The organism is Enteractinococcus coprophilus (assembly GCF_006716305.1).
In the GTDB taxonomy this organism is placed as follows: domain Bacteria; phylum Actinomycetota; class Actinomycetes; order Actinomycetales; family Micrococcaceae; genus Yaniella; species Yaniella coprophila.
Genome location: NZ_VFOU01000005.1, coordinates 1 through 53,792 on the forward strand (window position 1 = coordinate 1; position 53,792 = coordinate 53,792).

The window sequence follows — 53,792 nt, forward strand, 5'->3', positions numbered from 1 at the left end:
TGATCCGTCGGCAGCACCCGACTTTGATTTCTACGTTCTGACCGGTTCGATTGTGTACAACGCTGGCATCGACGCCTCGACCGCACTGGAAACCGAAGATATCCTGGACCACCTGGTTTTGAAAGCCGTGGTAAAAGAAGAAAATCAGGACACCGAATGGGCACAGGCCGTCGTCGACGCCTATCACTCAGACGAATTCAAAACCTACCTCGATGAAAACAACGATGGTCTCTGGTGGATTCCTGAAGAACTTCAGTAAGCCCAACTGATACCAACTCCTGTCTAACGGCGGGTGACCAGCACACAGTGCAGGGTCACCCGCCGTTTGACCAATTGCGACCCCAAAGCACTTCTCAAAGATCCGATCAGTAACCTCGTGTGACGTAGCTCAATGAAAAACGTGCTGAGAATGTGATGGTCTTGCGCCCGGTGTAAGCCTGCTCATGAAGGTGAGATAACCCCACTGTGCTCCCGAAGCAGCGGTGAAGTTGGTTGTCCCCATGCGCCGATCATTTCTACAGCCAGAATGATCACTACTTTTTCAACCGACAAAAGCGAAATGTTCCAAGAACTCTAGAATCCGGTCGTGTGCGCTTCTAATGTTGGGTGTGCCAGAAACACTTCTGGCGTATTCAACCTCTTGATGAAGAATGGGATCGGCACGATGGCAGATCTGCTACCGGAACACCCGGATTTCCTCTGGCGCAATCCACGTCTGAAATCTTCGTATGACGTCGTGATCGTTGGTGCCGGCGGGCACGGACTGGCAACCGCCTACTACCTGGCCAAAGAGCACGGCATCACCAACGTCGCAGTGATCGACAAGGGCTGGCTGGGTGGCGGCAACATGGCCCGCAACACCACCATCATTCGCTCCAACTACATGCTGGATAAATCCACCCGCTTCTTTGATCGCTCCCTACAGATGTGGGAAGGCCTGGATGAAGAGCTCGAGTACGACTTTTTGTTCTCCCAGCGCGGTCTGATCACCCTGGCCCACACCGACGCCGAAGTCCGCGAATCGATTCGCCGGGTGGAATCGAACGTGCTCAATGGAGCAGACGCCGAGTGGCTGACCCCGCAAGAAGTCAAAGAGCTACTACCGATCGTCAATATTTCCGATGCCATCCGCCACCCGGTGATGGGTGCGACCTATCAGGCGCGTGCTGCGATCGCCAAGCACGATCACGTCGCTTGGGCTTATGCCCGCAAAGCTTCTGCGATGGGCGTCGATATTATCCAGAACACCGAGGTCACTGGATTTCTCAAAGACGGCGACAAAGTCATCGGCGTAGAAACCACCCGCGGCAATATCGCCACCGAAAAGGTCGGCATCGCCGTCGCCGGGCACTCATCTTTGCTGGCCGAAAAGGCCGGCTTCCAGGTTCCGATTCAGTCCCGAACCCTGCAAGCTCTGGTCTCGGAATTATTTGAACCGGTGCACCCGATGATTCTGACCTCGCACCACATTCACGTCTATGTGTCCCAAGCACACAAGGGCGAACTGGTCATGGGTGCCAACACCGACCCCTACACTGCCTATGGTGCACGCGGTGGCTTCCACACGATTGAACGCCAGCTGGCCGCAGCAGTCGAACTGGTCCCAATTTTTGCCCGGGCGCATCTGATTCGCGTCTGGGGCGGCGTCGTCGATATTTCCCCGGATTCGACCCCGATCATCGGCAAGACGCCGGTCGAGGGTATCTACATCAACTGCGGTTGGGGATCCGGCGGTTTCAAGGGCACCCCGATTGGTGGCTACACGCTGGCGCACACGATTGCCCATGACGAACCGCACGAATATAACAAACACTTTGGTCTTGACCGTTACTACACCGGACACCTGGTCGATGAACACTCGGCTTCCGGTGTACTGCACTAGGAACTCACCACGATGATGCTGATTGATTGCCCGCATTGCGGGTTACGAGATGAAACAGAATTCGAATACGGGTCGCAGGCACACGTGCCGTATCCACAAGATCCACAGGCGCTGACCAATGATGAATGGGCGCAATGGCTGTACTTCCGCGACAACCCGATGGGTTTACGCGCCGAGCGCTGGGTGCATTTGACCGGGTGTCGTAAATGGTTCAACGCGGTGCGCGACACCGTGTCATATGAATTCAAGGCCACCTACCCAGTGGGTACCCCGCGCCCAAATATTCCACCCCACCATGGAGGCATCCGATGACCCCGATTGCAGTAACCACCGGCACCTCGTTCCGGGTGCCAGCAGCGATTGCCCCCGGAGCGGCCATCAACCGCGATGAGACCGTAGAAGTCACGATCGACGGGCACACCATGACCGCCTACCGTGGGGACACCGTAACCTCAGCTTTACTGGCGAATGGCCACCGCAGGGTAGGAGACTCAATTTATCTGGGCCGACCCCGGGGTGTGCTGGCTTGTGGCGTGGAAGAGCCGAACTCGCTGCTGACCGTGACCCGGGCCAAGGCCGAGACGATTTCCGAAACCATGCTGATTGGCCCGACCGTTGAGGTCACGAACAACATGGTCGCCGAGCACGTTCAAGGCATCGGCAAGCTCGCTGAGACCGCCGACCCGGAATACTACGATTACACCTACGAACACCCAGATGTGCTCGTGGTCGGGGCCGGTCCCGCCGGGTTAGCCGCAGCATTGCAGGCCTCCAGGGCCGGAGCGCGCGTGGTGATTTTGGATGAGCGGGCGACCTTTGGTGGCAACCTCGTCGGCACCCCGGATGCTGTGATTGACGGCAAGCCCGTTGAGACCTGGATCGCTGAAACCGTGGCCGAACTGCAGGCGAATGATGACGTGACGCTGCTGAACCGCACCACGGTGTTTGGGGGTTACGAAAACAATTACTTCATGGCCACCCAGCGTCGCACCGACCATCTCGACGATCAGGTACCGTTCGGCGTCTCACGTGAGCGCACTCTGCACCTCCGGGCCAAACAAGTCGTGTTGGCCACCGGCTCGCACGAACGCCCGATCGTGTTCAAAAACAACGATCGTCCCGGCATCATGCTCGCCTCGGGCATCGCCGGGTACTTGAACCGCTACGGTGTGCTGGCCGGCAGTAGCATTGCCCTGTTGACGACTAACGATTCGGTCTACCTGCTGGCTCAGCAGTTGGCAGAGCTGGGGCACCTGGTCGCCGTCATCGACGTGCGCGCTGACCTATCGGAGGCCGCGCTGCAGGCCGTGGCCGCTGGCATTGACGTTATCGCTGGATCGGTGGTCTGCGATACTACCGCCAGCGATCAGGGAGCACTGGCCGGGATCACCGTGGCCGAATACCTGGCCGACGGCGAACTGGGCGCGACCCGACACTTCGAAGTCGACACGCTAGGGGTTTCGGGTGGCTGGTCACCGGTGATCCATCTGCACTCACAACGCCAAGGCAAGGTCGTCTGGGATCACGAGGTCCAGGGTTTTGTGATCGGCCAACCACGCGCCGACTTCCACTACGCCGGATCGGTGACCGGGTCCTTGTCGCTGGGCGAAGCACTGGCCAACGGAGCCAACGCTGGGGCAGCCGCAGCCGATGCAACCGGACACTTCTCATTCGCTACAGAACCTGTGGCCGCTGCCGGCCACCGCGGCCCCGTTGCAGCGCTGCGCATGGTGCCATCACCAGACGGCGAAGACCAAGACGCATACGCGAACCACTTCGTGGATCTACACCGCGACCAGACGGTTCAAGACGTGCTGCGTGCCACCGGTGCCGGGATGTCGTCGGTTGAACACATCAAGCGCTACACCTCGATCTCCACGGGCAATGACCAAGGCAAAACCGGTGCTGTCAACGCCATTGGGGTGATGTCTGAGATCCTGGATGGTCACACGATGGACGACATCGGGACCACGACCTTCCGTGCCCCGTATTCACCGATCTCCTATGTGGGCCTGGCCGGTCGTCAGCGCGGCGAACTGTTTGACGCGCTGCGCAAGACCGCCATGGACCGGGCTCATGAAGCACTCGACGCCGTCTTTGAGATGGCAGGGGAGTGGCGTCGCGCCAGCTACTACCCGCGTGCAGGCGAAACCAAAGCCCAAGCGATTCGTCGCGAAACCATCGCGGCCCGTAACGGTGTGGGTATGATCGACTCCTCAACCCTGGGCAAGATTGAAGTTCGTGGCAAAGACTCCGCGGAATTCCTCAACCGGATCTATACCAACGGTTTTCTAAAGCTCAAAGTTGGCCGCGGCCGCTACGGGGTTATGACCGGCGTCGATGGCAAAGTCTTTGACGACGGTGTCACCCTGCGCCTGGCCGAAGACCGCTTCTTCATGCACACCACCTCCGGTGGGGCCCAGCGCGTGTTGAACTGGTTGGAAAACTGGCATCAAACCGAGTGGTCGCACCTGGATGCGACCTTCACGTCGGTCTCGGAACAGTTCGCCACGGTTGCGGTGTCTGGGCCAAAGGCCCGTCGAGTGGTCGAGCAACTGGCCTCCGACGTCGATTTCGCGCCAGAGGCCTTCGAATTCATGGAGTTCCGCGAAACCACGTTAGATAACGGCATCCCTGCCCGCATTTCGCGGATCTCGTTTACCGGGGAGCTGTCCTATGAAATCGCCGTGCCCACCCAATACGGGCGGGCACTGTGGGATGCGGTGGCCCAAGCCGGTGCTGCCTACGACATCACCCCCTACGGGCTGGAGGCCCAGCGCATCCTGCGTGCTGAAAAGGGCTTTGTGATCGTGGGTCAAGATACCGACGGCACCAACTCACCCCAGGACGTCGGCATGGACTGGGTCGTGTCCAAGATCAAGCAAGACTTTTTGGGCAAGCGCTCGTATCAGCTAGATGACTTCCTGCGCGACGACCGGGAAGAGCTCGTTGCGATTATGGCCACCGACAAGAACTCCATGGTGCGCGACGGTGCTGCATTAGTCTCCGCTGAAGATCTCGATGCCCCGCGCCCGGTCTCAACCTCAGGACACGTCACCGGCTATTACGACTCCGCAGCGTTAGACCGCACCTTTGGCCTGGCCTTAGTTCGTGGCGGTTCCAAGCGCATCGGCGAAAAACTCTATGCACCCGCCTACGATCCACCGGTGGAATTTGAAATCACGCCGCTCATCTCATTTGACCCGGAAGGAACCCGTCGCGATGGCGAACGTTAAACCAGATCCCCGCGCGTTGCGCGAATCGCCCCTGCAACACTTGGCCACCGAACTGGAAGCCGCCGAAGCGACCGGGCCACACAATGTGTCCATCCGAGAAGTACCATTTGCGACCATGATCGGCATACGGGCGACGCCCGGTAGTCCCGCTCACGACGCTATTGCAACGGTGCTACCGCACGGGCTGCCCGCTGCCGTGGGGGAGGTTGCAGGCCAACCTGATGCGCTTGGCGTCCTGTGGATTTCGCCGGATGAATTCCTCGCCGTCTCGGTGAACGAACGCCCAGAACTGGTGGCCACGCTCGAGGACGCTTTAGGTCAGGAACGCGGCCACGTCGTTGATTTATCGTCGAACCGTACGATTATCGAACTGTCCGGTCCCGCCGCTCGCCACGTGCTGCGTAAGACGACTCCAACGGATATCCATCCAACGGTGTTTACCGTCAACCGAGCGATCACTACGACCTTGGCCCGCACGCCCGTGTTGTTGTGGCGCACAGAAGATACCACCTGGCGCATCATGCCGCGCGCATCCTTTGCCGAACACATCGCATTCAACCTGATGGACGCGATGCATGAGTTCAACCACGCATTGGTCAGCTGACCTCTGGTCCCTCGACAAGATGCTCGCCCGAAGTCCGCTTCAGGCGGGCATCAGCGTATGTGGATAGTCCATCGGTTTACCGGATCATCTGGAGTACACTGCAGCGATATGGAACGTATCAATGATCAGCTAGTCTCCTGGGCCTCGATTCTTGAAGAAGAAACGCGACAACAAGCGATTACATCTGCCGAGCTCGACTTTATCTATCCGCATATCGCTCTGATGCCTGATGCCCACCTGGGCTACGGTGCGACTGTGGGATCGGTGATTCCTACCTTGGGCGCGGTCATGCCCGCAGCGGTCGGGGTGGACATCGGTTGTGGCATGATCGCGGTCCAAACCCAATTCACGTTCAACGATCTGCCCAAGGACCTCAAGACCCTGCGTGAACAGATCGAACGAGCTATCCCGGTCTCAGCGGGGCAGTACAACCGAAAGATCCTGCCGACTGCCAAGCCACGCATCGACGAACTGGAAACCATGGCCTTGGAGATCGACTTTGATCCCGATGCCTTCGATAAAAACTGGCGGGTCCAGCTGGGTACCCTGGGTGGCGGTAACCACTTCATCGAAGTTTGCCTGGATGACCACGACAACGTCTGGACGTTCCTGCATTCAGGTTCACGTGGTATCGGTAATAAGATCGCAACCCACCACATCGCAATCGCCAAGCGTCTACGTCGTGCAGCCGGTGACACCATGCCCCACGAGGACCTGGCCTGGTTTGAGGAAGGCACCCCAGAATTCGATCAGTACGTCGATCATCTGCACTGGGCGCAACACTTCGCGCTACTGAACCGTGAAGAAATGATGGACCGGGTCAACGAACAGCTCGGCCGCTGGGCAGGGGAGTCGGTGCGGGATATTCAACGGATCAACTCGCACCACAACTTCACCGAGAAAGAAGAACATTTCGGTAAAGAAGTCTGGGTAACTCGTAAGGGTGCGATCCGCGCTCGCAAGGGAGACTTGGCATCGATCCCAGGTTCCATGGGTGCAGCGTCCTACATCGTCGAAGGCAAAGGCAACCCTGATGCGCTGGACTCTGCCCCGCACGGAGCCGGGCGCCAATACTCGCGTCGCGCGGCCCGACGTGCCTTCACGCAAGACGACCTGCGCAAAGCAATGGTGGGGATCGAATACCGTGATACGCATAAATTTATTGATGAAATTCCACAGGCCTATAAGCCGATCGACCGGGTCATGGCGGACTCCACTGAACTGGTGGCAATTCGCCATACGCTGCGCCAAATCGTAAACGTCAAGGGCGACTAGTCCGCATCAGGGATAATAGGGTTTATGTCTTGGATGGATGATAACCCCTTTACCACCGGTTCCCGCACCTATCAGCGGGTGTTGATCACCGGGATGGTCATTCTCGGCGTAGGCTTTCTCTTCGCCATTGTCGGTGGTCTAACATCCACCAGGACCCTGTCACTTATGGCCGTATGGATCATGGGCGCAGGGCTCGTGACCCACGTCATTGCCCAAATGATTCGGTACGCCGGACGCCGCCGAGAGCTGCGTGAAAACCTCGAAGCGGACCGCAAACGTCGCCAACAGCGTGGAAAGGACTAAACATGACTGTTGATATCACCGGCCGAGAATACCCCACGGTTGGCCCGTACCATGTTGGAAGCGAAGAGATTCGTCGCTTCGCAACCGCCGTGAAAAACACTCACCCCTTCCACCACGATGCGCAAGCAGCTCGCGCTGCCGGTCACAAAGACCTGATCGCCCCACCGACATTTCTAGTTTCGATTGCTCAGCGTGCCGAAGCTCGGATGGTCAATGATCCAGAAGCAAAGGTGGACTTCTCGCGCGTCGTCCATGCTGACCAGCGCTTTAGTCATCACCGCAGCGTGGTCGCCGGCGATGAACTCTACGCGACCGCAACCGTCGTATCCGTCAAAGAGCTGGCCGGTAATCGACTAATCACCACCCAGGTCGAGATCACCGCTGCTGAACGGGCGCCGGTTTCGACCATCACCTCGACGTTACTGATTCGCGGATAAGGACCTTCATGATTGCCATCGAAAATCTCACCAAAGGCGAAGTCGTCGCCACCCGCACCATCAACATCAACCGCGCAGACCTCATCCGTTATGCCGGGGCCTCAGGGGATTTCAACCCGATTCACTGGTCAGAAGCCACCGCTCAAGCTGCCGAATTGCCCGGCGTCATCGCCCACGGCATGTTATCTATGGGGCTGGCCGTTGACTTAGTCACCGAGTGGACCAACGATCCAGCCACCATCATTGATTACCAGACACGGTTTTCAGCGATGGTCCCGGTCGAAGAAACCACTCACACTGCTAACCCGGCACGGCCGTTTGACAACCCCAACCCCGGGGCCCAGCTTGATGTCGTAGCAAAAGTCGGTGCGATCAACGAAGAAACCAGGGTCGTTCGCGTGGATCTCACCGTTACGAACCCTCACGATGACAATGCCCGTGTCCTGACCCGCGCACAAGCCCAAGTGCAGCTCTAACCGTATGACGCAAAACTTACTCGCGAACCACACCACCGCCCGCGTCGGAGGCCCAGCGACCACGTGGATCACGGTCACCACCGAAGACCAACTCACCCGCGCCGTCGCCGACACCGATGCAGCCGGTGTACCGCTGTTGGTGGTGGCCGGTGGCTCCAACCTGTTAGTTGCTGATGAGGGCTTTCCTGGCACCGTGGTACAGATCTCAACCGAAGGTGTCGAGATCATCGAGTCCACTGACCATAATGTCCATATTCGTGTGGCAGCCGGACATCAATGGGACGACGTCGTCGCCTGGTCCGTGACCCAAGGGCTCACCGGCATCGAAGCACTCTCCGGGATCCCTGGCTCCACAGGAGCAACCCCGGTACAAAACGTCGGTGCCTACGGTGCGGACATTTCCCAAACCTTGCACAGCATTCGCGTTTGGGATCGCGAAAACCATGAGATCGTAGAGCTGACCGGCGAGGACCTAGACTTTGGATATCGCGACTCGATCATTAAACGCTCGATCGCCTCATCGGCTACCAACTTCCACCAGGCTTCACCGCGTTGGATTGTGCTGACCGTCGATCTGCAGTTGACGAAGACCGGCGAGCTAGCACCCGTCCGCTATACCCAATTGGCACGTGCGCTGAATGTTGAATTGGGTGCCAGCGCTCCACTGCAGCACATTCGTCAAACTGTGCTGGGCTTACGGGCGAGTAAAGGCATGGTGTTAGATCCAACAGACTATGACACGTGGTCGACCGGATCCTTTTTCACCAACCCGATCGTGCCGAATGACGTTGCTGCGACCCTGCCCGATGAGGCTCCGCGGTTTGCCCATCACGAGGCGGGCAATGATGCCGATACCATCAAGCTCTCGGCTGCCTGGTTGATCGATCACGCTGGTTTTCACAAGGGCTTTGGCCTGAATGGGGAGTCCGGGACCGTCGAGGGCAGAGCATCTTTGTCCACCAAACACACGCTTGCTTTGACGAACCGGGGGAGCGCGACCACCCGGGATTTAATCAGGATCGCCAGCTTGGTGCGCAACGGTGTTGCCGAGAAGTGGGGGATCAGACTGGTCCCTGAGCCAGTGTTGATCGGAGTGCAACTCACGGATTAGCAGACGAGACGTTCAACTCGATAGATACGCGAGTTCAGTCTTCGGTCGCGACGTACTCATCTCCGGGGAGGGTTTCTCCGGTTTGGCGCTGCTGGATGTCCTCACGCTTGAGATCTGATGCATTACCGGGTGCACAGTGCGCTACAGCGGTGATGCTATAGGTCTTTCCAGCCGCGTCAGTGTCAAAGCTCGTATTATTGACTGGCCCATCGGTGCCAGAGACGACAGGGTAATCTCCGTGTGCGACAATCCGTGTTGTCATGCCTAGCGGATCCCAATAATCGGCAACGAGTTGGGCGTCCGCGTGAACATCGTCTGAGCGCTCAATCGACCATAAAACAACTGGTAGGCAGCCCCCACGTCACCATTACCCATGGTCCAACTCTGGACTGTTGCTGTGCAGCACCCGAGGATAATTCCCCATGAGGTTGCGTTGGTCCACGAGTCTATGAGCCTCAGGGCATAGAATGTGACAAATATCTGCACTGTACATCCCAGGAGCTTTCATGCCGACGCCCGATGAATCGACCACCCGCCAACCTCAAGGCGCACCCGCCGCGTTACTTAATGGGTTGGCTATCTTAGAGTCGTTTTCGATTCGGCGTCCAGTACTTGGTGTCACCGAAATCTCTGAAATCGTTGGACTGCACAAATCCACGGTGTCTCGCATGCTCAATGGTCTTGCAGAGCTAGGTTATGTTCAGCGTGAGCGCGATGGGGGACGATATCGTCTCGGCTTGAGCGTTCTAGAATTGTCAGCCCCGTTGCTCGCAGATCTTGATATTCGCGACGCCGGCCTGGAACATTTAGAGCGACTGACCGAAATTACCGGCGAGACCTCCGCCCTGGGCGTGTGGAGTGGTACCGGTACCATCGTCGTTGATCAAGTGGCCAGCCCGCACCAAGTCCGTCATACCCAGCCGATTGGTAACCGCTACAACCAATGGAGTTCTTCATCGGTACGGGTCATGCTGGCCTACCAGCCCCTCAAGACAGTCCATGAGCTGATCGATGATGGTTTGATCATTGCGCCGAAGGGCGGGCTGTCCCGCCAACAAATCGAAGAGGACCTTGAAGAAATTCGTCGTACGGGTGTTGCGATGAACAAAGGACACACCACGCCTGAAGAATTTGGGGTGTCCGCAGTGGTGCGTGACCTGCGAGGTGCTGAGATCGGTTGTGTTGTTCTCTCTGCGCCGTCTTCGCGCGTCGAGCTCAATGATTCTGCGGAGAGTCTTCAGGAGGCAGTGCGCAGAACCGCCAATGATATCTCGGCTCGCCTCGGCGCCTCAGTGGTGTCAGAAAATGGTCAGGGGCATGATTCCGAAGAATCACGCCCCTGAGTTCGGTTTATATATGACTGGTTAGACCAGGGTTTTGACTTTGACCGGTTTTGGTTTCGACGGCTTGACCTTGCTATAAGTCGGCAGGACCGGGATAGCGGAAGTAATCGGTTCATCATCCAGCCCGGCGCCCAGTTGGCGTCCGGCGGTCTCAGGCATCATTGTCGTGGCAATGAAGGCGCCGGCTGCCACGATCGTGAGGTAAATGGCAGGGGAGATCGGATTGCCGGTGACGTCGATCAGCCAGGTTGCGATGTATGGTGCGGTACCGCCGAAGATCGCGTAGGACAGGTTATAGGTGATCCCGGAGGCAGTGTAACGAACACGGGTTGGGAAGACTTCGGTCAACAGGACTGCGGTGACCACGTTGGCAGTGACGGCACCAAACATGATCATCAGCTGACCGAGTAGTGCGGTCCCAAATGAGCCGGTCGAGGCAATGATGTAGCCAGGGATCGCTGCAGCACCCAGCATGATGGCCGAAGCGAACATGGTCTTGCGACGTCCAAAGCGGTCACAGATGCGACCGGCCAACGGAGCGGTGCAGGCGGCCATGGTCAACGCAATGACGTTGGAGGCAAGGACAGGCACCGCATCGAGCTGGACGACCTCGCGCAAGAATGTGGTCATGTAGGTCGAGAAGATGTAGAAGCTCAACGCGGTGAGCGAGATGTAGCCGCCCAAGATCATCATTGGACGAGCCTGCGTTTTGATGGTCGAGCGCAGCGGTGCGTGCTCGGTGGTGTCATCCTCTTCAGCGTCTTGGAACATCGGAGATTCGCCGAGTTTGCGACGGATCCAGAAGGCAATGAGGCCCAGTGGCGCGGCAATGAGGAACGGTACGCGCCAGCCCCATTCGTGCATGGCGGCATCTCCGATGCTGGTGGTCAGTACGAAGGAGAGCAGGGCTGCGGCTGCAAAAGCAGTAAATGTTGCGGTTGGCATGGCGGCACCCCACCGGGCGCGCTGATGTGGTGGCGAGTGTTCGATCACGTAGGTGACGGCGCCTGCATATTCACCGCCGGCCGATAGGCCTTGTAGACAGCGAGCGAGGGTCAGCAGGATTGCAGCCCAGATACCAATTTGTTCATAACTTGGTAGCAGGCCGATGGCGGCGGTGGAGCCAGACATCAGAAGGACCGTGGTGATGAGGATGTTCTTACGACCGATGCGATCGCCGAGCATGCCAAAGAACGCTCCGCCTAATGGGCGTAAGGCGAAAGCGACAGCGAAGATGGCGAAAGTCTGCAGGAGTGCTACGGCACCGTTGGAATCGGGGAAGAATACGGTGGCGATAATCGTCGCCATAAAGCCGTAGACTGCGAAGTCAAACCATTCAACCACCGTGCCGGCGAAACCGGCGAAGGTTACTTGACGCAGGGTTTTGACTGAGACTTGCGAAGTGGGGGTAGGTGTTTCGTGAGAGGTTGGGTCGGAAGTCGTCACGGAAGACTCCATTTCTGGTTGGCCGGGTGCACAAAACGTCCAAGCATACCGCATCACAGAGTATGTTCAAGTGTCAGAAGATGGGCGACGCTGCTCGGTATGCGGGGTGCTGGCGCGAGTATTGAGTTGGTGATCTGTACTGACATGATGTTTCAAGTTTCGTTCTGCAACAAAGGATATCTCTTGAGGCTGTGATGTGCGCAACATTTTGTTGCTGTTCTAACAATCTAGTTGTTAGATCAGCAACAGGCAAGAGGTACAGAAGATTTAATTTAAGATCTTCGCATTGTGTCGACGAACGGGTGTTTCAGCGAAAGAACATACTGGTTGGCGTGCTGAACACCAACGCGAGCTCTCACCAGGAGTTTCAGGCATAAGCTCGCGTGAAACGTGCGAGGACTGGAGGAGACTCCGTCCGTACGGAAGCTTCATAGCAATGAATATCGCGGTCGAATCCTTCGACTGCGCCAGGCTCTAATATTTGTGCCATTGGACGTGTGCTCGAAGACAACTCAGCCGTGGTGTGGAGGAGCCGACTATCGGGGTGTGGCGGCTTCTACACGTGGGCGTTCTATGAATTGTGGTTTCCGACGGAAGTACACCTGGCGGCGGATGATCGCTACAACCTCTGCTTGTTCATCAGTGATTTCGACATCGAACCAATGCAAGTATTTATCCCCGTTGGCGGTGCGAGCTTTGATGAGCTCCCAGGTTTCGTCGGCAACCTGCATATCGGCGGTAATTTTTCCTCGTCCTGGTTTCACGAATTTTGCTTCGACCCCGACATCCCACACGAGATACTCTTTACCCAGACCATAGACACCCGCAAACATGAAAAATGGGTCGGTCATGGACAACATGGTGCCACCGAACGCGGTGCCGACGAGGTTTCGGGTGAATACATTGGGCTTGTGTGTGACAATCGAGCGGGATCCATCATCGGCAATGTATTCAGGTTTGATACCGGCACCTAAATATGGCGGCCAGATCCGCATGAATCGCTGCAAGAATTTCGGGCCAATCCGCATCGAAGCATATGTTGGAATCTTGAATTTTGGCAATCGCACAGCACAGCTCCTTGGCTCACAACATGTTGCGATCATTCTAGGTCAGATCTCCAGCCAGGCGTCAGTTGCAGGTACCTTATGGTCCGCGCTACCGTCCCGCTCAGCGTGCTGAACTGTGTCCGGCGTCATTGTGGCTCGTCCCTGAGCTGAGACACCAAGACATTCTGAACTGAGCAGTGTCAGATACTTCTCACAAAATACACGGTGTCGATTCCGTGACCACGGTCGTCAGGTATGCGGTGGGTTTCAGAAAATCCCAATGCCGATAACAACCCAATGTGCGCTGCGTTCGTTGACCAGGTTCGTGTGGCTACGTCTTCGCCCAGTTGTGCGGCTGCTTCCTGAAGGGACCTGTACATTCGTTGGGTGATGCGCTGACCTCGGAAGGCGGGACGAACAATGACTGTGGTGACATAGTGGTACAACGCCGTGGAGTATTCGTAGGGGAGCCTATAGCTGGGGCGAAAGCTCATGAACCCTGCAATAGCCATGCTGGAAGCCTTCGCACGTGCCATGACGACATGCTGATCCTGGAGCGACTCGAAGTACTGTCGAGGTCCTACTGCAGGTGAGACCGGTGCAGGAGTGAAGCTGGTTTGGGTTCCAGATGTTCTTGCCGATAGCGGTGGAATGAATAAGGTATCGGCCTCGACCAAGATCTCCCAAAGCTGTTTTGCAGTCGATGGTTCGATGCCCACTGTCGCCGGGCTAATGGTGATCTGCGGTGTCTTTACGGCTGGATATCCTGCTGTGCGTATCGTTGCTCAACGATGGCGTCGATGATCTCGGCATCTTCCTGCAGGACGTGGTGAATGGCTACGGCCTTAGCCGCGATGTGTGCCCGGTAGATCATCCAGACGGTCACCCCAAGAAAACAGAGGAAGCTTCCAAGAGTGTAAGTTGTCACCAGCGCGGTATCGGACCCGCTCGGAGTTTGCACAAGCCAGACTCCTAGGCCCAGGGATGTGATCGCTAGAAGAAGTAGACACCAACTGTATTTAACAGCAGCCCGATGTCCGGCCTGCCATGCGGTCTGAGAGAATGTGGTGGACCATAGGCGGATCCCCAGTAGATTATTGGGGGTACCGCGCCTGCCGGCATGGCAAGCTGCAACGGCGAGAATCGCACCTTGTAGTAAGCCTGCGGGAAGAAGGAGCATCATGGGGTCCATGCCTGGAGTCTAACCACCCGGGTCTGTGCGATTCCAGAGTTCACACGAACCGAACATTAAGCGCTTGAGCCGCCCATCGTTATGATGGACGGCTCAGAGCTGGTGCCGGTTGCACCGGCTAGTAGTTTTAGAGGTTGCCGGTGGCAATCATCAGCATGCGACGTACCGGTTCTGCAGCACCCCACAGCAACTGGTCACCCACGGTGAATGCCGAGATGTATTCCGGGCCCATGGCGAGTTTGCGAACACGTCCAACGGGGATGTCCATGGTGCCGGTAGCGGCGACCGGAGTGAGTTGTTGCATGGAAGCTTCTTTAGTGTTCGGAACGAACTTGACCCAATCATTGTCGTTGGCCAGAAGCTCTTCAATTTCATCCAGTGGGATGTCTTTGGTGAGCCTGAGGGTTAACGCTTGGGAGTGGGAACGCAGCGCACCGATGCGAACAGTCACCGACTCCAGGGGCATGACGTCATCGCCGGTGCGACCAAGAATCTTGTTGCTCTCGGCCATGCCTTTCCAATCTTCACGCGACATGCCGTTGCCTAGATCCGAATCGATCCAGGGGATCAGTGAACCGGCCAGTGGGGCTCCGAACTGTGAAGTATCCATGGAACCGTCACGCTGTGCGGTGATGACTTTCTCGTCAATATCCAAGATCGCGGAGCTGGGGTTCTGCAAATCTTCAGCAACGATGTCGTGCAGAGTGCCGAAGCCCTTCAGTAGTTCACGCATGTGACGAGCACCGCCGCCGGAAGCAGCCTGGTAAGTCATAGCGGTTCCCCACTCGACCAGACCGTTCCGCATGAGGCCGCCCAGGCCCAGGAGCATGAGCGAGACGGTGCAGTTGCCGCCAACGAATTGATTGATGCCGTTCTTGAGACCGGCTTCAATTTGGTCGCGGTTGACCGGGTCTAGCACGATGATGGATTCATCATCCATGCGCAGTGCCGAGGCGGCGTCGATCCACAAGCCCTTCCAACCGGCAGCACGAAGCTTCGGGTACACCTCGTTGGTGTAATCGCCGCCCTGGGTGGTCAGGATAATCGGTAGCTTCGCGAGCATTTCAATGTCGTGGGCATCCTGCAGTGTCTCTGAAGTGTCGATGCCTGGGAGTTCAGGGACTGGGCCGCCAGCATTGGACGTCGAAAAGAACACAGGGTTGATTTTGGCGAAGTCTTTTTCTTCGACCATTCGCTGCATGAGCACGGATCCGACCATGCCACGCCAACCGATGAGACCAACCGATGGACGGGATGCAGCATCAGCGTACATTGGAGCTTCCGAAACTTGTTGAGTCATAACGTCTTATTTCACATTCTGTGCTAGTGCGTATTTTTTGCGAGCGTTGTATGCCCAGAGTCCTACTCCGATGAATGCTTGGGTGAGGACGAGGAGAAAGATGATCCCGGCGATCGTCTTGCCGGTCAGTACCAGATACAGTCCCATTCCGGCACATACGAGTGCAAGTAAGGGGCCCGCCACCAAGCCCAGGAATGCTAACACCATCTGGCGTTGGGTGACCGGGGCGGTGTTTGTTGTTTTAGTCAAGGGTGCGCTCCCATCGTTCAAAGCGATACTGCACCGAGGATTTGGAAGTATGCCAGCCCTGAGACGGATCTTGTCCGGTCTGATTCCATGAGGCATCGAGTTGAGGGGCATACGTATCGCCGTCAACGTGGATATTGAATAGGCTGCGTTCTACAACGGTGGTTACCTCTAATGCCTGATCATATAGGCTGCCCCCACCAATGACCCAAATCATAGGACCGGTCTTAAGCTCACCGGCGAGTTCTAGCCCTTCCGCCAAGTCTGCTACTACGTGAACACCCTCGTGTTGCAGTTTTTCGTCGGAGGGTTCTTCGGCAAAAGTCTTCGAGACAACAATTGACGTTCGCCCCGGCAGTGGACGGAAGGAATCCGGAAATGACGACCAGGTTCGTCGTCCCATGACCAGCACTTCACCCATCGTGACCTCTTTGAAATGCTTGAGATCTTCGGGCACATGCCAGGGCATATCACCGTCGAGTCCGATGACGCCGTCTAAGCTTTGCGCCCAGACCATGCCGATGCGGGTGTCAGACGGCAACTGGAGCTGAGATAGTGGGGTGGTGTTGGTAGTCAATGACTTCGAAATCTTCCAATTCGTAGCTGAACAAATCTTTGGGTTTGCGGCGGAATCGTAGCTGCGGATACGGGTAGGGCTCGCGGTTGAGTTGTTCACGGACCTGATCGACATGGTTGGAATAGATATGAACATCACCACCGGTCCAAACAAATTCCCCAGGGTTATAACCGAGTTGGTGTGCCATCATCATGGTCAGCAGTGAGTATTCTGCGATATTGAACGGCACTCCAAGGAACATATCTGCCGAACGCTGGTAAAGCTGGCACGAGAGCTTGCCCGGGCCGTCTGCTTCAGGCTGGACATGGAACTGGAACATCGCGTGGCACGCGGGCAGTGCCATTTCGTCGATCTGACCGGGGTTCCAGGCCGAGACGATGTGACGACGCGATCCAGGGTTATGCGCGAGCGACTCCAGCACCTGACTGATCTGGTCGATAGATTCACCATTAGGAGCCGGCCAGGAACGCCACTGCACACCGTAGACGGGCCCTAGCTCGCCGTCTTCATCAGCCCATTCATTCCAGATCCGTACCCCACGTTCCTGGAGCCATTTGACGTTGGACTCGCCGTTGAGAAACCAGATCAGTTCTAACGCCGCAGATTTAAAATGCACGCGTTTGGTCGTGATCAGTGGGAAATACTCTGCCAGGTTGTAACGGATCTGACGTCCAAATACCGAATAGGTGCCGGTGCCGGTGCGGTCCGTGGTCAGGGTGCCATTTTCAAGCACATCGGCCAGTAGATCTTCATAGGGGGTTGCGATGGACTGAGCGGTCATATTCCTTTTCCGGGGGTTATCGTTTGGCAGCTGGATTCGTGACAAGGTGCAGATATTCGGGATACCGGCGCAAATAGTCCACAATATAAGAACACTGCGTTGTGAACTTTTGTTCCTGTTTTTCAAACTGATCTAATAACAAGGTTGTCAGAGCACGGGCGTAGCCTTGGCGGCCATATTCCTCCGCGACAATCGTGTGTTGCAGCACGTAGATTTCAGGATCTTCCTCGGCCATGCGGTAACCGATAAAACCGATAAACGTTGTGTCGCCCGTATAGGGGCTTTCATGGTGCAGTTCGAATCGGTCTTTGGCAGGAGCATGTACTAAGCGCAGGTTCTGATGAACGATTTTTTCTGGCTGCGTGCCCGGCGAAGTAGTCATAGCCACAGCCTACCAAGCCCCTCCTCGTTGCTCCTATGCTTCTTCCACAAGATCGGTATCGCTGAGGGATAGGTGCTTATTTCACGAGCGGATCATAGCGTTCGACCGAAACGATCTGACCTGAACGATGTGTTGCTCGATGGACCACCAGAACGGAGCCGGGAGCGAGTTTGAATTGTTTCTTCTTGGTCACCGACTTGGGGCTGATGAGGGCTTTGTCTTCGCGGATCCACGCCTTGAGCTCTTTGAGGATCTGCTTCACGACCGAGGGTTGAGAGCACACCATGATGGGGTCAAGACGTTTGAATTCTTGACGAAGGCGCCGTGCCAAGGAGGTGTTGTGCTCCTCGGGGGTTTTATTGAGCCATTTCTTGGTCCGGACCGCTCCGCCGTGTTTCTTCACATATGGCGCGATGGTCTCCAGAGAGCGCGTATATCTTGAGGTGACGATACGTGTGGGTTTCCATGCGCGCAGCAAGCGAGCGACTGCTTTGGCTTGCTGATACCCAGAATCGGCCAGTGGCCGATCGATTTCATCTCGGGTCCAGGATTCAGCCGGGGTAGCTTTGGCTTGTCGCACCACAACGAATGGCACCGTTGCCAAATGGTGCGCATCGAATGCGGCCTCCAACACGTCGAGAGGTTTTTGATCCAGCTCTTTGGACAGCAATCGACGCGCGGTCTCCACATTCACCCAGCGAACGTCGTCGATTTCTTTGTTATCGGGACGCGCCTTCTGATCAACGACGCGTGCGGCCCAGTACCAGACTTCTTTTCGGTTGTTGCCCTGCGGAGTCTTGTACCTGATGATTCCCAAGGGAATGCCCAGGGGTAAATCTAGGCCGACCTCTTCTTTGGTTTCTCGCCAGGCGGTCTCTGGAAGAGTCTCATTGACATCCAGGCGACCTTTGGGCCAGGACCAATCGTCAAATGCTGGGCGGTGGATGAGTAAGACTTGAAGTCTGCCAGATTTAGTGCGCCATGGGATAGTGCCGGCAGCTAGGATCTTGGCGTTCACGCCTTGTTCAGCTGTGATGACGGTAGCACGTGTAGAGGTGAGCTTCCCGAGGCGTTTTGCAGCGCGCATGAAGTGTGAGCCTAGCTGCGTGAAGAGAACATGACATCGGTGTTTTCCACGCCGAAGCCTAACGACGTGTAGAGGTTCACCGCTGGGCGATTTTCATCATCAACATACAATACGATCTTCTCTAATCCCGAACTCGCTAAGTGGTTCATGCCATGCAGCGTCAGAGCTTTCCCCAAACCGGTGCCCTGAGTTTCAGGATGCACCCCGACTACATACACTTCACCGGCAGCCGAGCCCACCGGGGTTTTCGTCCAGTGGAACCCGACCGGAATACCCTGAGCATCTTCGGCAATGAAAAAGCCCTGCGGATCAAACCAGGTTTCAGTTTTGCGCGCTTCCAGATCAGCCTGGGTGAGTTGCCCTTGTTCGGGGTGGTCGGCAAAGGCGGTTGCATTGAGCTGCAGCCAGGCAGCGTCATCCTCGCCGGGCACAAATGTCCGAATGGAATAACCCTGCGGAATGATCGCGTCCCCGAAAGACTCGCGATCGATCTCTAATGCCATCCGGTACAAAACGCGCACCGGCTCTAGGCCAGCCTTCGTTGCCAGTAGGCGTGCTGCGGGGTGGTCTCCATGGCTCCACGCCGTCACTGTTTGCTGCTCGGCGGCATGCTGGGCAAGTATTTCCTTGATCGCCTTGACTAATTGGTGGCCTAAACCGTTGCCACGATCTTCAGGAGCAACCAGCAACTCCACTACAACAGGGTGGTCGGGGTGCTCAGGAATGACGATGGCTGCAGCCCCCGTGAATTTCGGTTCTCCGGTGGAGACCAACCAGGCTCGTCCGGCACGCAGCTCGACCCAGGTTTGGTCGCCAAAAGGTTCATTATGGTCTGCGGCGACCCCGAGATCAGCAAGTTTGCGAAGTTGAGAAAGGTGATTCGACGTTTCTGCAGGAGCATGCACGCGCAATTGAGTCATGCCACCACAATAACGGGTACCGCGAATTTTCGGGCGCGGTTGTCTTGAGTCCCAGCTCAAAGCTGGTGCCATGACATGATAGAGGAGTGCGAAGGACTATTTCAGCTTTAACCACAGTCGCCGCTGCTGCGGTGTTGGCCGTGGTGACGGTATTTGTGCCCAATCTGCCGCAATGGGTCAGCCCCGTGGCCTTATCTGTGCTGGTCATCGGCTTTGCTGTGGCTTGGCCGGTCATGGTTCGACCCACACCGCGATGGGGAATCAGTGCCGTCTTAGCCTTCACCGGTTTGTCCTCGGTCTGGACGGTCACTTTGCTCCCAGCACACGTGGAGTTTTCGCCAATGGCCACAGAATTGTGGTTGGCACCTGTTGGGGGAGCGGCCGCGCTGGGCGTGCTGTTGATTTTTGGTGTGCAAACCTTTTCGTTGCCCGGTGGGCCCCAACGGTTTTTGTCCACCGCGATGTTTTCGTTGGGAGCCGTGATTGCAGCCACCGCGGCTGGCTGGGCCATGTTGCTGCGGCAGAAATATGAAGTCGCCCAGGGTGCGATCATGATTGAGCGCTTCACGGGATTGACCTGGCTGATGCTCACCATCCTGGTCTCGCTAGCGGTGGCCGCACTGGCCACCTTGTTGCCGACCCGGCGGCGTAACCGCATGATCGCCGTCATCGTTGGTGCCACAGTGGTGGCTGTTATTATGCAGATCATTCGAGCCGGTGTCTTATCTGTGCCGGCGGTCATTGGCGGGGCCCTCGGTGCGCTGATCATCGCATTAGCCGACAGTTTTTCGGAAACGAAAGAAGCCCCAGCAGCATCTCTGAAGCACCCCTTGACAGCGATTGGCCTTGGCACCGGGGTAACGATTGTCGCTGGGATGGTTGGCTACTTCGTCCTCCACGTTTTACCTTGGTAATAATTGACGACACCAAGTCGTATCGAATTCAGAATGTGAGTAAACTAAGGGCCATGTCTGTTGTAGCTTTAGAAATCTTCTTTACCGTCCTCGTGGGCCTGGCCGGCGTGGGTATGGCACTGTTCGCATTGCTGGTTATCCGCGGCCTCTACCGGGGTCAGCGCTAAACTCTCACGTGGCTATCGAACTACCCTACGATCTGCTCCCAGAGCTAGCCCCGCTAGCGTGGCTGATTGGCTCCTGGGAAGGACAAGGACGCCTTGGTGCCGGCGAAGAAGATTCCGAGATCTTTTACCAGCGCATCGATTTCGCCGAAACTGGGTTGCCGTTTTTGCAGTATCGCGCCGAAACCTGGTTGTCGGAAGAAGATGGCACGCTGATTCGACCGCTGACTTTTGAGTCCGGGTACTGGTCGATCGACCGGCAACGTCACGCCGCCGACGTCGGACCCGGCATGAAACCTGCCGATCCGGTGCCCGCCTACCGTTCTGCCGAAGACGTTGAACGGTTGCGCAAAAATGAAACCGATTTTCCGATCACCGCAACGCTCACGCATCCCGGTTCGATGGCTGAGTTGTATTACGGGATCGTTCGCGGCCCCCAAATCCAGCTCCAGGCCGATGCCGTGCTCCACGGCACGCTCAGCGGCAACTATCATTCCGCCAGCCGGATCTACGGGCTGGTCAATGGCCAAATGTTCTGGCGTTGGGATGTCGTCGAAGCCGAGGGTGAAGAGCCGAAACCGCACGCCTCTGGCATCCTCGATAAAATGCCCTCCGAGAACGATGGTCGTCTGCCGCCCGGGAAACCACACCTGCCCGGCAAACACGACGCGTAGAGTGATCACATGCTTGACGTAACTCATATCGAATACACTCCCGCAACTTCACCCTTACTGACCGGTGAACATGCTATTCACGGTGCGGTCGCAGCGGATTCGATCGACCACTACGTTGCCGGACACTATGGCCAACCCCACCAGGAACAGCGTGCGCTGGCTAACGGTCAAGCCGTCGTTGATCTTTCCCACTATGGCGTTGTGACCGTGACCGGGGCCGATCGCCTGAATCTCTTACATACCCTGACCACCCAGAATTTCCAAGGAATGGTCAGCCCGATCAATGCCGAAGCACTATTTTTGGATCTGCGCGGTCGTGTTGAGATCGCAGCGAAAGTCCACGACGACGGCGAAACCGCGTACTTACTCACCGAGCCCACGATGAACGCCACCCTGGCGGACTGGTTGACGCGCATGCAATTCGCATCGCGTGTTGAAGTCACCGATCGCACCGGCGAGCTTGCACTGTTGGGCACCACCGACGAGATTCCAGGCTTCGAGGGTCCCGTATGGATTGATCCGTGGCCGGGTATCGCTCCGGGTGGTTATGCCTATACCCAGGACCCGGCAGACCATCCTGCTGTACACGAAAACTACGCCTGGCGGCTCTACATCATCCCGACCGAGGAACTCGTAGAAACGGTCACCAACCTGCCCGAGGGGTTCCGCCTCGCCGGCACCATGGCCTCTGAAGCCCTGCGCATTGCTGCAGGTCGCCCTCGCCAATTACTCGACACTGATGACCGGTCCATTCCGCACGAACTCGATTGGCTGCGCACCGCAGTCCACATCGATAAAGGCTGCTATAAGGGCCAAGAAACCGTGGCACGCGTGCATAACCTCGGGCACCCACCCCGTCGTCTCGTGGGTCTACTGATCGACGGATCGGTGCATGGGCTGCCCGAAGCCGGTGCGGATATTATTCTGCGCCCCGAAACCGAAGACACCGAAGCCATGTCTTCTGCACGAGCAATCGGCACACTGAGGTCCGTGGCCATGCACCATGAGATGGGCGCTATCGGAACGGCGATGATCCGGCGCAACACGGACCCGGAAGCACAATTGATCATCCGCGAAAATCCTCCAGAGGATGCCGATGACACCGCACCAAACTTCACCGCCGCTTCACAGGTCACCTTGACTTCACCGTCAGCAGGAAAAGTTGTGGGCAGAGTGCAGGGGCTCAAAGACCTGCGGCGTCGCTAGTCGAAGGTCACACTCGTACGGTATCCAGACAGGATAAAGCCGACGTCGTTGGCCATTCGTTCTCCAATATCGTCGCCCACCGACGTCACCCACTGGGGAATAAGTCCATCAAACATGCATTCCTCGGCAGCTCTGGCCAACATAAACGTTCCATAGCCTTTGGCACGCTGAACCAACGCTACGAGCACCGACAATTGGCCGACCGTGTCAGAAAAAACATCGTAGCCGGCGCCGGCGATCGGTTCGGGATGCTCACCAAATGCTGAGATCGTAAAATAATGATCGAGTGCGTCCAGCGGCATCGCCGTAATATCATCGGGCGGACATGCGGCCTCCAGCCGACGAACATCCCGACTCTGTGAAGTCACGTTTAATTGAGCATCCTCATAGTACGGGATGTCTTCGGCATAGTAGAGCACCTCTTCGCCCAAGGAGCGCGCGCCCGCATCGTAGCCCAACTGCAGCATTGTGGATTCCAACGCGAGGATGTCATCATCGATATTACGGGCAGCATCAAGAAACCATGCTGGCGCATAGAGTAGCGAGATATTAAAGAGCTGAATAAACGTGGCCGTATTCGGATCCCAGTCGGTTAACTCATGCTCCGCTGCTATCTCAAACCGCTGGATCCCGGCGTCATCGTTCGCGTCGTGCAGGGCGCTTGCTTCAATATCTAAAGAACGCGCCCACGCCGATAACACCAGCTTTTGATTAGCATTTGATAACCCCGGCGAATGGAGATAATGATTCGACAAGGGTGCCTCCAGTACACATGGCAACGTAGCTCTCTCACCGTCTAGGCGAGCATCATCACCTCAGCATAACCGGATATTAGCGTGCGTCACAGCGTTGCCAGTCGCCTCGACATTCCACCCAGCGCGTACGACTGAGGACCAAAAATCGTTGTAACGTCACTGCACAGTGTTGATCATCACATCCAACATGCTTTAGTGTACTTGCGAGTGATATATCTCATAAAGCGTCTGAGGTATATCAGATAACCACGATAGGGAGCACACCTTCTGATGAACACCACGACCCGACGAAAGAAAACACATCTGTTTTCTACAGAACGATCCAGCACAATGCGCGTGCTGACTTATGCCGGTGCCATTATGGCATTTTTGATTGGTTCAGGATTTGCAACCGGTCAAGAAATTATGCAGTACTTTGCCTCGTATGGCTTTTGGGGTGTTTTTGGCACTGGAGTACTGGTGCTGGCACTGATCAGCTTTGTTTCAATCCAGTTCCTCACGGTCGGGCAACGGGAGCAATTTGAAAAGCCCTCACAAATCTTTGAGTACTACGCCGGCAAGTATGTCGGAAAGTTCTTCGACTATTTCTCGATCCTGTTCGTTTTCCTATCCTTTACCGTCATGGTCGCCGGTGCTGGCGCCGTCTTCGATGAGCACTACAACATACCGGCTTGGGTTGGGGGAATTGGCCTGACCGTTCTCGTGGCGCTGACCGTATGGTTCGGTCTAAATTCTCTGGTCGATGTCATCGGTAAAATCGGTCCGCTGATCGTTGTCATCGCTGTCGGCCTTGGCATTGTAGGCATCATGAACGCTGACACCGGGATCTTGGCCGGCCATGACATGGTGGCAGATCTTGAAATTCAACAGGCTTCGAACCACTGGATTACCGCAGCCCTGAGCTACGTAGGGTTCTGTATGCTGTGGCTGGCTGCATTCCTGACGGCACTGGGAAAAACTGTTCCGACTCAACGCGAAGCTCGTGCTGGTGGACTCACCGGCGGTGTCGTCTTTTCCCTGGCATGCATGATCGTTGGACTGGGTTTGCTTGCGAATATTGAACACGTTGCAGGCATGCAAATTCCGATGCTGGTACTCGCCAACGACATCGCACCCTTTGTCGCATCCCTGATCTCCCTGATGATTCTCGCGGGAATTTATACCACTGCGATTCCACTTCTGTGGACCGTTTCATCACGTTTCTTCCCAGACGGCACCAAGAAATATAAATACCTCACGATCGGTCTTGCAGTTCTGGGAACCGTCATTGGTCTCTGGTTACCTTTTGACCAGATGGTCAACATTGTGTACGTGCTCAACGGCTATGTCGGTGCGATCCTGCTGGCGATCATGGTGATCGTGACGATCTGGAAGTTGCTCAATCGTCGCCGCGCTACGAGCACAGAGCAGAGTCCAGCGGAACAGGACGCGCTGCGACGCTAGGTCATAGCATGTTGCGGGACGCAGATCTTAGGCGTCCCGCAGCACCGCTGCGAGAAATTTTTTGGTCCGTTCCTTAGCAGGATTCGTAAAGATTGTTTCTGGATCTGCGCTTTCAATGATCTTGCCTCCATCGAGCATCATGACCCGGTGCGAGACATCCCTGGCAAAACTCATTTCGTGGGTGACTATCAGCATCGTGACATCGGTGGTGGCAGCCACGTCCCGCAGAACCTGGAGCACATCCACTACGACCTCGGGGTCAAGAGCAGAGGTCACCTCATCGAGTAAGAGAATCTCTGGGTCCATGGCGAGCGCCCTGGCAATAGCCACTCTCTGCTGTTGACCACCAGAAAGCGCCGTGGGGTGTGCGTCTGTTTTATCTGGCAGGCCCACCTTTTCAAGGAGTTGGTGGGCTCGGTCGATAGCATCGCGTTTATTGATTCCCAGCACGTGAATCGGCGCTTCGATGATGTTCTCAAGAACAGTCATATTGGGAAACAGATTGAACTGCTGAAACACCATACCGATGCGAGTGGTGAGCAGCTTTTGCTGGCGCTTGGAGACGGGGACACGTTTGCCATCGCGCTGTTCATACACGAGTGGTGCACCGTCAATGTAGATATATCCGTCGGTGAGTCCCTCAAGCGTCATGACTAAGCGCAGGATGGTGGTCTTGCCGGATCCTGATGGTCCAATGAGCGTGACGCGTTCGCCGCGCTCGATCGTGAAATTTAGCTCCTTCAACACGGTCTTGGTATCGAATTGTTTCTCCACGTCCCGAAACTCAATAACAGGCATGGCGGGTTTGGCATCAGTAGGCGTAGGCAAGACGTCTCTCCAATCGGTTGACAAGGACTGCAGTGCCGTAGCTAGCGACCAAGAAGATGACCCCGGCAATGGTAATAGTCTCGATATATCGGTAGGTGAACCCGCCAATCTCTAACGCGGTGGTGACCATTTCCATTACTGAAATCGCAATCAAAAATGGGGTGTCTTTGAACATCGAGATTGCATAGTTCCCCAGTGAGGGCACGGTAGATCGCAAAGCCTGAGGGATGATCACTCGTTGCCAGGTGCGTACGGCCGAGAGGGAGAGTGCGGTGGTAGCTTCCCACTGGCCGGTGGGAACAGCATCAATGCCAGCACGGTATACCTCCGACATGTAGGTGGAGTAATGCACCCCATAGACCAATAACGCGATGGCCATGGGCTCCATCCAGACAAATCCATAGAAGACCACGAGCAGTTGGACGACAATAGGGGTCATGCGGATGAAATTTGCGCTCCACGTGACAAGCCAGGCTAACGGCTTGGGAAGTACGCGGATGAGAATCGCAATGATCAGTCCCAAAACAGCCGCGATGAGCGTGCCCACGACCGTCACTACTAGGGTGACTTGAAAGAAGGAACGCAACATTTCTGGTAGGACTTCCCAGGCAAAGTCCCACCGCCAGAAACTCGTGGTGTCATCGATATCGGGGGCGTCTACGGTGCCACTAAGGACACCCATGAGTCCAGGCAGCCGGATCATCGGGCACCGCCGGGGGCGACCGCTGCGGGTTCGTCAGCGGGTGAGATTTTATTTGTGAGGACCGGTGAGAGGATCTCTTTGAGGCTTGGTCCTCGACCCAACTTATATTTGGAGCGTGCTTCGAACAAACGCATGAGTTGGGTCAACACCAGCGCGATGATGAAGTACACCACCAACCCGACAATTGCTAGCGCGAACAACCAGTCAGTAGTGCGCCGGAGCTGCAGTAACTCAAAGGTAAACTCACTCATACCGATGATGTAGACAATAGAGCTGCCCTTGAGTAGATGCACCCACAGGTTCGTCAGTGATGGTAGCATCAAGGCCCATGCTTGCGGAAAAATGATCCGTCGCATTTTGTGCGGCCACGACATCGACAAAGCTGCGGTGGCTTCCCATTGCCCCTGAGGCACCGATGTCAAGGAAGCCCGGACCGCCTCGGCTCCATAGGCGCCATAGTTCAACGTGAGTGCGAATATAGCCACTAACATTGCCCCGAGACTGGGACCGAAGAGCGGCAGCACGTAGAACAGCCACATCAGCTGTACCAGCAGCGATGTTCCACGGAAGAACTCGATGATAATACGCGCAGGCAGACGAACCAGGAGCTTCGTGCTACCGGCCATGAGTCCTAGAACGACCGCTACGACGAACGCTAAAAGTCCGCTGACAACGGTGAGCTGGAGTGTGAGTAGCAGACCATCCCATAATCGAGGGCCATGCATGACAAGGGCATCTAAGTAATTCATGCGAACTCTTCAGTCCCTTCGGGGATCCTCAAGGTGTAGGGACGGAAGTTATTCCTCGATATCTTGCAAAGCTTCCAGGTCACCTGCGCACAATGCTTCTGCTGTCATGTCTTCGGGTGGCACCTCTGCATCAGTGAAGCCGTGCTCAGCGAGGATCTCACCTAATTCACCGTTAGATTTCAGTTCGGCCAGGTGCTCGTTATACTCATTCAGGGTTTCAGTATCGTCCTTGCGGAATACTGTAGATCCGGCGCCATATTGCAAAACACCATCAATTTCTTGGACGAAGGGGTCCGTGACCTCCACGCCGTCTGCGTTCTCTGTCATTTGGTTGAGAGAAATGGCAGTCATAGCGAAGACATCCGCGCGTCCACCTTGGACCATTTCTAAGCCCTCATCGGCGCTGCCTACACCCTCGTAATCTAGACCCAAGTCAGTGGCGTACCCGGCTTCAATGCCGGCAGTCAACGTCGCTAGGGTAATATCTTCGCCGCTTTCTTGGGCTTCTAAGACATCATCGAGATTTTCGACGCCGTGGGGATTGCCCTCTTCGACTACCAGGGCGGTGGTATACATGATTTCGGGCTCTGCAAAGGCTGCTTCTGCGCATCGTTCTGGAGTGATCGACATGCCTGCCGATATCGCATGGAATCGTTCAGCGTTGAGGCCGGGGATAAGGTTGTCCCAATCGACGAGCTCCGCTTCGACCTCGTAGCCCATATCACCGAAGATACGTTCGGCCAGCGCAACAGTGGCCCCAGCCGGTTCGCCATTGTCATCGAGATAAGAATAGGGAACTTCACCAGCAATGCCAACGGTGATGACCTCGCCAGAAGCCGTATCTTCTTCACCGCCACCGTTACATGCGGTCAGTGCCAGTAGTGCTGCGGCTGAAACAGCCGCGGTTTTCATCATTCGTGAGGTGCTGCGAACCATGAGAGGTACCATCCTTAGGTGCACCGTTTCCCGGGCCAGCCACGGAGACAGTAAGCGGCCGATCCCTGGTGCACGTTGCTCGTTTTGTGATGAGTATCACTGGAGATCCAGGGTGTGGCCTACCTTACGGGCATGATTCGTAGGGCTCAACAGCTCAAGAGCCAAAATTCATAACATTTTGGAACTTTATGCACCAGACATGTGGCGGGTGTGACTTGGCATGAAGCGTTACCCAGGTTTCATGATGACGTATTGATGCCTCACAGCGCTGAGCAGCCGAGTTAGCCCCGCATGCTGACGCGGCAGATGAGTGGGGGGCCTAAAGAGCTGTTAGTTCATACGCGCAGCGTCGAAATCACGGGCATAGGGAGGTCGCTGCGTGCCTTCTTGTAACGCTTCGGCTGGATCTGCTCCGAGGCTGACGATGCGATTGTTCTCATCGACATGAACAACTTTTGGAATATAGGCGCGCGCTTCAGCGTCAGCCATTTGCGCGTAGGCGATCAGAATGACAAGATCGCCTGGGTTGATCAGATGTGCTGCTGCGCCATTAATGCCAATGACTCCGGAACCGCGTTCACCAGCGATGGTGTAGGTCTCTAGCCGGGCTCCGTTGGTGATATCCACGATCGACACCATTTCGCCGGGGAGAATATCCGCGGCGTCGAGCAGATCCTGATCCACGGTTACCGAGCCAACGTAGTGCAGGTTGGCTTCGGTTACAGTGGCACGGTGGATCTTGGCATGGAACATGGTACGCAACATAGGTTCTGCCTCTCAGCGTCATCGAAAATAGGTTGCTGGCGCGGTAGCCAAAGTATAAGTCTACCCGGTGAATATTAATGCCGAACAGGTCACTTTTATTCCCCAAAGGCACCTCACCTTAGGGGTTATCGCTGAGGGATGATGTGATACACCTCGTCGGCCAAGGCAACGATATCATCCTGGTGATGAGTCACTAAAATGACGGTGAGGTCCCGTAGCACTTCCGTTAAAAGGTTGCGGATGGCGGGTGCAGCTTTGACATCAAGAGCCGCCAACGGCTCATCGAGTAGGACGAGTCGCGGGCCAGAGGCCAGCACCCGGGCGATAGCTACGCGTTGAGCTTGACCGCCAGACAGCTGGTGTGGCTTGCGTTTCCCATAACCTGCAAGACCGATGCGATCCAGCCACTCTTCAGCCTTGGCTCGGCGGGCTCTACGTCCGGTAATGTCTGCCCGGTCCATGCCGTACATAATATTGTCGACGGCTGATAGATGAGGGAACAGATGATGGTCTTGCGAGAGGTATCCAATGCCGCGTTGATGGGCGGGAAGCCACTTGTGGGGTTTTCGGGTAGGGTCTGGGCAATCGAACAGTACGGTGCCGTCCAGTTTCGCTTTGCCGACATCGGGCATGAGCCACCCAGCGAGCGCCATAAGGGTCGTGGTCTTGCCAGAACCATTGGGCCCTACCAGTGCGAGTACCTCGCCGTGTGGCACGCTGAAGGCGACGTTAACCTTCCGTTGTGCCACAGTGATATCGACTGTGAGACCTGAATGCTGCATTGAAGTCATGAATATTTACGACCGCCTAACGATGAGGATGCTTCGGTCGGAAATACGCAACAGCGATGACCAGTACAGCGATGAGGATCAGGACCAGTGACAGTGCAACCGCTGCATCGGGATCTGCTTCGCGTGCCAAATAAATCTCCAATGGCATGGTGCGTGTGGTGCCCTGCAGAGAACCAGCAAACGTGATGGTGGCACCGAATTCGCCAAGTGCTCGCGCAAAAGTGAGTACGACGCCTGACACTAACCCTGGCCGGAGCAGCGGGAGGGTAACGGTCCAAAAAGTCCGCCACTTCGAAGAACCAAGAGACAGGGCCACACGTTCATAGTGCTCGCCAGACGATGCCAAATGCGACTCCAGAGTGGTCACCATAAAAGGCAGTGACACAAACGTCTGGGCCAACACCACCGCGGCGGTAGTGAAAGCAATGTCAATGCCCAGCGCGGACAGCTGCTCGCCAATGAGCCCGCGACGACCGAAAGCCTCCGTGAGCACAATACCGGCGACGACCGGTGGAATCACAAGTGGAACGAGTACAACCGAGCGCATCAACGTGCGACCGGGAAAGTTGGAGCGAGCCAAGACCAAGGCAAGCGGGACGCCGAAAACTATGCAAATAGCAGTAGCAGCGCTCGCGGTACGCAAAGATAACCACAATGCGTCCAGAGCGGATCTGCTCGTCAACAGCTCAGGCAGATCAGACCAAGTGATCCCTGCCAGCAGCGCAATAAAGGGGAGAACAAAAAATGCGCCAGCCAGAACCGCCACAACGATTGCTGAACTGGGTATGCCAGCTGACAGGGTAGGACGAGGTCGAACATTATTGACTGGCTTCGTGATAGTCATAGGGGTTATTACGCGGCCTTACGGGGTCGTGAAGCCATGCGCTTCAAGAATGGATCGACCGGTGTCCGATTTAACGAATTCGATGAACGTCTCGGCAACGTCAGGATGTTCAGAGTTCGCGGTACGAGCAATCGGGTAGTAGTTCAATTCCTCGTCGGCTCCTTCGATTTCGAAAGTGCTGACCTCATTGGGAGCCAGCCCAGCATCGGTCGCATACACCAGACCAGCGTCAGCCTGACCTGAGCGAACTTTGCCTAAAACATCTACGACCTGCTGTTCTTCAGAGGCGGGCTGCAAATTAACTCCGACAGCTTCGGCAAGTCTCTGCGATAGTGCGCCACACGGAACCTGTGGTGCACAGATGACAAGATTCACGCCGTTTGCAGTAGCCTCTTGTAGGTTCGAAACCTGTGCTGGGTTGTCAACGGGCACGATGCCCACCAACGTATTGGACGCGAATAATGTACGAGTGTCAGCGTCGATGAGGTGAGCTTGCTCAGCTTTGTCCATGTTGAGTTCATCGGCTGAAGCCAAAATATCAGCAGGGGAGCCGGAATCGAGGTTATGGACCAGCGTCGCAGAGCCTGCGAAGTTGAAATCGATGGTGACATCTGGATGTTGTGCTGTGAACTCTTCGGAGATTTCCTCAAGTGATTTCTGTAGTGAGGCTGCGGCGAGGACGTTCAGGGTGGCTTCTTCTCCTGTAGCCGTGGCGTCCGATTCCGAAACTTCTGGGGTGGAGGAATTGGCACTACAACCGGTCAACATCAGTATGATGACTGATGCCATTGTGGTGAGTGTGGTGAGAGCTCGTTTCATGGAGCCAGCCCGGTGGTTTCGACGACCACATTGGTTGCTTTGACGGTTGCGATCGCAGGGGAGCCAACTTGAAGGCCGAGTTCTTGGACTGCTTCGGTTGATATGAGCGAGACGACCCGAAATGGCCCACACTGCAATTCAACTTGTGACATGATTTTGTCGGATTGGATCTTTGTCACCAAGCCGTTGAGTTTATTGCGAGCAGAAGAGGCAAGTTCGCCTGGCACATGCGATCGGCCCTCCGCTGCTGCTTGTGCCAAGGTTGCGACCTCAGCACCGGTGACTACTTGACGGCCAGTCTCATCGGTGGTGGCAGAGAGCTTTCCTTGCGTAATCCAGCGACGGACAGAGTCGTCCGATACGCCCAGATAGCCGGCAGCCTCTGAAATACGCAAATACGTCATAGAACTGGAGTCTATGACGTATTTGCGTAAGAAGAAAGGGCGCTAACCCGTAGGTGCGGATTGTAAGTTAGCCGTTGATGAGCTTTTGGATCCGAGCTACACCCTCGGTGAGGTCGTCTAGGCCCAGCGCATATGACAAACGGATGTAGCCGGTTTTGCCGAAGGCTTCACCCGGAACGACAGCGACCTGGGCTTTTTCCAAAATGACTTCTGCAAGTTCTGCAGAGGTCTCGACGTGCTGCCCGGCGATATCTTTCCCCAGTGCTTTTGTGACGTCCACATACGCATAGAAAGCGCCCTTCGGCGTTGGACAATGGAAGCCCTGGATCTCATTGAGCATTTTGACCATGGTCTTGCGTCGTTCGTCGAAGGCTTTGAGCATTTCTTTGACGGCATCCAATGGTCCGGAAACGGCAGCGAGTGCAGCTTTCTGGGCGATGTTGTTGACGTTTGAGGTTGCGTGCGATTGCAGGGTCGAGGCTGCCTTGACGACGTCTGCTGGAGCGATCATCCAGCCCACACGCCACCCGGTCATGGCGTAGGTTTTTGCCACGCCGTTGACGATGATCGTCTGGTTGGCAAGGTCGGGGACGGCTTTCAAAATTGGTGTGAAGATCGCTTCGTCGTAAACCAGGTGTTCGTAGATCTCATCGGTGATGACCCAGATGCCGTTGTCCAACGCCCACTGGCCGATGGCCTGTGTTTCTTCTGGCGTGTACACGGAACCTGTTGGGTTCGACGGCGATACGAACACCAGGGCTTTCGTCTTCTCGGTTCGAGCCGCTTCAAGCTGCTCAACTGTGACCTTGTACTCTGCTTCGGCGCCGGCAAAAACATCAACAGGAGTGCCCCCGGCTAACTTGATCGCTTCGGGGTATGTCGTCCAGTATGGCGCTGGCAACAGAATCTCATCGTCCGGATCGACAATCGCAGCAAAAGCGTTGTAGACAGCTTGTTTGCCACCGTTGGTGACGATCACCTGAGAAGCGTCAATTTTGATGCCCGAGTCGCGCAGTGTCTTGTCGGCGATTGCCTGGCGCAATTCGGGAAGGCCTGCCGCCGGGGTGTAGCGGTGGTTGGCAGGATCCACGACGGCTTCTTTGGCGGCTTCGACAATGTAATCCGGAGTTGGGAAATCCGGCTCTCCGGCGCCGAAACCGATGACTGGTTCACCAGCTGCTTTGAGCTGTTTTGCTTTGGCAGTGATTGCCAACGTGGCAGATTCAGGAATCGCTTGCAGTCGGACAGAAACACGGCGTGCTGGTTCAACCATAGGTGGTCTAGGCCTTTCGACGAATTGCTCGCGATACGTGCGAGTCATGAAGTAATCGATGGGGCAATCGTACTGCACTACCGGTGTTGGCATGCGATTTGTTGACGCTCTCGTGGTCGGCGGCAAGCCCAAGGATGCACCTGGATTTGTCGTCTCGGTTCGCATTAGCTATGATTGGACTCTGGTGTAGGTCGCACACCAGCTTTTGTGTGCGGTCAACCCTAGGGCAGTGGCGCAATTGGTAGCGCAACGGTCTCCAAAACCGTAGGTTGCAGGTTCGAGTCCTGTCTGCCCTGCGCATGAGGTTCGAAGGAATCGAAGAACCTATCAGCACAATCAGTATGAGCGAGGATCAGTGAGCAAGACTTCATCATCCCCAACCGCTGAAAAGCGGGGGTTCTTTGCTCGGATCATGATGTTCCTGCGCCAAGTCATTGATGAGATGCGCAAGGTGGTCACCCCGACCCGCCAAGAACTCATCAAGATGACCGGCGTCGTTTTGGTCTTCGTCATTATTGTGATTGGACTGGTGAGCCTGCTCGACTGGCTGTTCGGTATGGGTGCATCCTGGGTATTCGGTAGTTCTGACGGCCTCTAAAAAACTTCACATATATCGCGGGGCGCTTCCCGTTGTGAAAATGTCAGTAAACACCCGTGATTGACCGTTGAGAAAGCAGGATACCTAGTGTCGGAGAACGAACTCGATCCAAACATCGACACCAGTGACGTTGAGGAGACCAACGAGCTGGTCGAAGATGTCAACGACGACGTCGCAGACGAGCTACAAGAACCAGCTGAAGCAGCGGCCGACGTAGAAAATACTCTCGAAGAGTCAGCTTTTGATGCAAGCGGCGAACCCGACGAAGTGGCAGTCCGTGAGCCAGCTGAGGTAGCCCAAGACATTGTCGAAGAGGAAGCCCTCGAAGAAACAGCAGCAGCCCTTGAGGAAGCAGACGAAGCTCTCGAAGAAGCTGAAGAAGATCCTGCAGAAGTCGAAGAAGCCCTGGAAGCAGCGGCTGAGGACCTTGCAGCAGAAGCTCAAGAGACAGATGCGCCGGAAGCCCCGGTTGCAAAAGATCCCGAACAAGTCGCCGAAGAGCTGCGTTCCCGTCTGCGCCGCGCGCCGGGTGAGTGGTACGTCGTTCACACCTATTCCGGTTACGAACGCCGTGTGAAAGCCAACCTGGAAACTCGAATCCAGACTCTGGAAGTCGAAGACGACATTTACGAAATCGAAGTCCCGATGGAAGAAGTCGTCGAAATTAAAAACACGGTACGCAAGGTTATCAACCGCGTACGCGTGCCAGGCTATGTGCTGGTTCGCATGGAAATGACCGAAGATGCTTGGGCCGCCGTGCGCCACACCCCGGGAGTTACCGGATTCGTTGGCAACGCGTATGACCCGATCCCGCTTTCCCAGCAGGAAGTTTATGACATGCTGGCGCCATCGCTGATGCAACAAGCTGCGAAAGAAGCTGAAAAAGCTGGTGCACCAATGACTGGTCAAGCAGCTGAAGAAGTGGCCCCACAGGTTTCTGTGGACTTCGAGGTTGGCGACTCGGTCACCGTCAAGGAAGGCCCATTCGAATCTCTGCCAGCGACCATCTCTGAGGTCAAAGTTGAATCTCGTCAACTGGTTGTCCTCGTGACAATTTTCGAACGCGAAACACCTGTAACCCTCGGTTTCCACGAAGTTGCGAAGGCCGAATAACTAGATATCCAGACTTCACTTCAAGCCCGAAACGCTTTGTTCGGGCTTGAAGTGTCCAGATCATCGCGCCACGGTGATCACCCCGTCACCCACGCTCCTGTGGTTGGCGTTTTCCGAAGTAGAAAAGGACCCCAAAATGGCCCCAAAGAAAAAGGTCGCCGGTCTGATTAAACTCCAGATCGAAGCAGGCGCAGCTTCACCTGCTCCACCAGTTGGCCCAGCACTTGGCCAACACGGTGTGAACATGATGGAGTTCGTCAAGGCCTACAACGCTGAGACCGAATCCATGCGCGGCAACATCGTTCCAGTAGAAATTACTGTCTACGAAGACCGCTCATTCACCTTTATTACCAAGACCCCACCAGCATCCCAGTTGATCAAAAAAGCTGCCGGTGTTGCAAAAGGCTCGGGTACCCCTCACACCGCCAAAGTCGGTAAGATCACCACTGCTCAGGCGCAAGAAATCGCCGAGACAAAAATGCGTGACCTCAACGCCAACGACCTCGATGCGGCAACCAAGATCATCGCCGGTACTGCCCGTTCCATGGGTATCACCGTCGAAGGCTAACCCCAAACATTCTCAAAATCCGTGGTAGGGCCGAGCGCGGTCCGTTGACACCACAACTGCATAAGGAGAACAAGCAGATGGCAAAGCGCAGCAAAGCATATAGAGCAGCCGCGGCGAAAATCGAAGATCGCCTCTACGCGCCAGCTGAAGCACTTGCTTTAGTAAAAGAAACCAACCCATCCCAGCGCGACAGCACCGTTGAAGTCGCTATGCGCCTGTCGGTAGACCCACGTAAAGCTGACCAGATGGTCCGTGGTACCGCCAACCTGCCACACGGCACCGGTAAAACCGCTCGTGTGGTTGTCTTCGCAACCGGTGCGAACGCCACCGCAGCCGAAGAAGCCGGCGCCGATTACGTTGGTTCCGACGACCTGGTAGAACGTATCCAGGGTGGCTGGACTGATTTCGATGCAGCAGTTGCATCCCCAGACATGATGGGTCTCGTTGGTCGCCTCGGTAAAATCCTGGGTCCACGTAACCTCATGCCAAACCCACGCACCGGTACGGTTACCCCGAACGTTGCCCAGGCAGTCAAGGACATCAAGGGCGGTAAAATCGACTTCCGCGTCGACCGTCACGCGAACTTGCACTTCATCATCGGTAACACCAGCTTCACCGAAGAACAGCTGACCGAGAATTTCGCAACCGCACTGGACGAAATCATTCGTCTGAAACCATCCGCAGCCAAAGGTCGCTACATCACCAAATCCACTGTAGCCACTACCTTCGGTCCTGGTATTCAGATCGATCCAAACGTCACCCGCGTACTCGCCGAAGAAAACTAACTTCGTGCCCAATAACCTTGGGTAGTACGTACGCAAGCAGGCCAGGAACAATCTTCCTGGCCTGCTGTCGTTTTAACCGGCTGCGTCCCAGAACCCCCAGGGACTGGGACGCAGCCATCTTTTTCCCACAGGCTATTGGACTGTGAAGAAGACTGCGTCGGAAAACAGGCCTGGCGAGACCTTCAGCGTGCCGTCAGCGATTTCATCTTCAGGTACTTCGAGGGAGATGTTGCCGGTGGCAGAGGCCCCTTCGTACAACGTCTCGAGCGAATCGAAGCTATTGGGCGCAACCACCATCGAGTCGTGACTGGCAAACGAATTGCCACCGGCTGAGACATATTCCACTGTCACCCATGGGGTTTCGCCTTCGGGATCGGTGCCTGTGTAGGTCGCACTCACTTCGACCATGATGTAGACATTTCCATCAGCCGGTGCTTCATTGAACGGGTTCTCAGCCATAATGACGTCGGTTGCATCAAGGTCAACACTATTGATCGTTACCTCCCACTCGGAGTCACTGATTGTGGAACCAATAGCCAAGGGATTCGCTCGTGTGCCATCCTCGGCGTCAGCGTCAGCAGACTCTGCAGCGTCTTCGTCAACGACTATGTCTTCGGGTTCTTGCATTTCCGCTCCATCGATTGGCGACTGAATCTGTGTTTCTTCATTGAACGCCTCGTCCACAGCAGAACCTACGACACCGATGAAGACGATCATGCCAATAAACGTGCCGACAATTGAGATGATAAGTGCCGCGATACCTTGTCCACGCTTTTGGTTCTTCATGAAAAGCGAGACGATGGACAAAATAAAAGCAATAGGCAGTAGGATCCACCCCAGGATCATCGCGCCTGGAATCAGCGCAAAGACTGCCCCAACAATCGCAGTGACCAGCGCGATAAGCCCGATGACATTACGCTGTTTCGGGGGTTGTGCTTGAGATTGGACTGGCCGGAATTCGGTGTCGGTTGTCATAGTGACCTTTCAAATGGGTGCGAGGAAATATCAACACTGCTCACGCTATACAGAATGCACAAGGCGGCGTACCGCCTACCAGGTACATCGTGATACCCGATCGGGTAAGGCCCATTGACCAAAAGTGTGAACGATAGCGCTCTCAAGGTAGCTAAACTGGCTCATCATGACGACAACGACGAGGAAAAACCGCTGGTGGCCGATGGTGGCCCAGGTGTTGGCAATCTCCTGCATGATCCTGACCGGGTTTTTGGTCAGCATGTTGGCCATCATGACGACCCCAGAGAACTTCGTCGATGCAACCCAGATGGAGATTTCTGACCTGGGCGCCGTCCGTTTCTTGCTGGCCACTATATTGTTACTTTTGATTCCCTGGTATCGAAAGATTCCGTTGGTTTTGATCATCGCGGGTGGATTTCATGCGGTGGTTATTCAAGGTGATCCATTCGTTCTGGCTGTGGGTCTGACCGTGTGGATCGTGCGAGCCGAAAGACGGTGGCAGTGGATAGTAGCCGGGACCGGCTTACTTGCGATCCTCATCAATATTGGGTGGCATGTCCTCGCGCTGCTGCGGATGCCGAGTAGTGATGTTGCGGTCGAGGCTTCGATTGTTGCCGTATTAACCATTGGCTTTCTGACACTGGGTACCGTGCTGGCTACCTCCTTGCTGACCCGGCAACGCAGACGCATCGAGCAAGCCGATGCAACGGTGGTCGCGGTCGAACACGACCGCGACAATATCTCTACCCAAATGACACGGCAGACTGAACGTGAGTATCTGGCACGCGAAGTCCATGACACGCTGGCTCAACGTCTGACGGCATTGTCATTACAGACTGGACAAATGCAGAGGCACTTAACTGGCCATGATGACGCAGAACTCGCTACCGCGCTGCAAGCAACGAGACAGTATTCAGACCAAGCGCTACGAGACTTGCGAAATCTTGTCACCACGTTGCGCGATCATGGGGAGAAAGAGTCGACAGTTCCATCCGTGGCTCCGGATGGCTTCGACGACCTCAAGAGACTGTTTGATGACGCCTCGGACCAAGGACTCGTGGTATATCCACTCATCGTGCTCAACGGCTATGACACAGCACCCGATGAACTCCAGCGAGCAGTTTTACGCATAACCCAAGAAGCTCTGACCAACGTGATGCGCCACAGCCCGGATCAAACAGTCCAACTGCGATTCGAGGGGCAACCAGGGGAGGAGCTGCGGATGGAATTCATGAACCGTCGCGATACACAAGCGACTTTCGACGCAGGGAGTGGCACAGGGATATTAGGTATAACAGAGCGGGCAGAGCTGCTTGGTGGAAACGCTCATGCCGAACTCCTGCCAGAGTATTTCCGTCTCACGATCCGACTTCCCTGGCAACAGGAGCAAACCGCGCCCTAACCTGCACTGTATGCGGTGATAAGCTCTGCTGTGTGGCAATTCAGGTGTTGATCGTGGACGATGAGACGTTAACCCTACGGAGTCTTGTAGCGATCGTCGAATCTGACCCCGAACTTACCGTTGCTGGTACGGCCAATAACGCTATTGATGCACTTCAACAGATTCGGGATATCCGACCCGACGTCGTCATTATGGACCTGTACCTGCCAGGCGAGTTCGACGGGGTGGAAGCTATTCGGCGGATCCGTAATTTATTCGATCCACCCAAAGTCATCGCGGTAACAAGTTTCGACTTGGAGTCTTATACTCGGGGAGCGCTCGAAGCCGGCGCCGTGGGCTTCATCTTGAAAAACGATGCCGAAGCACTGTTGAACTCAGCGATACAGGCGGCAGCCGCTGGTGATCCCATTGTCTCTCCGCAGACCACTAGCCGATTGATTCGAAGCTTCCTCAAACCCACGACGGCACCTGAAATAGTCCAGGCGCGAGATCGTATCGCGTCGCTTTCAGAGCGTGAATTACAGGTAGCTCATCTCATCGGGCACGGGAAGGCTTACAAACACATTGCGGTCGAGCTCAATATCGCGCCCGACACAGTAAAATCCACAGTCACCAGGGCAATGCAGAAGACCGGTGCTGACAACGGCGCCCAATTAGCTTATCTCGTCGGGCAAGCTCGATTAGATATGGATGAGACTGACTGATCTGGCGCAGAAAATGTTCACGATCGCGTTGAGGAATCATCAGTTTGGCCGATTTGCACATTCAGAATGCCACTGTGTAAAGTGTTCCATACCGAAGACCGCCGGTCGTGTTCACATGTGTTAAATAGGTGAGACTATAAAAGCTCAATCCATGAGCGGCCCGCGCAGGTGAACATGACAGCATAGACCGACTGCGTCTTAGAGCAGTTTTAGAATCTTTGCGCCCTGTGCACCTGCACGGGGCGTTTTTTGTGTTTGAGCGGCCGGCATATCCACAAAGGAAGGAGTGCCATGGCGAATGCTGAAAAAACTGCAGCCGTGGAAGAGCTGACGGACCTATTCCGCAACTCATCTGCCGCAGTCGTCACAGAATACCGTGGTCTCACCGTGCAGGAGATCACAGCTCTACGCCGTGCCCTGGGTGAGAACGCTACTTACGCCGTGGCGAAGAACACGCTGACTGCCATTGCGGCAGAACAGGCCGGAGTAACTGCCCTAGAAGGCAAACTCACCGGTCCTACCGCAATTGCATTCGTCTCGGGTGAAACCGTCGACGTTGCAAAAGTCATTCGTGATTTCGCCAAAGACCACGATAAGTTGGTCATCAGGGGCGGCTACATGGATGGCCAGCCTCTTGAAGAATCCGATGTTAGACAGCTGGCAGATCTCGAATCTCGCGAGGTTCTGCTGTCGATGATGGCTGGTGCAATGAAGGGCTCCCTGTCCAAGGCTGCCGCGACATTCCAGGCTCCAATCGAAAAAGCTGTTCGTCTTGCAGAAGCACTGCGAGAAAAACAAGAACAAGCTGCCTAATCTCTGGCACCGAGTGTGCCGCCCTACTCAACACAAGACTTTTAGTACAAAGGAGCCAATCTCATGGCAAAACTGTCCACCGAAGAACTGTTGGATGCTTTCAAAGAGCTGTCCCTGCTAGAGCTATCCGAATTCATCAAAGCATTTGAAGAAGAATTCGATGTAACCGCTGCTGCCCCAGTCGCAATGGCTGCTGCTCCAGCTGGCGGCGGCGACGATGCCGGTGCTGCTGAAGAACAGACCGAATTCGATGTTGTCCTCGAATCTGCCGGTGACGCCAAGATCGGTGTTATCAAGGAAGTACGCGCTCTGACCTCGCTGGGTCTGAAAGACGCTAAAGACCTCGTTGACGCTGCTCCAAAGGCCGTCCTCGAAGGCGTCGACAAAGCTGCTGCAGATGCTGCCAAGGAAGCTCTCGAAGGCGCTGGCGCTACCGTAACCCTGAAGTAAACTTCAGTAACGGACGATCAGCACCAGTTCTGATCTCGTTCTAACGTCACCCCGCTGCATCTGCAGCGGGGTGACGTGTTTAAAACTGAAACCCCTTAACAGGTGCGTGTTCGTCCTGCAGTCAATTCGACTTCGATTGCGTGTTACCTAGAGGTCGCCGATTATTTACCACGGAGATTCCGTGCCCCTTCTGACCGGTAGTATCGGCCGCGAAGATCCGACAGACCGCTGTTCAGCAAACGAGGATTGACAATGAAGTGGGCCTTTGTCCGACATGGACATACACAGTGGAGCCGAAAACGACTATTGCAAGGACGAACAGACAACCCGTTGAGTGCCGAAGGGTACTTCGAATCGACCAAAGCAGCGCAAAGGCTGCAACGGTCGGGGCAGTGGCAGGCGATCTATTCGTCGTCCCTTGTACGCTCGGTTCAATCCGCGCAGCGTATTGCAGAAATCCTGGATATCGGTCGGGTCCACACAGTCGATAATCTCATCGAACGTGACTTTGGCCCAGCGGAAGGAATCCACTTGGGGGACTTCGACGAAGAAACGCGAAACCAATTGATGTGCGCAAAAGAATCTTGTGAAGCTGTGAGGGCTCGGGCGCTCGACGCCTTCCGCTATATAGCCCAGCGTCACCGTGCGCACAATGTCATCTTGGTAGGCCACGGCAATTTGTTTCAACTGGGTCTATCCGCCGTACTGGGAGAAGAACAGCCGCTTCTGCCCAACGGGGATGTTCTCGAGTATCCTGCTGAATATTTTCTCAGCTTGTAATTTCTGTATTCCTCAGCGAGCGTCCCGTATGAGCCTGGCCGCGCGTCTCACATCAACGTCTGCGACGTCCACGAACCGTGGCTAGCCTCCGATAGCGCTCATCGTGCGTTCCGGTTGCACGAAACCAGGCATCCCGAGCCCAGTCGTGGTCTGACCGTGGGCTTTCGGTTTATGCCACATCGCTTCTCGCCAGGCATCGGCGATCACCTCATCAGAAGAGCCGTCACGCAAAACTTCCATGAGATCTGTTTCAGTATGCGAAAACAAACAGGAGCGGACTTTTGCATCAGCGGTGATTCGCGTGCGGGTGCACGCTGCGCAGAATGGTTCTGTCACCGAGGCAATGATGCCTACCGTTCCTAAAACTTTACCGGTGTGTTGGGATTTCACGTCGAAGAGTTCTGCTGGGGCGGAACCGCGTGGTACCTCATGTGGAGTTAAGGTATATACCTGCGAGATCTGTTCTCGGATTTCGGCGGCTGTCACCATGTTGTCGCGGGTCCAGTTGTGGTCAGCATCCAGTGGCATCTGTTCGATAAAGCGTAACTGGTATCCGTGTTCGAGAGTCCAGGTGAGAAGCTCAGCGGCTTGATCGTCATTGAGGCCACGCAATAAGACAGCGTTGATTTTAATGGGGTCTAATCCAGCTGCCTTAGCAGAATGCAATCCCTCAAGTACTTTGGTGAGTCGGTCGCGACGGGTAATTTTAGCGAAAGTCTCAGGACAGACAGTGTCTAAAGAAACATTAATCCGCGATAGTCCAGCCGCTACCAGGTCATCGATTTTTTTCTCAAGATTGATGCCGTTGGTGGTCATGGCTAGCTCAATCTGTGGGTGTGCACTATGCACAGCACGAATGATGTCGACCAAATCGGCTCTCACCAGGGGTTCGCCGCCGGTAAAGCGGATCCCTTCAATACCAAGATGGGTTATCGCGATATCAGCCAATCGAATGACTTCATCTGCAGTGAGCATGTCATTTTTCTTAAGCCAGTCCAGGCCTTCAGCAGGCATGCAATATCGACACCGTAAATTGCATTTATCAATGAGCGACATGCGAAGATCAGTGGCGGTACGACCAAATTGGTCTATCAAACCAGTCAAGGAGTGCTCCTTACCATCACAACAGCCAAAGCGTTGTTTAGGTTGTTGGGGCGGGGGATGGGTGTTTCATCTTATAGTTAGTCTAGACCCTGTCAATAGTCGATGAAAGGTAGTCATGGACCACCAGCTCAGCCACGTTCGTTCCGATGGGTCGGCCCACATGGTAGACGTTACCGGTAAGGCCAGCACGGCTCGGTCATCTCGAGCCCAAGCTGTAGTGCACACAAGAAGCGATGTTATCGACTTAATCATGGACGCCGATCTGCCCAAAGGTGACGCACTGCCTGTGGCCCGCGTTGCAGGCATTATGGCTGCCAAGAAAACCTGGGAGACTATTCCGCTGTGCCATCCCATACCGTTAGGAAAGATCACCGTCGATTTCGAATCTGACGTTGAAACCGGCACCCTACGAGTTATTACTTTGGTGAAGACTCAAGGTGTCACCGGGGTGGAGATGGAAGCACTGACGGCCGCATCGACGGCAGCTTTGACGATCTATGACATGATCAAGGCCGTGGACGCTCAGGCCGTTATCACCGATATCAAAGTCTTAGAGAAAACCGGTGGAAAATCCGGTGACTGGGCCATCCCCGGACCGGAGGATGACTCATGACGATGTCAACGGAAACCTATGCTGATACCCTGGCTCGGTTGTTGCTGGACACGGTAGGGGAGCTGCCGGCCCTTCCTTTACCACTAACGGAAGCTATGGGCTGGCGGCTGGCCGCTGATTTGGTAACAAAACACCCATCACCCCGCTTCGACAATTCTCAGATGGATGGCTATGGCATTGGGTACGCCAACGTAGCAGGTGGCAGGTTTCGGGTTGGACCTGATGTCCCAGCCGGTACCGACCCGGCAGATATTTATCACTACGGCGTCAACGGTTATGGCCACGACACAGCTGTGCCGATTATGACCGGAGCAAAAATCCCCGAAGATGTAGTTGCAATCATTCCGGTAGAACAAACTGATCCGCCCCATTTTGTTGCCACCGGTGAATACGTACACCTTCCCTCGGTCGAGGTTGGTACCTTCATTCGAAAAACCGGTAGTGATTTGCCTGCTGGAACAGTGTTGGCGCGCGAAAGTACGGTAGTGGATGCTGCCCTGATTGCCGCTGCGGCTTCTCAAGGAATCGCAGAATTGACCGTCAAGGCACGTCCAAAGATTGCAGTCATCGCCGGCGGTGACGAGGTAGTTGCTGGCAGAGCCCCCAGAGAGGCACAGATCTTTGATGCAAATACTCCGTTGATGCGCGGCTTTGCACAGACGCATGGCATGGATATTATCGCCACCGGTTCTACAACTGATGAACTGCGCGACTTTCAATCAGAAATCGATCGTCTGATTCGTGACCATGCCCCAGATATCATCCTCACCTCTGGAGGTATCTCCGAAGGTAAGTATGAAGTAGTGCGTCAGCTGCTGGAACGCTTAGAAGTATCTTGGGTCGGCAAAATTCAGCAACAACCCGGCGGCCCACAGGGATACGGGGTCTACGGTAGAACACCAATTCTTGCCCTACCTGGTAATCCCATCTCAACCCTGGTCTCATTGCGCATGGTAATTGTTCCCGCACTATGGAAAGCCTTTAGATCGGGTTGGGCCCCAGTAGCGGTGCAAACCAAGGTCAACAGCACCGTGACCGGTATCCGCGGTAAGACCCAATATCGCCGGGCTATGATCGGACTGCAAGGCGCAGATCTCGTGGCGCAACTACAAGGTGAAGCGAGCTCGCATTTACTTGCTCAAGCAGTGGGCTCAAACGCACTGTTAGAAGTTCCACCACTATCCCGCTTCAAGCCGGGGCAAACCGTAACCGCACATCTATTTGCCGATGCAACATTCGATGTTGCTGTCAAACCATTGCCACGTATGCAGTCTCAATCCGTATCTGAAGGCCGTGACACTCACGGGGGACAAGGAAAAACCGCTCAAGTCATCATTGCTTCCACTCGCGCCGCTGCTGGAACTTATGAAGACGAAGCCGGTCCCCAAATTGTCAGCTGGTTGCGTTCTAAAGGTTATGTCACACCTAATGCAGTAGTCGTTGCTGACCATGACCTGGCCGATACGATCGCGCAGCTCGTATCCGATGACCAAGAAGCATTGCCTGATGTACTCATCACGAGCGGTGGCACAGGGATTTCTCCCACCGATCAGACCGTAGATGTCATTGGCGAGATCCTAGATGTTCAATTGCCTCATGTTATGACGGCAATTCTTCTCGAAGGCCTGAAACACACCCCCAATGCCGCACTCTCTCGAGGCATCGCCGGCGTCGTGGGTAACACCTTCGTGGCGACCCTGCCCGGCTCATTAGGTGGAGTTAGGGATGGCATGACTGTATTAGACGAGATGATCGATCACATCGTGGATCAAATCCGTGGTGAGGACCATCAACGCTAGTCAAATGCACCACTAGTCGGAGGCCGTTAAAACGAGCTCATGGCGTGCATGTGCTGAGCTGCAATGTACCAGCCGTGTTCGCGCCTTGTGCTCAGTAGCTCAAGGTGCTGCGCATCGCCTGCAGTATGGCGTTGGCAACTTCGACACCCGTCACGTCCGCGTGATCGTGGATGAAGCGATCAGCTTGCAGGTTGTAGACGTGCCCGGGTAAGAACTGGTATGACGTGGCAGTGTCCCAGTCACGTAAGAATGCTTCGGCGACATTTACCTCCCGGGTGTCGGGCTCCATCTCTTCCTATACCGCCGTAGGGGTCGTTCTAATCACCCACCCTCACCACTGGCTTCAAATGTGCATAAGGCTGCATCGGCTTTGATTGTAGAAATCGAATGCGTGAGTTGCGCATGCACAGGGAAATCCGGCCAGAGTTTATAGATCGTTCGAAAACGAAAAGCCGCGACCGCCATGGAAGGAATATCCCCGGCCTGTGACTCGCTGCTACGTCTGGCAGCTTGGTGTTCGTCAGCCGCGATAAGTTTCTTCCACTGAGACATAGTCATTTCACACCGAAAGTATGTCTTCGAAATGCGGGTTATTCCCCAGGGAGCAACCTCATCGTCCAGGTCCGGATGAAGCTCCTCTGCTGGACCGACGATGACTCTTTGAAAAAGATCGGCAAACGCCCGAGCGGCTTCAGCTAACCCATCGACGTACTGCACTTTCAGCTCGATGAGATAAGGGCCGTAATCCTCTTCGTGGATTCCGAGCCCCCATAATGCACGCTTTGCGGGGTCTTCCAGTCCAGGCGGAGCCGTTTGCCGGGCCATGCGCTCGGCTCGAAACTCATCATCCAGCGGTCTGACCGAATCATCTGGGGGCTCCATATCGCAACCCTATAAGCCCAGATCGCTCCGGCCTACGGGCTGGCAGGGTCTTCTGCGCCGGTGAGATGGGATGGCGCAATCGACGCGCTAGAACGCTCCACTTCAAATGGACTCTTACCTGGTTTTTGACAGAGACTCTCTGCCCTTGAGAACCACAAACGGTCCCATACGCCCGAAAGCGAGTCCGGTGACACGGGGCAAAGAGTGGCTCGACGGGGTAACGGAGTTACAACTCGCCACGAGCGAAGATTGTGCAACAAATTTGCGACCCGCGTCACACTCGTAGGTGAAATTGTCAATAAGTCGCGAGCGCCTACTGGACAAAAGGTGTTGAGTCAAGCTATGCTGATTCTTTGCGTATCCCTGTCTTCAGGTCGTTTTGGTGCCCCGGCCCTAATGCCGAGTTCACCATCTCCACAGGATCATACACAAGAGCGGCTTGACCTTCATATAGCGGTGGGTCCCGTGTCTTTGTCCTCGTGGCGTATCTGAGTAGATGAACGGGCACTGCGCGTCTTTAGATACTTGGAAGGTCTGTGAAAGGATCGCTGTTGGTCGCTTCTAGCACCTCTGATAACACAACCGCTACAAACTATCGGCATGGCTCTTCAGCCGGTCGTATTTCTTTTGCAAAGATTGCTGAGCCACTTGATGTGCCCAATCTTCTTGCTCTGCAGACGGAGTCTTTTGACCGTCTCGTCGGCAACGAACGCTGGGCCGCGCAGGTCGCACATGCACAAGAGATCGGCGATGACTCGGTAGTCACAACTTCAGGTTTGGCAGAGATTTTTGATGAAATCTCGCCGATTGAAGATTACCAAGGCACGATGTCTCTGTCGTTTTCCGACCCAGAGTTCTCGGACCCGAAGATGGGCGCCGAGGAAGCTAAAGAACGTGATGCTTCCTACGCTGCTCCGCTGTATGTCAAAGCCGAGTTCATGAACTACAACACCGGCGAAATTAAACAGCAGACTGTCTTCATGGGTGACTTCCCGCTGATGACCGATGAAGGTACCTTCATCATCAACGGTACCGAGCGTGTCGTCGTCTCCCAGTTGGTCCGTTCCCCGGGCGCTTACTTTGAGCGCACCCCGGATAAGACCACTGACAAAGATATTTATACCGCGCGCATCATCCCATCGCGCGGTGCTTGGTTCGAATTAGAAATTGACCGTCGTGACCAGGTTTCGGTCCGTTTGGACCGCCGCCGTAAACAACCAGTCACTGTTTTACTCAAGGCCATGGGCTGGACCGAAGCTCGCATTCGCGAAGAGTTCGGCCAGTACGACTCCATGATGCTGACCCTGGAAAAAGACGGCATTGCCGACCAGGCCGAAGCGCTCAAAGATATTTACCGCAAGCTGCGTCCGGGCGAACCTGTTTCGGTGGACTCCGCGCAGAACCTGCTGGCTAACCTCTACTTCACTGAACGTCGTTACGATCTGGCGAAAGTCGGTCGTTATAAACTCAACCGCAAACTCGGCGTCGACGCACCACTCGGTGACCCAGCATCGCTGGTCCTGACTGAAGACGACGTCACACAGATGGTGCACTTCATTGCGGCACTGCACAACGGTGACTCCAAAATCAAGGGCACTCGTAAAGGCCAAGAAGTCGACGTTCCGGTAGAAGTCGATGACATCGACCACTTCGGTAACCGTCGTATCCGTGCGGTTGGTGAACTGATCGAAAACCAGATCCGTACCGGTCTATCCCGGATGGAACGTGTGGTTCGCGAACGCATGACCACCCAGGACGTTGAGGCCATCACGCCACAAACCCTGATCAATATCCGTCCGGTCGTTGCTGCCATCCGCGAGTTCTTCGGAACCTCGCAGCTGTCGCAGTTCATGGACCAGGGGAACCCGCTGGCCGGGTTGACCCACAAACGTCGTCTGTCCGCGCTGGGCCCAGGTGGTCTGTCGCGTGATCGCGCCGGTATGGAAGTCCGTGACGTGCACCCATCGCACTACGGTCGTATGTGCCCCATTGAAACCCCAGAAGGTCCAAACATTGGGCTGATCGGTTCGATGGCAACCTATGGTCGCATCAACTCCTTCGGGTTCATTGAAACCCCGTACCGCAAGGTCATTGACGGTCGGGTCACCGACACCGTTGAATACCTGACCGCCGATGACGAACTGCACGTCCAGATCGCTCAGGCCAACGCAGTACTCAACGATGACGGCACCTTCGCTGAAGAGCTCGTCATGTCCCGTCAGCGCGGTGGTGACGGTGAGCCAATTCTCGCCGATCCATCCGATATTGACTACATGGACGTGTCCCCACGCCAGATGGTCTCGGCTGCAACCGCACTGATCCCATTCCTTGAGCATGACGATGCGAACCGTGCGCTCATGGGTGCCAACATGCAGCGTCAGGCCGTGCCACTCGTCGAGTCGGAAGCCCCACTGGTCGGTACCGGCATGGAGAAACCCATCGCCGTTGATGCCGGTGACTCGGTCATCGCGCAGAAACCGGGTGTGGTTACCGAAGTCGCCGCAGATATGGTCACCGTCATGGAAGACGCAGGCACCACCCGTCATTACACCATCGCCAAATTCGAACGCTCCAACCAGGGCAACGCCTACAACCAGGTTGTGCGCGTTTCCGAAGGCCAACGCGTCGAATACGGCTCGGTTCTAGCTGATGGCCCATCCACCGATAACGGTGAACTGGCCCTGGGCAAGAACCTGCTCGTGGCCTTCATGCCATGGGAAGGTCTGAACTTCGAAGACGCGATCATCGTGTCCCAGCGCATGGTCTCCGACGATGTGCTGACCTCGATTCACATCGAAGAATACGAAGTCGACGCTCGTGACACCAAGCTGGGTGCCGAAGAAATCACCCGCGACATTCCAAACGTCTCGGAAGAAGTTCTGGCACAGCTCGACGAACGCGGCATCATCCACATCGGTGCCGAGGTCGAATCCGGTGACATCCTGGTCGGTCGTGTCACACCAAAGGGTGAAACCGAGCTAACCCCGGAAGAGCGCCTCCTGCGCGCCATCTTCGGTGAAAAATCTAAGGAAGTCCGTGACACCTCTTTGAAGGTCCCACACGGTGAATCCGGAACCGTCATCGGTGTTCGCATCTTCGACCGCGACGAAGACGACGATCTCCCAGCAGGCGTCAACCAGCTGGTCCGCGTCTACGTAGCGCAGAAACGTAAGATCCAAGACGGTGACAAAATGGCTGGCCGCCACGGGAACAAGGGCGTTATCGCCAAGATTCTCCCGATGGAAGACATGCCATTTATGGCCGACGGAACACCAGTTGATATGATCCTGAACCCACTGGGTGTTCCAGGACGTATGAACCTGGGTCAGGTCATGGAACTACACCTCGGATGGGCCGCCGCCAACGGTTGGAAGATCGAAGGCGAACCAGACTTCCTGGCCAAGCTGCCGAACCTGCCGCGTGAAACCGGACCGGTCAACGTTGCCACCCCGGTCTTCGACGGTGCAGAAGCCGAAGAAGTCACCGGCCTACTGGGCCACGTCAACCCCACCCGCGACGGCGAACGCCTCATGGGTACTAACGGGAAGGCGCAGCTGTTCGACGGTCGCTCTGGAGAGCCATTCCCAGAGCCGATCTCGGTTGGCTACATGTACATGCTGAAACTGCACCACTTGGTTGACGACAAGATCCACGCGCGTTCAACAGGACCGTACTCGATGATTACCCAGCAACCACTGGGTGGTAAAGCACAATTCGGTGGTCAGCGCTTTGGTGAAATGGAGGTATGGGCACTGGAAGCATACGGTGCCGCATACACCCTGCAGGAACTGCTCACCCACAAATCTGACGACGTCCACGGCCGTGTCAAGGTCTATGAAGCCATCGTCAAGGGTGAAAACATTCCAGAACCAGGCGTTCCAGAATCGTTCAAGGTATTGATCAAGGAAATGCAATCCTTGTGCCTGAACGTGGAAGTACTTTCCGCCGACGGTCAATCCATCGAAATGCGTGACTCGGATGAAGATTCATTCCGTGCTGCTGAAGAACTAGGCATCGACCTCTCCCGGGCTGAACCCAGCTCGGTAGAAGAAGTCTAAGTTCCACACACAACAAAGTCTTTCATCCACTTTAGAACCAGGAGTTCATAGGACAATGTCCACAGAAAACTCATTCGGCCTCATGCGCATCGGACTGGCCACCGCAGACCAAATCCGCGAGTGGTCCTACGGTGAGGTCAAGAAACCTGAAACCATTAACTACCGCACACTGAAGCCAGAAAAAGATGGCCTGTTTTGTGAGCGCATCTTCGGTCCAACCCGCGACTGGGAATGCTATTGCGGCAAATACAAGCGCGTCCGTTATAAAGGCATCATTTGTGAACGCTGTGGTGTAGAAGTCACTCGTTCCAAAGTTCGTCGTGACCGCATGGGCCACATCGAACTGGCTGCACCAGTCACCCACATCTGGTACTTCAAAGGTGTCCCATCCCGTCTTGGCTACCTGCTGGACCTGGCGCCAAAAGATCTCGAAAAGATCATCTACTTTGCCGCCTACATGATCACCAGCGTTGACGAAGAAGCTCGTCACGCCGATCTACCAAACCTGCAGGCCGAGCACGACCAGGAAATCAACTTCCTGAAAAAACAGCTCGACTCCGACATTGCTGCCATTTCGCGTGAGCTCGAAGAAGAGCTCGCCGAACTGGAACAATCCGGTGCTAAAGCCGCAGAGCGCGAAAAAGCCAAATCCTTGGGCGAAAAAACCATGGCACAGGTTCGCAAACGCTCTGAAGCCGAAATCGCCCAGTTGGAAGAAGTTTGGGATCGCTTCAAAAACCTGAAGGTCGGCGACCTGGAAGGCGACGAACAAGTCTTCCGTTCGCTGCGTGACAAATACGGCGAATACTTCGAAGGCTCGATGGGTGCTGAAGCAATCCAGCGACGTCTGCAGACCTTCGACCTGGAAGGTGAATCTGAAAAGCTTCACGAAATCATCCAGACTGGTAAAGGCCAGCGCAAAACCCGTGCGCTGAAGCGACTGAAAGTGGTCAACGCGTTTTTGACCACCGACAATAAGCCAGAAGGCATGGTCTTAGACGCCGTCCCGATCATTCCACCAGAACTGCGCCCAATGGTGCAGCTCGACGGTGGCCGTTTTGCGACCTCCGACCTCAACGACCTCTACCGTCGTGTGATCAACCGCAACTCGCGTCTGAAGCGCCTGCTTGAATTGGGTGCCCCAGAGATCATTGTCAACAACGAAAAGCGCATGCTGCAGGAATCCGTCGACTCGCTGTTCGACAATGGCCGCCGCGGCCGTGCCGTCACCGGACCGGGCAACCGTCCGCTGAAGTCACTATCTGACATGCTCAAGGGTAAACAGGGCCGTTTCCGTCAGAACCTGCTGGGTAAACGTGTCGACTACTCGGGCCGTTCGGTCATCGTGGTCGGTCCACAGCTGGAACTGCACCAGGCCGGTCTGCCAAAGCAGATGGCACTGGAGCTGTTCAAACCATTCGTCATGAAGCGTCTGGTCGACCTGAACCACGCGCAGAACATCAAATCTGCCAAGCGGATGGTCGAACGGACTCGCCCACAGGTTTGGGACGTGTTGGAAGAAGTCATTACCGAACACCCGGTACTGCTCAACCGCGCACCAACCCTGCACCGTTTGGGTATCCAGGCGTTTGAACCACAGCTGGTCGAAGGTAAAGCTATCCAGCTGCACCCGCTGGTCTGTGCCGCATTCAACGCAGACTTCGACGGCGACCAGATGGCAGTTCACCTGCCGCTGAGCCCCGAAGCCCAAGCCGAAGCGCGCCTGTTGATGCTGTCGTCCAACAACATCCTGAAACCATCCGATGGTCGCGCAGTTGCCGTGCCATCACAGGATATGATCATTGGTCTGAACCACCTGACCGACGTCCGCGACGACGTCGTTGGTGTAGGCAACGCCTACTCCTCGCTAGGTGAAGCAATCATGGCCATGGACGCCGGCAAGGTACACCTGAACGCAACCGTGACCATCGGTGTGCACGACTTTGTGCCATCCGAGGTGCAAACTGCTCCAGAAGGTTGGGAACCAGGACAGCGCGTCAACCTGGAAACTACCATCGGTCGCGTGTTGTTCAACCGATTGCTGCCAGCCGACTACCCGTGGGTAGAAGTTGTCGCCACGAAGGGAACGCTGGGCGAATTGGTCAACGACCTCGCTGAACGCTACCCGTTGGTTTCTACTGCTCGTGCGCTGGACAACCTCAAAGACGCTGGTTTCTACTGGGGTACGTGGTCGGGTGTCACCGTTGCGATCTCTGACATCACTTCGAACTTCGACAAAGCGTCGATTATGGAAGGATATGAAGATCAGGCAACGAAGGTTCAGACCCAGTACGAAACCGGTCTGATTTCGGATGACGAACGCCGCGCCGAACTGATCGACGTCTGGAACAACGCCACCGACGAAGTGGCCGCCGCAATGCAGGCCGGTATGGGCAAACAGAACGCCATTAACCGCATGGTCACCTCCGGTGCTCGCGGTAACTGGCTGCAGGTACGTCAGATTGCCGGTATTCGTGGCCTGGTAGCCAACCCGAAGGGTGAGATTATCCCACGTCCGATCAAGTCCTCTTACCGTGAGGGCCTGTCGGTACTGGAATACTTCTCCGCTACCCACGGTGCTCGTAAGGGCCTGGCCGATACCGCGTTGAAGACCGCGAACTCTGGTTACCTAACCCGCCGTTTGGTCGACGTGTCTCAGGACGTTATCGTCCGTGAAGATGACTGCGGTACCAATAAGGGACTCGTCACGGTCATCGCCGAACCAAACGAGAACGGCGAACTGGTACTGGTCGACGACATCGAAACGTCAGCTTACTCTCGAGTACTGGCCCGCGATGCCAAAGACGCTGACGGCAACGTGATCGTCGAAGCCGGCAAGGACATCGGCAGCACCAAGCTGGATATTTTGCGCGATGCCGGAGTCACTGAGATCCGCATCCGTTCGGTTCTGACCTGTGACTCAGCTGTTGGAACCTGTGCCAAGTGCTACGGTCGCTCGATGGCTACCGGCAAGGTTGTCGACATTGGCGAAGCTGTCGGTATTATCGCAGCACAGTCGATTGGTGAACCAGGTACACAGCTGACCATGCGTACGTTCCACACCGGTGGTGTCGCATCGGCTGACGATATTACCCAGGGTCTGCCACGTATTCAGGAACTCTTCGAAGCCCGTACCCCGAAGGGTGTCGCCCCAATCTCCGAGGTCGCCGGTCGCGTGACCATCGAAGAAGACGACAAACAGGTTCGTCTGGTGCTCACCCCGGATGACGGTTCCGAAGAAATGGCCTACCCGGTGCTGCGTCGTTCGCGTCTGCTCGTCGAAGACGGCCAGCACGTGGACGTCGGTACCCAGCTGGTTGCTGGGGCCATCGATCCTAAACAGGTCCTGCGTGTCCTTGGTCCACGCGCCGCCCAGAAATTCCTGGTCGACGAGGTCCAAGAGGTCTACCAGTCACAGGGTGTTGGCATTCACGACAAACACGTGGAAGTCATCGTCCGTCAGATGCTACGTCGTATCACCATCATTGACTCTGGTGAAACCGACTTGCTACCAGGTGAACTGGCTGACCGCGCCACCTTCGTTGCCGCCAACCGTGCTGCCGTTGCCGAAGGCAAACGCCCAGCCGTTGGTCGTGACGAACTGATGGGTATCACCAAGGCCTCGCTAGCAACCGACTCGTGGCTATCGGCCGCTTCCTTCCAGGAGACGACCCGCGTGCTGACGCAGGCCGCCATGGAAGGCAAGGCCGATCCACTGCTCGGCCTGAAGGAAAACGTCATCATTGGTAAGCTCATCCCGGCCGGAACCGGTCTGGACCGCTACACCAACGTCGCCGTTGAACCGACCGATGAGGCCAAGGCCAACATGTTCACCGGTGCCGCAGCATTCCCGGATTTTGATTACCCGGGCATGGACACCGAAATCGGTGGCGACTTCCACGCTATCCCGTTGGAGGACTACGGAATGGGTGGCGACTTCCGCTAACCTCGTAGGCCACTAAAACCGGCCCTCAACCTAGAAAGAGCCAGTGCGAATTTTCGCACTGGCTCTTTGTTGTCTCACTAAATAAACATTAACTATTGCTGGCGCTGACGCCGCTGCTTAAATATCTGAGCCATGACAAAGCTATACAACCCCACGAACCAGCTCAGCCCCACGCCAACCCAGTTGGTCGGGTCCGTCGCAACGAGCGTGATGATCCCAACGATAATAAACAACGACCCGAAACCGGTCAGCAGCAAAACTAACGCGGTCGAGGGCAGGGTAGGGTTTTT

56 protein-coding genes and 1 tRNA gene are annotated in these 53,792 nt (G+C 55.6%); 29 read left to right on the forward strand and 28 right to left on the reverse strand.

The features are described from left to right. The 10 genes from FB556_RS12895 to FB556_RS12935 all read left to right on the forward strand — a co-directional run. A partial coding sequence (locus tag FB556_RS12895; protein WP_211344066.1) for a MetQ/NlpA family ABC transporter substrate-binding protein occupies positions 1-259 on the forward strand: 259 nt, incomplete at its 5' end. A gap of 405 nt (positions 260-664) precedes the next feature. Next, positions 665-1,882 (forward strand): sarcosine oxidase subunit beta family protein, encoded by a 1,218-nt coding sequence (locus tag FB556_RS12900; protein WP_141868411.1) that lies wholly within the window; start codon positions 665-667, stop codon positions 1,880-1,882. A 12-nt stretch (positions 1,883-1,894) separates the two neighbouring features. Then, positions 1,895-2,194 carry a sarcosine oxidase subunit delta gene (locus tag FB556_RS13450; RefSeq protein WP_170200477.1) on the forward strand — a complete coding sequence of 100 codons (300 nt, stop codon included), beginning with the start codon at positions 1,895-1,897 and terminating at the stop codon, positions 2,192-2,194. Next, positions 2,191-5,118, forward strand: coding sequence for a 2Fe-2S iron-sulfur cluster-binding protein (locus tag FB556_RS12905; RefSeq protein ID WP_170200478.1), 2,928 nt, complete (start codon positions 2,191-2,193; stop codon positions 5,116-5,118). The genes FB556_RS13450 and FB556_RS12905 overlap by 4 nt, the downstream gene beginning before the upstream one ends. Further along, positions 5,105-5,722: a sarcosine oxidase subunit gamma gene (locus tag FB556_RS12910; RefSeq protein WP_141868413.1), complete on the forward strand. Its 618-nt coding sequence runs from the start codon at positions 5,105-5,107 to the stop codon at positions 5,720-5,722. The genes FB556_RS12905 and FB556_RS12910 overlap by 14 nt, the downstream gene beginning before the upstream one ends. Positions 5,723-5,830: 108 nt before the next feature. Next, a complete protein-coding gene (locus tag FB556_RS12915) occupies positions 5,831-6,997 on the forward strand; it encodes an RtcB family protein (protein WP_141868415.1) in 1,167 nt (388 codons plus the stop codon). 24 nt (positions 6,998-7,021) lie between these two features. After that, the gene (locus FB556_RS12920; RefSeq protein WP_141868417.1) at positions 7,022-7,300 is read left to right on the forward strand and encodes a hypothetical protein; all 279 of its coding nucleotides are present in this window, start codon (positions 7,022-7,024) and stop codon (positions 7,298-7,300) included. A 2-nt stretch (positions 7,301-7,302) separates the two neighbouring features. Continuing rightward, the gene (locus FB556_RS12925; protein WP_141868418.1) at positions 7,303-7,737 is read left to right on the forward strand and encodes an FAS1-like dehydratase domain-containing protein; all 435 of its coding nucleotides are present in this window, start codon (positions 7,303-7,305) and stop codon (positions 7,735-7,737) included. An 8-nt stretch (positions 7,738-7,745) separates the two neighbouring features. Continuing rightward, on the forward strand, positions 7,746-8,213 hold the full coding sequence (locus tag FB556_RS12930) for a MaoC/PaaZ C-terminal domain-containing protein (RefSeq protein WP_141868420.1): 468 nt from the start codon (positions 7,746-7,748) through the stop codon (positions 8,211-8,213). 4 nt (positions 8,214-8,217) lie between these two features. After that, positions 8,218-9,324 carry a UDP-N-acetylmuramate dehydrogenase gene (locus FB556_RS12935; protein WP_141868422.1) on the forward strand — a complete coding sequence of 369 codons (1,107 nt, stop codon included), beginning with the start codon at positions 8,218-8,220 and terminating at the stop codon, positions 9,322-9,324. A gap of 34 nt (positions 9,325-9,358) precedes the next feature. Here FB556_RS12935 and FB556_RS12940 read toward each other — a convergent pair whose 3' ends face one another. Next, complete coding sequence (locus tag FB556_RS12940) at positions 9,359-9,586, reverse strand: hypothetical protein (protein ID WP_141868424.1); 228 nt, start codon at positions 9,584-9,586, stop codon at positions 9,359-9,361. 244 nt (positions 9,587-9,830) lie between these two features. Between FB556_RS12940 and FB556_RS12945 the strand changes: the two genes are divergently transcribed. Continuing rightward, on the forward strand, positions 9,831-10,667 hold the full coding sequence (locus FB556_RS12945; protein ID WP_141868426.1) for an IclR family transcriptional regulator: 837 nt from the start codon (positions 9,831-9,833) through the stop codon (positions 10,665-10,667). 21 nt (positions 10,668-10,688) lie between these two features. Here FB556_RS12945 and FB556_RS12950 read toward each other — a convergent pair whose 3' ends face one another. From FB556_RS12950 to mshD, 11 genes are all read right to left on the reverse strand, one after another. Next, complete coding sequence (locus tag FB556_RS12950; protein WP_246057507.1) at positions 10,689-12,113, reverse strand: MFS transporter; 1,425 nt, start codon at positions 12,111-12,113, stop codon at positions 10,689-10,691. 536 nt (positions 12,114-12,649) lie between these two features. Beyond that, positions 12,650-13,180, reverse strand: coding sequence for a DUF4442 domain-containing protein (locus FB556_RS12955; RefSeq protein ID WP_211344067.1), 531 nt, complete (start codon positions 13,178-13,180; stop codon positions 12,650-12,652). Between the two features lie 179 nt (positions 13,181-13,359). Then, positions 13,360-13,878 carry a GNAT family N-acetyltransferase gene (locus tag FB556_RS12960; RefSeq protein WP_141868428.1) on the reverse strand — a complete coding sequence of 173 codons (519 nt, stop codon included), beginning with the start codon at positions 13,876-13,878 and terminating at the stop codon, positions 13,360-13,362. Positions 13,879-13,910: 32 nt separating this feature from the next. Then, complete coding sequence (locus FB556_RS12965; RefSeq protein ID WP_141868431.1) at positions 13,911-14,120, reverse strand: hypothetical protein; 210 nt, start codon at positions 14,118-14,120, stop codon at positions 13,911-13,913. A gap of 358 nt (positions 14,121-14,478) precedes the next feature. Continuing rightward, positions 14,479-15,651 (reverse strand): aspartate-semialdehyde dehydrogenase, encoded by a 1,173-nt coding sequence (asd, locus tag FB556_RS12970; RefSeq protein WP_246057509.1) that lies wholly within the window; start codon positions 15,649-15,651, stop codon positions 14,479-14,481. Between the two features lie 6 nt (positions 15,652-15,657). Further along, positions 15,658-15,900 (reverse strand): NF038396 family protein, encoded by a 243-nt coding sequence (locus FB556_RS12975; RefSeq protein WP_246057511.1) that lies wholly within the window; start codon positions 15,898-15,900, stop codon positions 15,658-15,660. Then, positions 15,893-16,474, reverse strand: coding sequence for a dihydrofolate reductase (locus FB556_RS12980; RefSeq protein WP_246057513.1), 582 nt, complete (start codon positions 16,472-16,474; stop codon positions 15,893-15,895). The genes FB556_RS12975 and FB556_RS12980 overlap by 8 nt, the downstream gene beginning before the upstream one ends. Next, positions 16,428-17,255, reverse strand: a complete 828-nt coding sequence (locus tag FB556_RS12985; RefSeq protein WP_141868434.1) for a thymidylate synthase — start codon at positions 17,253-17,255, stop codon at positions 16,428-16,430. Before FB556_RS12985 ends, FB556_RS12980 begins: the two co-directional genes overlap by 47 nt. Before the next feature lie 16 nt (positions 17,256-17,271). Beyond that, the gene (locus tag FB556_RS12990; RefSeq protein ID WP_141868436.1) at positions 17,272-17,637 is read right to left on the reverse strand and encodes a GNAT family N-acetyltransferase; all 366 of its coding nucleotides are present in this window, start codon (positions 17,635-17,637) and stop codon (positions 17,272-17,274) included. Positions 17,638-17,713: 76 nt separating this feature from the next. Then, entirely contained in the window at positions 17,714-18,724 is a 1,011-nt protein-coding gene (locus FB556_RS12995; RefSeq protein WP_141868438.1) for an NUDIX hydrolase, read from the reverse strand. Between the two features lie 11 nt (positions 18,725-18,735). Further along, a complete protein-coding gene (gene mshD, locus FB556_RS13000) occupies positions 18,736-19,644 on the reverse strand; it encodes a mycothiol synthase (RefSeq protein WP_170200479.1) in 909 nt (302 codons plus the stop codon). A gap of 86 nt (positions 19,645-19,730) precedes the next feature. Here mshD and FB556_RS13005 point away from each other — a divergent pair, with 86 nt between their 5' ends. The 3 genes from FB556_RS13005 to ygfZ all read left to right on the forward strand — a co-directional run bounded on the left by FB556_RS13005 (position 19,731) and on the right by ygfZ (position 22,602). Further along, positions 19,731-20,558, forward strand: a complete 828-nt coding sequence (locus FB556_RS13005) for a hypothetical protein (RefSeq protein WP_141868442.1) — start codon at positions 19,731-19,733, stop codon at positions 20,556-20,558. 175 nt (positions 20,559-20,733) lie between these two features. Then, positions 20,734-21,396 (forward strand): nitrobindin family protein, encoded by a 663-nt coding sequence (locus tag FB556_RS13010; RefSeq protein WP_141868444.1) that lies wholly within the window; start codon positions 20,734-20,736, stop codon positions 21,394-21,396. A gap of 9 nt (positions 21,397-21,405) precedes the next feature. Further along, entirely contained in the window at positions 21,406-22,602 is a 1,197-nt protein-coding gene (gene ygfZ / locus FB556_RS13015) for a CAF17-like 4Fe-4S cluster assembly/insertion protein YgfZ (RefSeq protein ID WP_141868446.1), read from the forward strand. On the opposite strand, the gene FB556_RS13020 is transcribed toward ygfZ, so the two are convergent. Beyond that, positions 22,599-23,357, reverse strand: coding sequence for a hypothetical protein (locus FB556_RS13020; RefSeq protein ID WP_141868448.1), 759 nt, complete (start codon positions 23,355-23,357; stop codon positions 22,599-22,601). The genes ygfZ and FB556_RS13020 overlap by 4 nt on opposite strands. A gap of 270 nt (positions 23,358-23,627) precedes the next feature. Between FB556_RS13020 and FB556_RS13025 the strand changes: the two genes are divergently transcribed. After that, positions 23,628-24,800: a YkvI family membrane protein gene (locus FB556_RS13025; protein WP_141868450.1), complete on the forward strand. Its 1,173-nt coding sequence runs from the start codon at positions 23,628-23,630 to the stop codon at positions 24,798-24,800. A gap of 27 nt (positions 24,801-24,827) precedes the next feature. Here the strand turns inward: FB556_RS13025 and FB556_RS13030 are convergent, their stop codons facing one another. The 10 genes from FB556_RS13030 to FB556_RS13075 form a co-directional block, all read right to left on the reverse strand. Then, positions 24,828-25,628 carry an amino acid ABC transporter ATP-binding protein gene (locus tag FB556_RS13030; protein ID WP_379984511.1) on the reverse strand — a complete coding sequence of 267 codons (801 nt, stop codon included), beginning with the start codon at positions 25,626-25,628 and terminating at the stop codon, positions 24,828-24,830. After that, positions 25,612-26,331, reverse strand: coding sequence for an ectoine/hydroxyectoine ABC transporter permease subunit EhuD (gene ehuD / locus FB556_RS13035; protein ID WP_379984509.1), 720 nt, complete (start codon positions 26,329-26,331; stop codon positions 25,612-25,614). The genes FB556_RS13030 and ehuD overlap by 17 nt, the downstream gene beginning before the upstream one ends. After that, positions 26,328-27,080 carry an amino acid ABC transporter permease gene (locus tag FB556_RS13040; RefSeq protein ID WP_141868452.1) on the reverse strand — a complete coding sequence of 251 codons (753 nt, stop codon included), beginning with the start codon at positions 27,078-27,080 and terminating at the stop codon, positions 26,328-26,330. The genes ehuD and FB556_RS13040 overlap by 4 nt, the downstream gene beginning before the upstream one ends. A gap of 48 nt (positions 27,081-27,128) precedes the next feature. Further along, entirely contained in the window at positions 27,129-28,016 is an 888-nt protein-coding gene (locus FB556_RS13045) for a transporter substrate-binding domain-containing protein (RefSeq protein WP_141868454.1), read from the reverse strand. A gap of 330 nt (positions 28,017-28,346) precedes the next feature. Further along, positions 28,347-28,781, reverse strand: a complete 435-nt coding sequence (gene panD / locus FB556_RS13050) for an aspartate 1-decarboxylase (protein ID WP_141868456.1) — start codon at positions 28,779-28,781, stop codon at positions 28,347-28,349. Positions 28,782-28,906: 125 nt separating this feature from the next. Next, positions 28,907-29,563: an ABC transporter ATP-binding protein gene (locus FB556_RS13055; protein ID WP_246057515.1), complete on the reverse strand. Its 657-nt coding sequence runs from the start codon at positions 29,561-29,563 to the stop codon at positions 28,907-28,909. Positions 29,564-29,588: 25 nt separating this feature from the next. Beyond that, positions 29,589-30,416, reverse strand: a complete 828-nt coding sequence (locus FB556_RS13060; RefSeq protein ID WP_141868460.1) for an ABC transporter permease — start codon at positions 30,414-30,416, stop codon at positions 29,589-29,591. An 18-nt stretch (positions 30,417-30,434) separates the two neighbouring features. Continuing rightward, positions 30,435-31,205 (reverse strand): molybdate ABC transporter substrate-binding protein, encoded by a 771-nt coding sequence (gene modA, locus FB556_RS13065; protein WP_170200480.1) that lies wholly within the window; start codon positions 31,203-31,205, stop codon positions 30,435-30,437. Between the two features lie 26 nt (positions 31,206-31,231). Then, the gene (locus FB556_RS13070) at positions 31,232-31,639 is read right to left on the reverse strand and encodes a TOBE domain-containing protein (RefSeq protein WP_141868465.1); all 408 of its coding nucleotides are present in this window, start codon (positions 31,637-31,639) and stop codon (positions 31,232-31,234) included. A 67-nt stretch (positions 31,640-31,706) separates the two neighbouring features. Continuing rightward, positions 31,707-32,912, reverse strand: a complete 1,206-nt coding sequence (locus FB556_RS13075; RefSeq protein WP_141868468.1) for a pyridoxal phosphate-dependent aminotransferase — start codon at positions 32,910-32,912, stop codon at positions 31,707-31,709. Positions 32,913-33,135: 223 nt separating this feature from the next. Here FB556_RS13075 and FB556_RS13080 point away from each other — a divergent pair. The 5 genes from FB556_RS13080 (at position 33,136) to rplA (ending at position 35,976) form a co-directional block, all read left to right on the forward strand. Continuing rightward, a tRNA-Trp gene (locus FB556_RS13080) sits at positions 33,136-33,208 on the forward strand. 116 nt (positions 33,209-33,324) lie between these two features. Further along, positions 33,325-33,510, forward strand: coding sequence for a preprotein translocase subunit SecE (gene secE, locus FB556_RS13085; protein WP_246057521.1), 186 nt, complete (start codon positions 33,325-33,327; stop codon positions 33,508-33,510). Positions 33,511-33,777: 267 nt separating this feature from the next. Further along, positions 33,778-34,623: a transcription termination/antitermination protein NusG gene (nusG, locus tag FB556_RS13090; protein ID WP_379984673.1), complete on the forward strand. Its 846-nt coding sequence runs from the start codon at positions 33,778-33,780 to the stop codon at positions 34,621-34,623. A 136-nt stretch (positions 34,624-34,759) separates the two neighbouring features. Beyond that, the gene (rplK, locus tag FB556_RS13095; protein WP_141868514.1) at positions 34,760-35,191 is read left to right on the forward strand and encodes a 50S ribosomal protein L11; all 432 of its coding nucleotides are present in this window, start codon (positions 34,760-34,762) and stop codon (positions 35,189-35,191) included. A 77-nt stretch (positions 35,192-35,268) separates the two neighbouring features. Next, on the forward strand, positions 35,269-35,976 hold the full coding sequence (rplA, locus tag FB556_RS13100) for a 50S ribosomal protein L1 (protein ID WP_141868472.1): 708 nt from the start codon (positions 35,269-35,271) through the stop codon (positions 35,974-35,976). Between the two features lie 132 nt (positions 35,977-36,108). On the opposite strand, the gene FB556_RS13105 is transcribed toward rplA, so the two are convergent. Then, complete coding sequence (locus FB556_RS13105) at positions 36,109-36,951, reverse strand: ABC-2 family transporter permease (protein WP_141868474.1); 843 nt, start codon at positions 36,949-36,951, stop codon at positions 36,109-36,111. Between the two features lie 166 nt (positions 36,952-37,117). Between FB556_RS13105 and FB556_RS13110 the strand changes: the two genes are divergently transcribed. The 5 genes from FB556_RS13110 (at position 37,118) to FB556_RS13130 (ending at position 41,100) form a co-directional block, all read left to right on the forward strand. Beyond that, positions 37,118-38,353 (forward strand): sensor histidine kinase, encoded by a 1,236-nt coding sequence (locus tag FB556_RS13110; RefSeq protein WP_141868476.1) that lies wholly within the window; start codon positions 37,118-37,120, stop codon positions 38,351-38,353. 32 nt (positions 38,354-38,385) lie between these two features. Continuing rightward, positions 38,386-39,057, forward strand: coding sequence for a response regulator transcription factor (locus tag FB556_RS13115; protein ID WP_141868478.1), 672 nt, complete (start codon positions 38,386-38,388; stop codon positions 39,055-39,057). A 291-nt stretch (positions 39,058-39,348) separates the two neighbouring features. Beyond that, positions 39,349-39,870: a 50S ribosomal protein L10 gene (gene rplJ, locus FB556_RS13120; protein ID WP_141868480.1), complete on the forward strand. Its 522-nt coding sequence runs from the start codon at positions 39,349-39,351 to the stop codon at positions 39,868-39,870. 63 nt (positions 39,871-39,933) lie between these two features. Next, on the forward strand, positions 39,934-40,320 hold the full coding sequence (gene rplL, locus FB556_RS13125; protein WP_043058759.1) for a 50S ribosomal protein L7/L12: 387 nt from the start codon (positions 39,934-39,936) through the stop codon (positions 40,318-40,320). Positions 40,321-40,572: 252 nt separating this feature from the next. Beyond that, positions 40,573-41,100 (forward strand): histidine phosphatase family protein, encoded by a 528-nt coding sequence (locus FB556_RS13130; protein ID WP_141868482.1) that lies wholly within the window; start codon positions 40,573-40,575, stop codon positions 41,098-41,100. 81 nt (positions 41,101-41,181) lie between these two features. Here FB556_RS13130 and moaA read toward each other — a convergent pair whose 3' ends face one another. Next, the gene (moaA, locus tag FB556_RS13135) at positions 41,182-42,204 is read right to left on the reverse strand and encodes a GTP 3',8-cyclase MoaA (RefSeq protein WP_141868484.1); all 1,023 of its coding nucleotides are present in this window, start codon (positions 42,202-42,204) and stop codon (positions 41,182-41,184) included. 115 nt (positions 42,205-42,319) lie between these two features. Here moaA and moaC point away from each other — a divergent pair, with 115 nt between their 5' ends. Both moaC and FB556_RS13145 read left to right on the forward strand, forming a co-directional pair. Then, entirely contained in the window at positions 42,320-42,817 is a 498-nt protein-coding gene (gene moaC, locus FB556_RS13140) for a cyclic pyranopterin monophosphate synthase MoaC (protein WP_141868486.1), read from the forward strand. Continuing rightward, a complete protein-coding gene (locus FB556_RS13145) occupies positions 42,814-44,616 on the forward strand; it encodes a molybdopterin-binding protein (protein WP_141868488.1) in 1,803 nt (600 codons plus the stop codon). Before moaC ends, FB556_RS13145 begins: the two co-directional genes overlap by 4 nt. Positions 44,617-44,707: 91 nt before the next feature. On the opposite strand, the gene FB556_RS13150 is transcribed toward FB556_RS13145, so the two are convergent. Together FB556_RS13150 and FB556_RS13155 are read right to left on the reverse strand one after the other, a co-directional pair. After that, positions 44,708-44,905, reverse strand: a complete 198-nt coding sequence (locus FB556_RS13150; protein ID WP_141868491.1) for a hypothetical protein — start codon at positions 44,903-44,905, stop codon at positions 44,708-44,710. 32 nt (positions 44,906-44,937) lie between these two features. Then, on the reverse strand, positions 44,938-45,498 hold the full coding sequence (locus FB556_RS13155; protein WP_141868493.1) for a hypothetical protein: 561 nt from the start codon (positions 45,496-45,498) through the stop codon (positions 44,938-44,940). Between the two features lie 551 nt (positions 45,499-46,049). Between FB556_RS13155 and rpoB the strand changes: the two genes are divergently transcribed. Together rpoB and FB556_RS13165 are read left to right on the forward strand one after the other, a co-directional pair. Further along, on the forward strand, positions 46,050-49,556 hold the full coding sequence (rpoB, locus tag FB556_RS13160) for a DNA-directed RNA polymerase subunit beta (protein ID WP_141868494.1): 3,507 nt from the start codon (positions 46,050-46,052) through the stop codon (positions 49,554-49,556). A gap of 55 nt (positions 49,557-49,611) precedes the next feature. Next, entirely contained in the window at positions 49,612-53,502 is a 3,891-nt protein-coding gene (locus FB556_RS13165; RefSeq protein ID WP_141868353.1) for a DNA-directed RNA polymerase subunit beta', read from the forward strand. 92 nt (positions 53,503-53,594) lie between these two features. On the opposite strand, the gene FB556_RS13455 is transcribed toward FB556_RS13165, so the two are convergent. Then, positions 53,595-53,792, reverse strand: a 198-nt coding sequence (locus FB556_RS13455) for a hypothetical protein (protein ID WP_170200481.1), incomplete at its 5' end; no start/stop codon positions are given.

Bases quoted from the DNA above. Each gene is read 5' to 3' on its own strand.
- FB556_RS12900 (WP_141868411.1), top strand. From the start codon at position 665: ATGGCAGATCTGCTACCGGAACACCCGGATTTCCTCTGGCGCAATCCA.
- FB556_RS13450 (WP_170200477.1), top strand. From the start codon at position 1,895: ATGATGCTGATTGATTGCCCGCATTGCGGGTTACGAGATGAAACAGAA.
- FB556_RS12905 (WP_170200478.1), top strand. From the start codon at position 2,191: ATGACCCCGATTGCAGTAACCACCGGCACCTCGTTCCGGGTGCCAGCA.
- FB556_RS12910 (WP_141868413.1), top strand. From the start codon at position 5,105: ATGGCGAACGTTAAACCAGATCCCCGCGCGTTGCGCGAATCGCCCCTG.
- FB556_RS12915 (WP_141868415.1), top strand. From the start codon at position 5,831: ATGGAACGTATCAATGATCAGCTAGTCTCCTGGGCCTCGATTCTTGAA.
- FB556_RS12920 (WP_141868417.1), top strand. From the start codon at position 7,022: ATGTCTTGGATGGATGATAACCCCTTTACCACCGGTTCCCGCACCTAT.
- FB556_RS12925 (WP_141868418.1), top strand. From the start codon at position 7,303: ATGACTGTTGATATCACCGGCCGAGAATACCCCACGGTTGGCCCGTAC.
- FB556_RS12930 (WP_141868420.1), top strand. From the start codon at position 7,746: ATGATTGCCATCGAAAATCTCACCAAAGGCGAAGTCGTCGCCACCCGC.
- FB556_RS12935 (WP_141868422.1), top strand. From the start codon at position 8,218: ATGACGCAAAACTTACTCGCGAACCACACCACCGCCCGCGTCGGAGGC.
- FB556_RS12940 (WP_141868424.1), bottom strand. From the start codon at position 9,586: ATGACAACACGGATTGTCGCACACGGAGATTACCCTGTCGTCTCTGGC.
- FB556_RS12945 (WP_141868426.1), top strand. From the start codon at position 9,831: ATGCCGACGCCCGATGAATCGACCACCCGCCAACCTCAAGGCGCACCC.
- asd (WP_246057509.1), bottom strand. From the start codon at position 15,651: ATGACTCAACAAGTTTCGGAAGCTCCAATGTACGCTGATGCTGCATCC.
- FB556_RS12985 (WP_141868434.1), bottom strand. From the start codon at position 17,255: ATGACCGCTCAGTCCATCGCAACCCCCTATGAAGATCTACTGGCCGAT.
- FB556_RS12990 (WP_141868436.1), bottom strand. From the start codon at position 17,637: ATGACTACTTCGCCGGGCACGCAGCCAGAAAAAATCGTTCATCAGAAC.
- FB556_RS12995 (WP_141868438.1), bottom strand. From the start codon at position 18,724: ATGCGCGCTGCAAAACGCCTCGGGAAGCTCACCTCTACACGTGCTACC.
- mshD (WP_170200479.1), bottom strand. From the start codon at position 19,644: ATGACTCAATTGCGCGTGCATGCTCCTGCAGAAACGTCGAATCACCTT.
- ygfZ (WP_141868446.1), top strand. From the start codon at position 21,406: ATGCTTGACGTAACTCATATCGAATACACTCCCGCAACTTCACCCTTA.
- FB556_RS13025 (WP_141868450.1), top strand. From the start codon at position 23,628: ATGAACACCACGACCCGACGAAAGAAAACACATCTGTTTTCTACAGAA.
- ehuD (WP_379984509.1), bottom strand. From the start codon at position 26,331: ATGATCCGGCTGCCTGGACTCATGGGTGTCCTTAGTGGCACCGTAGAC.
- FB556_RS13040 (WP_141868452.1), bottom strand. From the start codon at position 27,080: ATGAATTACTTAGATGCCCTTGTCATGCATGGCCCTCGATTATGGGAT.
- FB556_RS13045 (WP_141868454.1), bottom strand. From the start codon at position 28,016: ATGGTTCGCAGCACCTCACGAATGATGAAAACCGCGGCTGTTTCAGCC.
- panD (WP_141868456.1), bottom strand. From the start codon at position 28,781: ATGTTGCGTACCATGTTCCATGCCAAGATCCACCGTGCCACTGTAACC.
- FB556_RS13055 (WP_246057515.1), bottom strand. From the start codon at position 29,563: ATGCAGCATTCAGGTCTCACAGTCGATATCACTGTGGCACAACGGAAG.
- FB556_RS13060 (WP_141868460.1), bottom strand. From the start codon at position 30,416: ATGACTATCACGAAGCCAGTCAATAATGTTCGACCTCGTCCTACCCTG.
- modA (WP_170200480.1), bottom strand. From the start codon at position 31,205: ATGGCATCAGTCATCATACTGATGTTGACCGGTTGTAGTGCCAATTCC.
- FB556_RS13070 (WP_141868465.1), bottom strand. From the start codon at position 31,639: ATGACGTATTTGCGTATTTCAGAGGCTGCCGGCTATCTGGGCGTATCG.
- FB556_RS13075 (WP_141868468.1), bottom strand. From the start codon at position 32,912: ATGGTTGAACCAGCACGCCGTGTTTCTGTCCGACTGCAAGCGATTCCT.
- secE (WP_246057521.1), top strand. From the start codon at position 33,325: ATGATGTTCCTGCGCCAAGTCATTGATGAGATGCGCAAGGTGGTCACC.
- rplK (WP_141868514.1), top strand. From the start codon at position 34,760: ATGGCCCCAAAGAAAAAGGTCGCCGGTCTGATTAAACTCCAGATCGAA.
- rplA (WP_141868472.1), top strand. From the start codon at position 35,269: ATGGCAAAGCGCAGCAAAGCATATAGAGCAGCCGCGGCGAAAATCGAA.
- FB556_RS13105 (WP_141868474.1), bottom strand. From the start codon at position 36,951: ATGACAACCGACACCGAATTCCGGCCAGTCCAATCTCAAGCACAACCC.
- FB556_RS13110 (WP_141868476.1), top strand. From the start codon at position 37,118: ATGACGACAACGACGAGGAAAAACCGCTGGTGGCCGATGGTGGCCCAG.
- rplJ (WP_141868480.1), top strand. From the start codon at position 39,349: ATGGCGAATGCTGAAAAAACTGCAGCCGTGGAAGAGCTGACGGACCTA.
- rplL (WP_043058759.1), top strand. From the start codon at position 39,934: ATGGCAAAACTGTCCACCGAAGAACTGTTGGATGCTTTCAAAGAGCTG.
- FB556_RS13130 (WP_141868482.1), top strand. From the start codon at position 40,573: ATGAAGTGGGCCTTTGTCCGACATGGACATACACAGTGGAGCCGAAAA.
- moaC (WP_141868486.1), top strand. From the start codon at position 42,320: ATGGACCACCAGCTCAGCCACGTTCGTTCCGATGGGTCGGCCCACATG.
- FB556_RS13145 (WP_141868488.1), top strand. From the start codon at position 42,814: ATGACGATGTCAACGGAAACCTATGCTGATACCCTGGCTCGGTTGTTG.
- FB556_RS13150 (WP_141868491.1), bottom strand. From the start codon at position 44,905: ATGGAGCCCGACACCCGGGAGGTAAATGTCGCCGAAGCATTCTTACGT.
- FB556_RS13155 (WP_141868493.1), bottom strand. From the start codon at position 45,498: ATGGAGCCCCCAGATGATTCGGTCAGACCGCTGGATGATGAGTTTCGA.
- FB556_RS13165 (WP_141868353.1), top strand. From the start codon at position 49,612: ATGTCCACAGAAAACTCATTCGGCCTCATGCGCATCGGACTGGCCACC.